43 protein-coding genes and 12 pseudogenes (1 of these 55 cut by a window edge) are annotated in these 43,693 nt (G+C 42.0%); 20 read left to right on the top strand and 35 right to left on the bottom strand.

Features of this window, described 5'->3' with window-relative positions; genetic code table 11:
* The 6 genes from V3224_RS12430 to V3224_RS12455 all read left to right on the top strand — a co-directional run.
* On the top strand, nt 1-66 hold the final stretch of the coding sequence (locus tag V3224_RS12430; RefSeq protein ID WP_334470811.1) for a zinc ribbon domain-containing protein. 456 nt of this gene lie to the left of the window's left edge; only the last 66 of its 522 coding nucleotides appear in the window; its start codon lies beyond the left edge, outside the window; its stop codon occupies nt 64-66.
* 208 nt (nt 67-274) lie between these two features.
* Entirely contained in the window at nt 275-1,243 is a 969-nt protein-coding gene (locus V3224_RS12435; RefSeq protein WP_032115191.1) for an IS110 family transposase, read from the top strand.
* A 103-nt stretch (nt 1,244-1,346) separates the two neighbouring features.
* Entirely contained in the window at nt 1,347-1,658 is a 312-nt protein-coding gene (locus V3224_RS12440) for a type II toxin-antitoxin system RelE/ParE family toxin (protein WP_334470813.1), read from the top strand.
* Between the two features lie 2 nt (nt 1,659-1,660).
* Nucleotides 1,661-1,951 (top strand): helix-turn-helix domain-containing protein, encoded by a 291-nt coding sequence (locus tag V3224_RS12445; protein WP_334470815.1) that lies wholly within the window; start codon nt 1,661-1,663, stop codon nt 1,949-1,951.
* A 370-nt stretch (nt 1,952-2,321) separates the two neighbouring features.
* Nucleotides 2,322-2,804 (top strand): Panacea domain-containing protein, encoded by a 483-nt coding sequence (locus tag V3224_RS12450; protein ID WP_334470817.1) that lies wholly within the window; start codon nt 2,322-2,324, stop codon nt 2,802-2,804.
* A gap of 6 nt (nt 2,805-2,810) precedes the next feature.
* Entirely contained in the window at nt 2,811-3,284 is a 474-nt protein-coding gene (locus V3224_RS12455) for a hypothetical protein (RefSeq protein WP_334470819.1), read from the top strand.
* A 70-nt stretch (nt 3,285-3,354) separates the two neighbouring features.
* On the opposite strand, the gene V3224_RS12460 is transcribed toward V3224_RS12455, so the two are convergent.
* Nucleotides 3,355-3,669, bottom strand: coding sequence for a hypothetical protein (locus tag V3224_RS12460; RefSeq protein ID WP_334470821.1), 315 nt, complete (start codon nt 3,667-3,669; stop codon nt 3,355-3,357).
* A gap of 216 nt (nt 3,670-3,885) precedes the next feature.
* Here V3224_RS12460 and V3224_RS12465 point away from each other — a divergent pair.
* The 3 genes and pseudogenes from V3224_RS12465 to V3224_RS12475 all read left to right on the top strand — a co-directional run bounded on the left by V3224_RS12465 (nt 3,886) and on the right by V3224_RS12475 (nt 4,814).
* A pseudogene (locus V3224_RS12465) lies at nt 3,886-4,298 on the top strand (hypothetical protein).
* Nucleotides 4,299-4,368: 70 nt separating this feature from the next.
* Entirely contained in the window at nt 4,369-4,578 is a 210-nt protein-coding gene (locus tag V3224_RS12470; protein WP_334470822.1) for a hypothetical protein, read from the top strand.
* A gap of 77 nt (nt 4,579-4,655) precedes the next feature.
* On the top strand, nt 4,656-4,814 hold the full coding sequence (locus tag V3224_RS12475) for a phage tail protein (RefSeq protein ID WP_334470824.1): 159 nt from the start codon (nt 4,656-4,658) through the stop codon (nt 4,812-4,814).
* A 502-nt stretch (nt 4,815-5,316) separates the two neighbouring features.
* Here V3224_RS12475 and V3224_RS12480 read toward each other — a convergent pair.
* Both V3224_RS12480 and V3224_RS12485 read right to left on the bottom strand, forming a co-directional pair.
* Nucleotides 5,317-5,574 carry a hypothetical protein gene (locus V3224_RS12480; RefSeq protein WP_032114859.1) on the bottom strand — a complete coding sequence of 86 codons (258 nt, stop codon included), beginning with the start codon at nt 5,572-5,574 and terminating at the stop codon, nt 5,317-5,319.
* 684 nt (nt 5,575-6,258) lie between these two features.
* Nucleotides 6,259-6,396, bottom strand: a complete 138-nt coding sequence (locus V3224_RS12485; RefSeq protein WP_334470826.1) for a hypothetical protein — start codon at nt 6,394-6,396, stop codon at nt 6,259-6,261.
* 429 nt (nt 6,397-6,825) lie between these two features.
* Between V3224_RS12485 and V3224_RS12490 the strand changes: the two genes are divergently transcribed.
* The gene (locus V3224_RS12490) at nt 6,826-7,656 is read left to right on the top strand and encodes a hypothetical protein (protein WP_334470828.1); all 831 of its coding nucleotides are present in this window, start codon (nt 6,826-6,828) and stop codon (nt 7,654-7,656) included.
* A 229-nt stretch (nt 7,657-7,885) separates the two neighbouring features.
* Here the strand turns inward: V3224_RS12490 and V3224_RS12495 are convergent, their stop codons facing one another.
* Nucleotides 7,886-8,083: a hypothetical protein gene (locus V3224_RS12495; protein WP_334470830.1), complete on the bottom strand. Its 198-nt coding sequence runs from the start codon at nt 8,081-8,083 to the stop codon at nt 7,886-7,888.
* Between the two features lie 319 nt (nt 8,084-8,402).
* Between V3224_RS12495 and V3224_RS12500 the strand changes: the two are divergent.
* Nucleotides 8,403-8,843 (top strand): annotated as a pseudogene (locus tag V3224_RS12500) (IS701 family transposase); the annotation flags it as partial.
* A 358-nt stretch (nt 8,844-9,201) separates the two neighbouring features.
* On the opposite strand, the gene V3224_RS12505 reads toward V3224_RS12500, so the two are convergent.
* Together V3224_RS12505 and V3224_RS12510 are read right to left on the bottom strand one after the other, a co-directional pair.
* Nucleotides 9,202-9,888: an Rpn family recombination-promoting nuclease/putative transposase gene (locus V3224_RS12505; RefSeq protein WP_334470834.1), complete on the bottom strand. Its 687-nt coding sequence runs from the start codon at nt 9,886-9,888 to the stop codon at nt 9,202-9,204.
* A 1,421-nt stretch (nt 9,889-11,309) separates the two neighbouring features.
* Nucleotides 11,310-12,338 (bottom strand): protein rep, encoded by a 1,029-nt coding sequence (locus V3224_RS12510; RefSeq protein WP_334470836.1) that lies wholly within the window; start codon nt 12,336-12,338, stop codon nt 11,310-11,312.
* Between the two features lie 551 nt (nt 12,339-12,889).
* Between V3224_RS12510 and V3224_RS12515 the strand changes: the two genes are divergently transcribed.
* On the top strand, nt 12,890-13,612 hold the full coding sequence (locus V3224_RS12515; RefSeq protein ID WP_334470837.1) for a helix-turn-helix transcriptional regulator: 723 nt from the start codon (nt 12,890-12,892) through the stop codon (nt 13,610-13,612).
* A gap of 1,118 nt (nt 13,613-14,730) precedes the next feature.
* On the opposite strand, the gene V3224_RS12520 is transcribed toward V3224_RS12515, so the two are convergent.
* The 6 genes from V3224_RS12520 to V3224_RS12545 form a co-directional block, all read right to left on the bottom strand.
* Nucleotides 14,731-15,009, bottom strand: coding sequence for a helix-turn-helix transcriptional regulator (locus V3224_RS12520; protein WP_334468999.1), 279 nt, complete (start codon nt 15,007-15,009; stop codon nt 14,731-14,733).
* The gene (locus tag V3224_RS12525; RefSeq protein ID WP_334469001.1) at nt 15,006-15,188 is read right to left on the bottom strand and encodes a hypothetical protein; all 183 of its coding nucleotides are present in this window, start codon (nt 15,186-15,188) and stop codon (nt 15,006-15,008) included. The genes V3224_RS12520 and V3224_RS12525 overlap by 4 nt, the downstream gene beginning before the upstream one ends.
* 294 nt (nt 15,189-15,482) lie before the next feature.
* Complete coding sequence (locus V3224_RS12530) at nt 15,483-15,764, bottom strand: hypothetical protein (protein WP_334470838.1); 282 nt, start codon at nt 15,762-15,764, stop codon at nt 15,483-15,485.
* Nucleotides 15,765-15,920: 156 nt separating this feature from the next.
* A complete protein-coding gene (locus V3224_RS12535) occupies nt 15,921-16,139 on the bottom strand; it encodes a hypothetical protein (RefSeq protein ID WP_334470839.1) in 219 nt (72 codons plus the stop codon).
* A 116-nt stretch (nt 16,140-16,255) separates the two neighbouring features.
* Nucleotides 16,256-16,474, bottom strand: coding sequence for a hypothetical protein (locus tag V3224_RS12540; protein ID WP_334470841.1), 219 nt, complete (start codon nt 16,472-16,474; stop codon nt 16,256-16,258).
* A gap of 324 nt (nt 16,475-16,798) precedes the next feature.
* On the bottom strand, nt 16,799-17,428 hold the full coding sequence (locus tag V3224_RS12545) for a hypothetical protein (RefSeq protein ID WP_334470842.1): 630 nt from the start codon (nt 17,426-17,428) through the stop codon (nt 16,799-16,801).
* A gap of 223 nt (nt 17,429-17,651) precedes the next feature.
* On the opposite strand from V3224_RS12545, the gene V3224_RS12550 reads away from it, so the two are divergent.
* Both V3224_RS12550 and V3224_RS12555 read left to right on the top strand, forming a co-directional pair.
* A complete protein-coding gene (locus V3224_RS12550; protein ID WP_334470843.1) occupies nt 17,652-18,011 on the top strand; it encodes a hypothetical protein in 360 nt (119 codons plus the stop codon).
* 847 nt (nt 18,012-18,858) lie between these two features.
* Nucleotides 18,859-19,347, top strand: coding sequence for a hypothetical protein (locus V3224_RS12555; protein WP_334470845.1), 489 nt, complete (start codon nt 18,859-18,861; stop codon nt 19,345-19,347).
* A 154-nt stretch (nt 19,348-19,501) separates the two neighbouring features.
* Here the strand turns inward: V3224_RS12555 and V3224_RS12560 are convergent.
* Both V3224_RS12560 and V3224_RS12565 read right to left on the bottom strand, forming a co-directional pair.
* Nucleotides 19,502-19,897: pseudogene (locus V3224_RS12560) on the bottom strand (transposase); the annotation flags it as partial.
* A 197-nt stretch (nt 19,898-20,094) separates the two neighbouring features.
* A pseudogene (locus V3224_RS12565) lies at nt 20,095-20,673 on the bottom strand (transposase); the annotation flags it as partial.
* Nucleotides 20,674-21,105: 432 nt separating this feature from the next.
* Here V3224_RS12565 and V3224_RS12570 point away from each other — a divergent pair.
* Nucleotides 21,106-21,684 (top strand): hypothetical protein, encoded by a 579-nt coding sequence (locus tag V3224_RS12570; RefSeq protein WP_334470851.1) that lies wholly within the window; start codon nt 21,106-21,108, stop codon nt 21,682-21,684.
* 361 nt (nt 21,685-22,045) lie between these two features.
* On the opposite strand, the pseudogene V3224_RS12575 reads toward V3224_RS12570, so the two are convergent.
* Nucleotides 22,046-23,108, bottom strand: a pseudogene (locus tag V3224_RS12575) (IS256 family transposase); the annotation flags it as partial.
* 72 nt (nt 23,109-23,180) lie between these two features.
* Between V3224_RS12575 and V3224_RS12580 the strand changes: the two are divergent.
* The 3 genes and pseudogenes from V3224_RS12580 to V3224_RS12590 form a co-directional block, all read left to right on the top strand.
* Nucleotides 23,181-23,555: pseudogene (locus tag V3224_RS12580) on the top strand (PhoH family protein); the annotation flags it as partial.
* 691 nt (nt 23,556-24,246) lie between these two features.
* Nucleotides 24,247-24,954, top strand: a complete 708-nt coding sequence (locus tag V3224_RS12585; protein ID WP_334470853.1) for a hypothetical protein — start codon at nt 24,247-24,249, stop codon at nt 24,952-24,954.
* A pseudogene (locus V3224_RS12590) lies at nt 24,951-25,544 on the top strand (DUF637 domain-containing protein). The gene V3224_RS12585 and the pseudogene V3224_RS12590 overlap by 4 nt, the downstream one beginning before the upstream one ends.
* A gap of 127 nt (nt 25,545-25,671) precedes the next feature.
* Here V3224_RS12590 and V3224_RS12595 read toward each other — a convergent pair.
* Nucleotides 25,672-26,646 (bottom strand): annotated as a pseudogene (locus V3224_RS12595) (IS701 family transposase).
* 691 nt (nt 26,647-27,337) lie between these two features.
* On the opposite strand from V3224_RS12595, the gene V3224_RS12600 reads away from it, so the two are divergent.
* Nucleotides 27,338-28,231 carry an SGNH/GDSL hydrolase family protein gene (locus V3224_RS12600; protein ID WP_334470857.1) on the top strand — a complete coding sequence of 298 codons (894 nt, stop codon included), beginning with the start codon at nt 27,338-27,340 and terminating at the stop codon, nt 28,229-28,231.
* A 773-nt stretch (nt 28,232-29,004) separates the two neighbouring features.
* Here V3224_RS12600 and V3224_RS12605 read toward each other — a convergent pair.
* The 3 genes and pseudogenes from V3224_RS12605 to V3224_RS12615 form a co-directional block, all read right to left on the bottom strand.
* Nucleotides 29,005-29,574, bottom strand: a complete 570-nt coding sequence (locus V3224_RS12605) for a plasmid pRiA4b ORF-3 family protein (protein WP_334467940.1) — start codon at nt 29,572-29,574, stop codon at nt 29,005-29,007.
* Between the two features lie 69 nt (nt 29,575-29,643).
* A pseudogene (locus tag V3224_RS12610) lies at nt 29,644-29,832 on the bottom strand (ATP-binding protein); the annotation flags it as partial.
* Between the two features lie 2 nt (nt 29,833-29,834).
* Nucleotides 29,835-30,242, bottom strand: a pseudogene (locus tag V3224_RS12615) (recombinase family protein); the annotation flags it as partial.
* Between the two features lie 92 nt (nt 30,243-30,334).
* Here V3224_RS12615 and V3224_RS12620 point away from each other — a divergent pair.
* A complete protein-coding gene (locus tag V3224_RS12620; RefSeq protein ID WP_334470859.1) occupies nt 30,335-30,847 on the top strand; it encodes a gp53-like domain-containing protein in 513 nt (170 codons plus the stop codon).
* A 15-nt stretch (nt 30,848-30,862) separates the two neighbouring features.
* Here V3224_RS12620 and V3224_RS12625 read toward each other — a convergent pair whose 3' ends face one another.
* The 16 genes and pseudogenes from V3224_RS12625 to V3224_RS12705 form a co-directional block, all read right to left on the bottom strand.
* Nucleotides 30,863-31,378 carry a tail fiber assembly protein gene (locus tag V3224_RS12625; protein WP_334470861.1) on the bottom strand — a complete coding sequence of 172 codons (516 nt, stop codon included), beginning with the start codon at nt 31,376-31,378 and terminating at the stop codon, nt 30,863-30,865.
* A 7-nt stretch (nt 31,379-31,385) separates the two neighbouring features.
* Entirely contained in the window at nt 31,386-32,510 is a 1,125-nt protein-coding gene (locus V3224_RS12630; protein ID WP_334470863.1) for a tail fiber protein, read from the bottom strand.
* Between the two features lie 80 nt (nt 32,511-32,590).
* Nucleotides 32,591-33,157, bottom strand: a complete 567-nt coding sequence (locus tag V3224_RS12635) for a phage tail protein I (RefSeq protein WP_334469172.1) — start codon at nt 33,155-33,157, stop codon at nt 32,591-32,593.
* Nucleotides 33,147-34,271, bottom strand: coding sequence for a baseplate assembly protein (locus V3224_RS12640; protein WP_334469174.1), 1,125 nt, complete (start codon nt 34,269-34,271; stop codon nt 33,147-33,149). The genes V3224_RS12635 and V3224_RS12640 overlap by 11 nt, the downstream gene beginning before the upstream one ends.
* Nucleotides 34,262-34,624: a GPW/gp25 family protein gene (locus tag V3224_RS12645; protein ID WP_334469176.1), complete on the bottom strand. Its 363-nt coding sequence runs from the start codon at nt 34,622-34,624 to the stop codon at nt 34,262-34,264. The genes V3224_RS12640 and V3224_RS12645 overlap by 10 nt, the downstream gene beginning before the upstream one ends.
* A gap of 20 nt (nt 34,625-34,644) precedes the next feature.
* The gene (locus tag V3224_RS12650; RefSeq protein ID WP_334469539.1) at nt 34,645-35,286 is read right to left on the bottom strand and encodes a phage baseplate assembly protein V; all 642 of its coding nucleotides are present in this window, start codon (nt 35,284-35,286) and stop codon (nt 34,645-34,647) included.
* Nucleotides 35,283-36,467 (bottom strand): phage late control D family protein, encoded by a 1,185-nt coding sequence (locus V3224_RS12655; protein WP_334469178.1) that lies wholly within the window; start codon nt 36,465-36,467, stop codon nt 35,283-35,285. Before V3224_RS12655 ends, V3224_RS12650 begins: the two co-directional genes overlap by 4 nt.
* Nucleotides 36,455-36,697 (bottom strand): tail protein X, encoded by a 243-nt coding sequence (locus V3224_RS12660; RefSeq protein ID WP_334469180.1) that lies wholly within the window; start codon nt 36,695-36,697, stop codon nt 36,455-36,457. The genes V3224_RS12655 and V3224_RS12660 overlap by 13 nt, the downstream gene beginning before the upstream one ends.
* A 14-nt stretch (nt 36,698-36,711) precedes the next feature.
* Entirely contained in the window at nt 36,712-37,593 is an 882-nt protein-coding gene (locus tag V3224_RS12665; protein ID WP_334469182.1) for a phage tail protein, read from the bottom strand.
* A pseudogene (locus tag V3224_RS12670) lies at nt 37,593-40,033 on the bottom strand (phage tail tape measure protein). The gene V3224_RS12665 and the pseudogene V3224_RS12670 overlap by 1 nt, the downstream one beginning before the upstream one ends.
* A 132-nt stretch (nt 40,034-40,165) precedes the next feature.
* Nucleotides 40,166-40,489 (bottom strand): phage tail assembly protein, encoded by a 324-nt coding sequence (locus V3224_RS12680; RefSeq protein WP_334469186.1) that lies wholly within the window; start codon nt 40,487-40,489, stop codon nt 40,166-40,168.
* A 25-nt stretch (nt 40,490-40,514) separates the two neighbouring features.
* Nucleotides 40,515-41,039: a phage major tail tube protein gene (locus V3224_RS12685; protein WP_334469187.1), complete on the bottom strand. Its 525-nt coding sequence runs from the start codon at nt 41,037-41,039 to the stop codon at nt 40,515-40,517.
* 43 nt (nt 41,040-41,082) lie between these two features.
* Nucleotides 41,083-42,517 (bottom strand): annotated as a pseudogene (locus tag V3224_RS12690) (phage tail sheath subtilisin-like domain-containing protein).
* On the bottom strand, nt 42,514-42,930 hold the full coding sequence (locus tag V3224_RS12695) for a hypothetical protein (RefSeq protein ID WP_334470867.1): 417 nt from the start codon (nt 42,928-42,930) through the stop codon (nt 42,514-42,516). Before V3224_RS12695 ends, V3224_RS12690 begins: the two are co-directional and overlap by 4 nt.
* The gene (locus V3224_RS12700) at nt 42,927-43,136 is read right to left on the bottom strand and encodes a hypothetical protein (protein ID WP_334470869.1); all 210 of its coding nucleotides are present in this window, start codon (nt 43,134-43,136) and stop codon (nt 42,927-42,929) included. Before V3224_RS12700 ends, V3224_RS12695 begins: the two co-directional genes overlap by 4 nt.
* Complete coding sequence (locus tag V3224_RS12705; RefSeq protein ID WP_334469194.1) at nt 43,111-43,608, bottom strand: Gp37 family protein; 498 nt, start codon at nt 43,606-43,608, stop codon at nt 43,111-43,113. Before V3224_RS12705 ends, V3224_RS12700 begins: the two co-directional genes overlap by 26 nt.
* Between the last annotated feature and the right edge of the window lie 85 nt (nt 43,609-43,693).

Genomic DNA, 43,693 nt, shown 5'->3' on the forward strand with positions numbered 1-43,693 from the left:
CCTAGTGAGGTACATGAATCATTTGATAGAAGAATAAAGTACTGGCAGTCAGCATTGATAAACTAAAGTATTAGCTCCGGTTGGGGCTTTTCTTTTCCCTTGTATCTTGAAATTTGGTTATAATAATAGCGATTAGATTTGGCAAGGTGTATGTAATCCGATTGTCCCTGGGGTTTATAGCCCGTAGCAAAGCGAATGATGCATACACTTAGCCACTCATCTGAAACCCGAACAGTTGTCCGTAATTCATAACGTATTTGCAAGGATGGGTAATATGAGTCAGCTAAATCCAATTTGTGTAGGAATTGATGTTTCTAAAGCTTCATTGGATATTGCAGGCACCAATAACATTGAGCAGTTCAGAGTCAGCAATAACCCTGACGGGTTCGATACCATCATTTATCAACTGAAAAAGAACAACATAGCCTTGATTCTGATGGAAGCTACAGGTGGTCTCGAGGCAGCGATTGCATGCGCTCTTCAGGCTGAAGGTTTTGATGTTGCCGTTATCAATCCCAGGCAAGCCAGAGACTTTGCTCGATCCATGGGCTATCTGGCAAAGACTGATAGAATAGATGCCAGAGTTTTAGCTCAGATGGCTGATGTCATTAACCGCCATCCTGAGCGGTCACGTTTTATCCAGGCTATTCCTGATGCAGAGCGTCAGATTCTTGCTGCTATGGTGGTGCGCAGACGCCAGCTGATTGCAATGCTTGTAGCTGAAAGAAACCGGATGCATCCATCTCACCCGCAAAACAGAAAAAGCATCAGTAACATCATCAATGCACTAGAAAATGAACTTAAACGGATTGACGAGGATATGCATAAGCATATTACGGATCATTTCAACGAGCTTGCAGAGCGGCTAAGTACTATCAAAGGCATTGGTATGATGACTGCTGCTACATTGCTGGCAGAAGTCCCTGAGTTAGGGAAACTCTCGCGCAGGGAGATCAGTGCACTGGTTGGGGTAGCTCCTGTTAATAGAGACTCGGGAACCATGCGTGGCCGACGAACCATTTTTGGCGGTCGGGCCGGAGTTCGAACCTCTTTGTACATGGCTGCACTGGTTGCAACTCGTTTCAATCCGGTGATAAAAGCATTTTACACACGGCTGGTTGCAGCAGGAAAAGCCAAAAAAGTGGCGCTGGTTGCCTGTATGCGCAAACTGCTGACTATCCTGAATGCGATTCTCAGAAAGAACCAAGAATGGGATGAGTCGTATCATAACGTTGCTCCATAAATATACTGTTCAAGACAGTTGCTTGTTTACCTATATACGCCATTGACTTATAATTTAAAGGCGCATATCATGTTTTCTACTATACACCAATGGCGCAGATAATATGATATTCATTGAGACGGTTATTTTTACTAAAGATTGTAAAGAGCTATTAACAGATGATGAATATCGTGAGTTTCAACAATATCTTGCAGACAACCCTGATGCTGGTGATGTTATTCAACGTACCGGTGGATTACGTAAAGTCAGATGGGCGTCAAGTGGTAAAGGAAAACGCGGTGGTGTCCGGGTGATTTATTATCACAAGGTTGATGTATCTCATATCAGGCTATTACTGATTTATAAAAAGGGCACTAAAGATGACCTGAGTGAGTCAGAAAAAAAAGTACTGAGAACACTAAATGAGGGGTGGTAACAATGGATAAAAAACTATTTTCCAGGCTAACAGAAAGCATGCAACAGATGAATGAAATCATCAGCGGTGAACGTGCGCCTTCTCGTGAAACGATGGTTGAAGCAGTAAAAGTAAAACGAATTCGTCAGGCAACAGGTTTGAGCCAGGCTGGTTTTGCTAAATTGATATCGGTAAATGTTGGCACACTTCGTAACTGGGAACAGGGCAGGCGCGATCCAACTGGCCCGGCAAAAGCGTTATTGAGAGCGATAGAGAAAGATCCAGTCCATGTTTTAAAAGCTTTATCTATGTAGGGGATGGTTATAAAAGGTTGCACTAATAGTCATATTAATTAGTTTAGTCATAATATTTTAAGTCTAAGATGCCACTCATTTTTCATGGTTATTAATTTACCTATATTAATAGTTAAAAGCTTTCATCTGTTTACGATTAATGAAAGAAAGTATTTAATTCTACTGATAAACTTAAAAAGTAGACAAAGCGCTATCGTAGTTATGATTTGGAAGCCTTGCTGTCATTTATTGTGAGCAAATTAAATATTTTCATACTAAAAATCAGCATTTTATAAAGAATAAAACTACACTTAATGTTGTACTATAGGTTTAATTTATCTATTATTAGTATGGCTAATTATAATGATAGAGATATCTACAAGGAGGCAAAATGGCATATTCGACAGTTGCTGTTGCAAATGCCTTCATTCAAAGGGCATTAGATGGAAAAATATCAGAATTAACACCCATGAAATTGCAGAAATTGATGTTTTATGCTCAATCATGGATGTTAAAAATTTATAATGAAGAGCTTATTGATGAGCATTTTTGCAAGTGGCAATATGGCCCAGTCATTCCGTCTTTGTATCATGAAATAAAAAATTATGGTTCTGGAGTTATAAAAGATTTGATTCCGATAGGATTACCATCGTTTAATGGTACCGATATTACTTTTAGTGCAGTGACACCTAAAATACCAGAAGTTGATAACAATTCTTGGGCTTTTATAGATAAGATAATCAGTGTTTACGGAGAATATTCTGGGACAGATTTATCATATTTAACTCATCTGAAAGGAACGGCATGGGATAAAACACAAAGATTGGGTGATGTTATGCCAAGTCAATTATTGAAGGATTCAATTGGAAATTAGAATTATATGAGAGATGAAATTGATACTCCTTCACTTGATAGTATTTCTGTGTTTAAAGATATAAATAAAATTAAGGAAGCAAATAATAAAATTTCACATATTGATGTGCCACCTGACGATATAATATTTAATAAATCTTTGCGGAAACAATATCAATATTTAATAAAAGATGATCCGGTAACTAGTAATTTACTAGCAAGGGAAGCTATTGAGGATAAACGCGCAGAAAGAGAGCTCAGAAAGAACTTTGGCGAAAAAGCTTATAATATAGTCAGAAAAACGTTATACGGATGGGCTTTTTTATTAGGGACATATGCATTTTTCAGATTCTTTTTTAATAAGTGTATATTTTCCGATAATGTACTTATAGCAATTACCTCTGCTGTTACACTTAATACCTTTGCTGCATTTTTAGGCGTGATTAGAGGTCTATTTCCATCCAATAAACCATCAGAAAGAAAAATTAAAAATAGTGATTAATAAATAATTTCATTAAGATAACAAATCGATAATTTTATCTATTATTTCTATCAAATCATTTGCATTGTATTTACATGTTTTGGCTAATTTTAATAGACTCTTCCTTTGTCATTTCACAAACGGCATCAGGAAATAGTGTGTGGTACTTATATAATTTGTAGTGTTCAAATAAATTATACGATAAATTGTGAATATCATTTGCTTCAATATAATTCCTATCTTTTAAAAGTGCTCGCATTAATTCTTTTCTAGGTGAGTAATTAGTAAGAAAACGCCAAATGATTGATATTAGCGGGAATGGAATAACAATTAATAATAACACTCCAATGATAGTTATAAATGGCTCAATTTGTGGATATGTAAAAAATTTTAACAATGTATCCATTAAATACTCATCTTATAGCTAAATTATGGCTATCTTTATTTATTCATGAGTTATATGGCAATGAATTAATATACATCATGTTTTTCTTAAATTTATTTAATGAAAGTGTCATTTTGTTATCTGAATCATATTAAAGTGCAATAAGTGATTTTTCATATTTAACAGAAAAATTAATCTGGTAGTATGCTCGCGATTTTAATTTGAGGAAATATAACAATGAAAAAGGCATTAGTTTTTGTGCTCGGCAGCTTGCTTTTATCCGGTTGTACTGTGCGTGTTGCTGATTTAACAGTTGCTAGTACTAAAAATTACAATTTGAATAGTAGTAAATTTCTCAAAGGGAAGCGTGTTATGGCAGAAGATAGCTATCCTGTTATCCTGTTATCCTGTTATCCTGTTATCCTGTTATCCTGTTATCCTGTTATCCTGTTATCCTTTTTCCGATGGGTATACCTAATGTTAAGACTGCAGCAGATCGTGCTATTGAGCAAGATAAATGCGCCGTTGGTTTGACTGATGTTGTGGTTAATCAACTGAATCAGTTTTTTATTGTTGGTAAAATTGGCTTAAGAGTGGAAGGAAATCTGATTCTTGATAGAAGCCAACCTGGTTGTGAAAGCGCCAGTTGAAACAGGAAATTAATTTAGATGATGAATAACTATCACTTATTGGTTTTAAATTTAATTAACTGAGGTAGTAATGAAAATCTTATGGATAGTGGTTGCTATCTGTTCTGCCTTTGGCATTTTAACGGGGTTAATTCCGGCACTAACTTTGGCAAAAAGTACACCGCAAGAAGCTGCGCTCGCTGCAATAGGTATTGCTTGGGCAGTGATCCCATACTGTTTTGTTAAAGCGATCAGTATGATGAAACCAAGATCTGTTGTTGTAGAGACAAATAAAGATTAACAATTATTAATTGCTGTTAAATAATTTTATATAAGCCCCAATATACAGGGGCTTTTTTCATTTCTGGAGCCGAACAAATGGAAGAATTCAAATGGCAAACACAAATTCAACACCAACCGGCGGGGGAATTTATACATCGGATCAAGAAAGTTGAATTTGGCGATGGTTACAGCCAGGTTGCTGCTGACGGCATTAATTCCGAGACACAATCATGGCCATTCTTATATCATCATTAAAGCAACATTGATCTCCTAATTGCTTTGGATGCATATCTAACCACAAGGTTCTGTCGGTATTGATTTTTGTGCGAAAGCATAAGGAGAAATAATTTCCAAAAAAGACACAATAGTCATTATTTTTAATAATGACTTTATAATTGATCCTCCGGCAGTAAATAATAATTATTATTAGTATTCATACTTATCATTAACAATTCAACAGCATTAATGCAAATGCAACAAAATGCCACAAATAGAATTTTTTTAATTTTTTATATAATTTTTCACATAGTTGCTGTTAAAAAACATTTAATAGATATCAAACATTAGTTTTCTTAAAAATAGATATAGAGAAAAGGAATATGCACTGATAGATGATTATAAAAATAATTGCAACTATTATCAAAAAGATATTTAAGTTAATAAGTGGTAATTGGGAAGATGTTCAATAAAACGGTAGTAGATTGGTAATTAACCTCTTTTTAAGTTTGAAGAGGTTATTGATTTATTTTTTAGTGCATTAATTATTATAGGAGTCCAGTGGCATTTGTAGAATTTTTTCAGATCTTTGATGAGGCGTTGTTGGCATACATAGTATTTTATCTGTATCTACTTGAAGACATTTTTTGCCGCTTTCTTCCCACCAATTGGGATTCCCTGCAGCTAATTGCTCTTTATAAAACTGTTCATAGCGTTCTGCGGTGGTTTCATTAGCAATAGATATTGAACAAAACCCTATAAAGAAAGTTGCAATAAGAATTGTAAATAATGATTTCATAATTCATCCTTTCAATAAATAAAAACAGTAACAATATCAATTATTATTATTAACAATTAAATAATATTTTTGTAAATTAAATAAAACGTTATAAATGGACTTTTTTAAATTTTTTATATAAGCCTTAACACCAATTGAATTTAATTGTCATCAGTAGATATCAATATGGATGACGGAACACTCGCTCAATTGGAGCCTGACGCTCGGCGAAATTATCTCCGTCTCAGACGTCAGCTCGAAACCTTAGAGGCGCAGTATTTGGGATTGAGGGAGAGGGTGAGGGAGGTTTATAAGCAACAGAGTAAGTAATTGTCTAAATGAAGTAAAGGCTGGTGTTACTTTGAGATCCACCTCTTCATATTAAGAAGAGGTGGAGTCAGTTGTAATTTAGTTAGTGTGTATCCTTGTCAGGAACAGTGATTAATCCTTCACTTGTTTCATTTATACAATAAGAGTTTTCATTAGGATGGTTCCAACACACTCTTTTTTTTCCATTGATTTTATCTGTAAAAAAATCTATTTTTGAAGCGGGTATATATTTATCATTCACGAGTTTCGCACAGGCCTATAAAATTCTAGAAATGGCTTAAAAGTAATGATTAATCTGCAAGTTACTGAAATGCATAAATTCACTTAATTTACAATAAGTTATATTTAATTTATAAGGTTTTATCTATTTACATATTATGCTGAATTAAACTTAAAAATAGAGCGTTTTTTTATTGGTGCGAAACTCGTGTCATTGTCATTATCAATAGCCAAGGAAGAAGAACTGAACCCAGGCAATGCCAATATAATAAATACTTTTAATAATGATTTCATAATTTATCCTTCATAAGTAAATAATAATCATTATCAGTATTCATGCTTATCATTAACAACTCAACAGCATTAATGTAAATGCAACAAAGTATCAAAAATAGATTTTTTTAATTTTTTATATAAGTTTTCACACAGTTGATGTTAAAAGTCATTTCGTAAATATCAAACAAAAATTTTCTTAAAGATAAATAATTACAAACGCAGTTTTTGGTTTGAGGAAGTAGGTACGTGAGACATCTAAGTAGACAATAAATAATCATTACATATTGTTGTTATTTTTGATTGCGGCAGTGTTAATTAATTTTGAATCTAAAAATTTTCATGTGATAGCGATCACCAAAATCGTTTTACAGTAACCTAATTATAATAAGCTAATTATATAGTTTGAACCATTAGGTGTTAGATGAGTAAATTAAAAAGTGAAGTTTTATGCTTACTATGGTTGGTTCAATAATAAAACAAATTGTTATGCCTATAATTACGCCTTTTTTATCGGCAATTATAGGATATTTTGTGGCAATAAAGATATTTGAAAAACAAGAAAAAACAAAAGGGACAATTAATAAAGTTAATAGTGCCAATGAATTGTTTATTAAAGTAATGTTTATTCATATTAAGTTAGTTGCAATAAGACAGAATTATTATGAAAATGTTAATAAAAGCAGCGATCCTAGATACAGATGGATGAAAATGCCGAGTATAATGATGGACATTGAAAAAATAGAATTTAATCTATCCAGAATGTCTTTTATTGCTACTGAAAAAACAGCTAATTTATCCTTGGAATATTCTGCAACATGGCAAAATGTAATTAGAATAGGAGTTATGATTGCTAATTATAATCATATTGGAGAGTTAATAAATATTAGGAACGGTGCACTTCATGAATTCGAATCAGTACTTTTAGCTAAAAAAATTGATAAATGTGACTATAAAACAGCTTGCTATTTAGTAGGAGAAGCCTCTATTTTAAGAGTAATACAGTTGACTGAACATTTGATTTTAGTGATAGATGATATCTTGATTGAAGTTAATAGTTTTTTAAAAAGTTTTCCCCAGTGTGTCCTTGATAGTGTAGATAGTAAATTAATAAAAAATCATGAGAGTATACTTTCGTTTACTTTTTTTAGTGATAATCCCAATAAAAAAATTAAAAGAGTAGTTGAAGTTGATTATCAGATTATGGCTAAAATATTTAACGAAGATGAAGCAATAATAACAGAAAATACTGAGACATTTTATAATAAGCGGGCAACATAATATTATAGTAGGTTCGATATTTGATATCAGTGAAATTATCTCCGTCTCAGACGTCAACTTGAAACCATAGAGGCGCAGTATTTAGCGCTAAGGGAAAGGGTGAGGGAGGTTTATAAACAAAAGGATAAATAATTTACTTAAACGTTAGTAAAAAATGGCTTGTAGTTAATAAATTATAAGTATGTTTATATGTACCTCATCCCTATGGTTGAGAAGAGGTATGCTTAGTTTATTTTGGATCAGGGCCGGTAGCAGGATCGCAATATTCACCGCCATTTGGAAGTTTACAGCAGTAATAGCCGGTATTTTCATTAACTTTACAGTCATAAGGTTTTCCTATATCAGCAGGATTGCCTATAGATGCTAAAGAATGAAAACTAAACCCTAAAAAATAAGTAATAAAATATATTTTAAATAATGATCTCATAATTTATTCTCCAGAAGTAAATGAAAATCATTATTAATGATAAGCATTGTAATTAACGTTTCAATAACATTTATGTAAATGAAGAAAAATTCTATAAAAGTGTAATTATTAGAATTTTATGTAAGTTTTAACAGAGGGTGATCTCAAAAATGCCCCGTGTTATATCAATAAAATCAGCGTAATATTCTGATTAAAGATAATAGTAATTAATAAGTGAATCGATATGAAACAAAAATCTGGCTGATATTATCACGAGTTTCGCAATCTCCAAAAAAGAAGTATAAATTTAAAAACAAGAAAAAATCAGGGTGTTCATATTTTGTCGGGTTGTCCATGTATTAAAGATATCTATAAAACATTCTTACAAGTAAGCAGTTTAAGATACTCTGGTTTAGCGTTATCAGAAGTAAGCCCATCGCCTTTATCTCATGACACTGTTAGCCGATGGCTAAAAAGTAGATGTTTTAGACCTAAAGACCTATGGCGATTAGTTGAACCTTCTATAGACAAAAAAAGCCCTTGCGTACTAATTGCCGATGATACATTGATTGCCAAAACACGTAGTAAAAAAATAGAGATGGTCCATTATCAATATTCAGGTAATGAACATGATGTTATTGCTGGCATAGGTTTAGTTAATTTGCTTTGGCATGATCTGACGAAGGTTGAATCAATTCCTATCAATTATCTTATTTATGATAAAGATTCTGATGGAAAAACAAAAAACACGCACTCTTCCGAAATGCTCACTCTTGCACGAGTTTCGCACCAATAAAAAAACGCTCTATTTTTAAGTTTAATTCAGCATAATATATAAATAGATAAAACCTTATAAATTAAATATAACTTATTGTAAATTAAGTAAATTTATGCATTTCAGTAACTTGCAGATTAATCATTACTTTTAAGCCATTTCTAGAATTTTATAGGCCTGTGCGAAACTCGTGTTAACTAAACCTATGCCAGCAATAACATCATCACGAGTTTCGCACCAATAAAAAAACGCTCTATTTTTAAGTTTAATTCAGCATAATATATAAATAGAAAAAATCTCATAAATTAAAAATAACTTATTGTAATTTAAGTAAATTTATACGTCTTAGCAAGTTACAGATTAATTATTGTTCTGAAGCCATTTCTAGAATTTTATATGCCCGTGCGAAACTCGTGATAGTGATAACTTGATTATCGGTATAATAATTATACGACAACAGTTTAACAATGCTATCCAGTAGCTCGGTCATATCTCGTCTTCGAATGTGTTTTTGGAGTAACTCAAGCAACGCTATTTGCTTGTGTTGCATGATTTCACCATCATCAAGCGTGGTGACATCCGCTAACTTAAAGGGATTGGTGTAGATATGCTCTGCCAGTTTTCTGTCATGAAAACAGTCCAGCCAATTCGTGCTATAGGGGTGAGGGCTTTGCTCACCACAATAAAACAGGATAGGGAAAACTAACGGTAATTGCTTATTTCCCTGTTCTAAATGTTTCTGCATGGCAGCAAGACTATAGCGCATGAGTCGCCATGCAATGAGCTTATCAGGGGTGGATTGGTGTTTAATCAAAACATAGATATATCCGCTTCCTTTCGTGGTGCTGACTGAATACAGGATATCGTTTTGGTAGTTTTTCATCTCACTATCGATGAATGAGCCAGATTCCACTTTTAGGCTGTCTAAATCACACAATGCCTTAATCTCATCTGGTAACCAGATATCGAAGAAATCTTTAGCCGTCTCTTTCTCACTTAAAAACTGCTTGAATACGGCATCATGGGGCGTAGGGGTAAATTTTTTAGTCATTAAGGTTAATGCCTTGTGTTACCTAAAAACTTGATTGACTAGATTATCACAACATCATAATATATTTTTGTTGAGAGTAATTCTCATCTTCTTCCAGTTTCTTTTTAGTAAATTATAGAAAATAGTGTTATTCAATGCGCTGTCGTCATTTACGGCGCATTTTTACTGTTCTCCTTCACGCTGGCATCAGAAATCAATTTTAAGCGCCCTAGAACGCCCTATACGGCATTTTTGTTCTTTTAGAATTGCGTACTAACCATGCGTACTGCGTTGCGTACCAAACATTTAAAACCTAGCAAAACTTCACAATAATTGTAAAAATGGTATTCATAACGTACCCGAAAAGCATGTTAAGAGATGACAGGCATAAAATTTCTTACAATGTCAGAAAAGTGTTTTAAATGTGGAGTTTTGATGGGTTCTCATTACAACTTTTTAATTTTGAATGTCTAGTTTTGTAACATTCTCACAACCTGTTTATGTGCTGTTTTTCACTGTATTTACTAACTTCTAACGACATCCTATTTAAATATTTTTCATCACGTAATTATGATGGCTAAACCTTCAATGTGTTTAAATTCTTTTTTCAACCTTAACATTTACTAACAACGCATTCACTATTCCAGTATAGTTACAACTTTCATCAGTTTTCTTCTTCAAAGATACACAGTTCCTCGCTAAAGCTGCGGTACGATGTAGCTTCTCATCATCAAACTTCTTGCAGTCATAAATAAATAGGAATAATCAATAGGCAGAATTTATAAAAACACTAGGAGTCTCTTTTAACATCTACTGCAAAATGGTATATTCTTATATAACGTATACTCCATCAGCTGAAAATTTTTAATAAAAATGGTGAACAGGTTTCAAATTTATTTGATATCCTGTGAAACGTTCAACAAACAAAGTGCGTTGGAATTTTAAAACAAAATTAGGCATATTATCGCCCCAAAAGCGTAAAAATCTTTTCACTCACATTCATATAATTACTTTCAAATTCACCGCCCCCAATCCGCTTTTTCTAACACTTAACAACACAACACACAAAATAAATTTTGCATAATTATCCCTTTTAATATGGGATTATATGCAAAAAAAGTATATTTTTTAACCTCTGGGATTAGATGCTCATAAGCTGTTTTCTAGATAGTTATAAACATCTCATTGATATAAAACAAATAAGTCACAAAAGACGCTTATAAAAATCTTTAAATAGTCTTTAAAACATCTTATAAGATGATTATAAATTTCAAAAAAAGATTAAATTTTGAACTAATAAATTCATAACTTGCTCATAATATTCTAATTAGCATTTCATAACTTTATTTTAACTATATTGAAATTTGTAAATTTTTATCAATAAAAAAAATGAAAAATAGCATTTTCAAAATACAAAATTTTAAGTTTTCAAAAATCCTTTTTTAACTCGAAAATCCGCTATCACCTTTTTTGAAACGTCGATATTGCTTATCACGAGTGCGCCAGTTAAAAACAACTCTCACTTTAGCATCATTGTCAGAAGACTCAGATTCACCATCAACATGAATCAATGACTCATCGGTTTCTGGTTCAGTCGATTTAAATATATTCTTGAGTACACCACCTGATGCAATAAATTTCAGATAGTGAACCTGATTAAAATACTCGAGCATCCACTCACGATTATTAACTAATGTCTCTGGCTTAACCGAATAATTAAATGCCTTTAAGACTTCCACTGCTGCTGTATCTGGAGTTCCTTTCACAGCTCTAACATCAACAATCGGCGTAGTATCCAATTTCATGCATTCACCCCAGATTTCTGACCAGCGAGATTGTCTTGTGTAATTATCTCCACGAAACCAAGAAGAAGATACCATCAAGAAACAATGGAAATGGGGATGAGCATAATCTTTACGCTTAGCTTCACAAGTCACTTCTGTTTTGCGTATCCACCCTTTAACGGGCTTAAACTCTTTACGTTTAGCAAATTTATTCCAAGCCTTACTCATCAACCGTAATTCATCACGTAAAGAGTCAACAGGAACATTCGGCACTGTCAAAGACATAAACACCCAACGGGCTTTAGGATAATCATTCAGAATTTTAGGGAGTGATTTTCTAAACATAGCCATATGCCTCAATGATCTTCTTCCATCACATACCGGACAGTGGCGACAGTGACAGAAATAAACCTCGACTAATTTTATAAGAAATTCACCTGTCTCTTTATCAATATGAGGATAATACTTCAAAATATCAGCACAAGAACTTATTCTTTCTGACCACTTATCGAAATCAGTACCCAATAAAACCTCAGAAAGTAATTCACTTGCTCCCTTCATTTTATCAAATTTAGCATCTTTTGGACTCATTTCTGAAAGTGATATATCATTAGATCTGTCTTTAGTATTTACAGAATTAAGCGGTTCGCATATGCTATACGAACTTCTGACAATGAAGTTAGACATTTAAAAAGCCTTGTTTGGTTTGTTTTTAGCACATACAAATCTACAAGGCTTCTTTATACTTGTCAAATAGTCAATTAAGCCAGTAACTACAAGGGATAATCGACAAAATTACAGCGTGGAATACGTTTCTATATTATAAATTTAAGGCAAAAATATAGCCAACTGGATAAGCTGGCTAAACGTCGAGGTAAAACTTTTTTAATTATATATTATTTTAGACTCAGTAGTATGAGCACATCCATAGTACGCCTACTCATCAAATTATCAACAAACCTTGTTTCAATACCTCATCTTCGACAATTAACATCATCATCGCTATTATATCGTGCCAATAGGCTTTGCAGGGATGCTACGCATGGGTTATTTGCAATATATCAATCTCTCACCGCTTCGCGGGCTTCGGCGATTTAACTATTGTTATTCTCTGTCACTATTGAGTATCGCCTTCCATGCCTGACGGCATTAAAAATAATAAGACTTAACGACCATTCTTATGCTTAAATTAGATAAAATTAAATGTTTATTTATTGTTAAAAAAGGCGGTATGTATTATGGAGAGCAAATGTATGAAATTCTCAATCAATAAAGATCTAGATATTCATTCTAATAGCTTCGATGCTTTCATTGCATACATGGAGCAAAGTAAAGATTTTTGGATTATAAAAAATCATGAATCAAGATTTGTCTACGCTAATGAAACTATGATCCATTATAGCGGACTCCCTAAAGGATTTAACATAGAAGGTTTACTAGACAGTGAATGCCCCGCCCCTTGGTCTGAATTCGAAGACGTTATACAAGCAAACGATAAAAATGTAATGGAAAATAAAAAAACAATTCCAGTACTTAACACATTTGTTTATGGTGGTCGGGATAAAATAGTACAACCATTCATGCTTGAAGTGACACCACTAATCAAAGAAGGAAAATCAATCGGAATAGTGGGAAGAGGTAAAAAATTAGAAATCTTCTCTATGTATCATCTAGAAAATAATAAACTTCCTGACTCGCTATCTTTTGGTAAGCCTACTGATTTATTCACTGACAGAGAATTTGATGTTGTATTCTTCGCTCTACAATCGTTAAGCGCTAAAGAAATTGCTAAGCGATTAAATATATCCCCTGGAACAGTAGAAAATTACCTACATAGCATTTATGAAAAAACAGGCGTTAGCGCATTAAATCAGCTGATAGAATATTGTAGAAATAACGGTTATGATAAATATGCCCCTAACAAATTTATTAATCCTAATCCGTATATACCTTTAGCATAATAAAAAACCAGCCCATGAAGAGTAAGCTGGTTTGAGTTTCCCTGATGTTGGTTAAGTATTTACAAGCATGAAGAATATAATTAAAAATTTTTATATAACGCATTAATACTATTAGCAGCTCACTAAAAAATAAGCACTAGGCAAAATATCTACTTGTAACCTCTAAAAAATTCAAAACTGACCAACATTATAAAAACAATACACAAGAATGAATTCCTAACGTATTCAAAAAGTATTTTTAAAGTTAGGCTTACCAACAGTACCAAAAATCAATTTTAAGCACCCTAGAACGCTCTGTGCAGCGTTTTTGTTCTTTCAATCATAAAATCGTATTAACTCAATCTCAAAATTGCTTATAGAGGCTAATATTGAGTTTACATATGACACAAGTATCAGGTACGCATTTCTAGCTACGTACTAACTATGCGTACCAAACATTTAGAACCTAGCAAAACTCAACATGAACATTAGGTTTTATAAGGTTCTACTCTTAGTCTTACCTATAATTTTTTCCTCGCGTAGTGACCTCAATAAAATCTTCACAGCTATTGTAAAAACGGCATTCCTAACGTGTTCAAAAAGTCTTTTTAATGTTGGGTTTTGGTGGGTTCTCATGACAACTTTTGACAACCTATTAGTTTTAGATGTCAAGTTTTGTAACGTTCTCTTTGCTTCATTTTTCAAGGAATGTGAGTAAATAATATTTACGTACAAAGTTCTTTTTAACCTTAACATTTGCTAACAACCCTCTAACCCTTTGATCTACTACAAGTGGTTAAATTGACCCCTGCTAAGATATTCAATTTATCAAGAAAGTTGTAATAACATAGTGGGTAATCCATTGATTTGATTACTGCCGGTCAAATTGACCGTTTGGGATATTCATCCAATAAAAATTTGCATAAAAAAACCAGCAAGGAAGAAGCTGGCTTGAAGTTTTCCCTGGTGCTAGCATGAAGCGGCGGAAATTTTATAATTTTAAATTTGTACTATGATGTCTTGAGCGATTGATACTAATCGGTAGTTACATTTTTCGTACTCTGAATTATTCAGATAGATATCATTTTTGAAACGTGTTAAGGCTCAAAGAATATTGAGCCTTTGAAGTGATTTACTCGTTAATTTTTTCGATACTCAACCTTGCATTTTTCTAGAGCAAAAATAAACAAATGTACTTGAAACATCGCAAGCAAGTTATTGAGTGAGTAAAAATCCAACTTAATTTTTATATCTTCCAAGGTCTGTTTTATTGCTGGATAGCTAACAGAACGTAGATGAGCAATTTCCCCTTGAGATAATCCAAGACAAAACAGTATTGCCGTTTCAAATTGTGCTGGCGTTAGCTCTGGAAACACGTCATGTAATTCAGTAATGTTAGTTAAATCGAACATTCTCATGCTATTCCTTCCATCACGGGCTTACGTCCAGCCCATATAAGCCGATCTTCTTTGAATAGCACGTTGAATATACGACGGTCATTACGGGTGAATGAGACTTTGCTAGAAGGCGTGTTGGAGTTTCTAGGAATGATCCAGTAGGTATTAATGAATTTAGAGCAAGGTTTGGTAATAGCCATAGTTTTGGCCTCTTGTACAAGTTATAAAACCTCACCAATCCGAGATCAAACGGGGTGGTGAGACGTAACAAGGTTGATCTACCGGCGTACAAGAAACCAGCGAACCTTACGGCTCCCTCATTACGTCTCACCATTATCAGGATGTAATTTAGGTTTTCAGACATAAAAAAACCGCATTAAGCGGTAGTCCGCTTGTACATTCAGGAGATCAAACCCGATGCTAGATTTTTCTAGCTAATTGCTACTATAGCTAATGTTCTAATTCATAATCAATATGTTTTTAGTGGTTAAATTTTATTTTTGAAGTTTATCAAGTTCATCATCAGATAAACCCGTAGAAAGTTTTACTATATTAAGATCTACGCCATTAGCTAAAAATTGTTTAGCTAACTCAATCTTTGTTTTTTGTATACCTTTTTGTAATCCCTTTTGAATCCCTTCCTGTCTGCCTTCTTGTCTTAATGCTTGAGCAATCGTCATAAGTGCTCCTTCGTGTTTCTCTGATTGTTTGGCTATCTCAGTGATAAATTCCATTGGTTTTTGAGCATTCCCTTCTTGGATGAGATAATTAAACATAGTCACGAGTTTCGCACAGGCATATAAAATTCTAGAAATGGCTTAAAAGCAATGATCAATCTGCAAGTTACTAAAACACATGAATTTTCTTAAATTACAATAAGTTGTATTTGATTTATAAGGTTTTATCTATTTATATATTATGCTGAATTAAACTTAAAAATAGCGCGTTTTTTTATTGGTGCGAAACTCGTGTCCTATTGATAAGAGAATAATCCAAGCAATGATTCTTTCACTTCCAGCTTCTTTAATATTTAAATTCAATTGTTCTTTTATAAACATTACAGGATGAAACGATGGATATATCCATTTAATTAAATAAGCAAAGAATATTGTCCAAATAAAGCACCATAAGCCTAGTGTAGCTGCTTTCATGTAAAGTAACTGACCATCATGACGATGAAGCCTATAGTAATGGGTAGGGTGTTGAGTTAAAACAATATACCCACTTACTAATAAAGGAATAATTAGTAAGGCAAGCACCTATATTCCTATTTTATTTTTTTGTTTTCATTAGAGATAATTTCATGGGTGTCTGCACGCATCGATTTTACTTTGTCAGAGGAGGCTAAATCTTGTTTTGAAACAATAATAGCCCCACGACCAATGACCTCAACACTTTTGGTTTGAGAGTTTCTTAGTCTTTCAGATAACTTCCTTTCTTTTTCGATAGCATCTTTGCCTAACAATTTTACAAATATATTAGTCATAGTCTTCCCGCCTTCATTGCAAATAATCTTGCATACTCCTTTAATATCAGCATATTTGATGATTGAGTATCTTTCAAGCACTAATAATGCGTTTACGTTACCAGCTAATCCAGTAATTTTTCTTAAAAATAAATTATAAATTATGAAAAGTAATATATGGTATCAAATTTTTATTTAATTTAGAGGATACCGTGAATATTTGCTATAATGGCATTAATTAAGTTTATCATTTTACTTTAATATTTTGATAAAATTGATTTTTTTGCTAATTATGTTGTGTTTTTGTTATGCATTATCTTGTTATAATTGACTATCTTATCATTACTAATGGTATTTTTTTATAAGGCTATATTTTATATTTACCCCAGCTCCTCCATCTAACCCCCCATTTCTACAATTATTGCCAGAACTTTGAGGCGCGCCGATGGCGCTTTTTAAAAGCTCCTGGTCCTCGCTATCAGGGACTTTCTTTACCAGTCGGTATTTTCGGCAACGGGTTTTGATTATATCGGCGGAGGGGGTAAGTTGGGCATAAATGCCGACCACTTTTTGCACTTCTTCATCGTAAGTGTTGAGTTGGTCGTGGGTTTGGTAGGCAACGCGAAGAGTTTGTTGATTGCGTGAGGTACAGGGGCCGCCCTGGGCCTTAATATAAGCAGTAAAATCGCCTTCATCGGCCGCTTTTCTGACCTGTTCCGCGATTTCGCCTAATTTGTCGGCAACGGGTACGCTTCTTAAACGACGACATTCGCGGTAAACGCCTTTTGACGGCAGTTTGTAAAAGTGAAATTGTGAAATACGCCAGGTAGTTGCCCAAGTGGTTACGGTGGCGGCCATCTCAGTCAGCGGTTTGCCAGTTTCAAAGTCAACATCACCGTCCAACGCGCAACCATCGATATTTTTAGCGATATATTTGGCAATATAACCGACTGCACCGCCTTCCATCGTCAGCACAATTATTTGCCAGAAGATTTTTAACACTGGCGAGTTAAAGAGATTTACGAGTTTCGCACGGGCATATAAAATTCTAGAAATGGCTTCAGAACAATAATTAATCTGTAACTTGCTAAGACGTATAAATTTACTTAAATTACAATAAGTTATTTTTAATTTATGAGATTTTTTCTATTTATATATTATGCTGAATTAAACTTAAAAATAGAGCGTTTTTTTATTGGTGCGAAACTCGTGTAAGATATTCATAGAGCCAGAATCTACTCCATATTATGATGATAGGTTAGTTCAACCAGCAAAAGATAACAACCTGCACGGTGTTTTATTTACGGCTCTGGATCCAAGTAAACCACAAAAATTCAATTTTTCTATTAGCACAGAATATAACTCAAATGGTAAGGATTTAATTAAGGGTAGTTTTTCATCTATTAAAAATAAAGATACAGGTGAAGTCGAAATTATTGATTTAAAATATGATACAGAAAGTGGACTTAAATTTGACATCTCACTTTATTGGCCAGGTGACGAAAATGATACTGTCTGGATTTTTCTACTAAAAATAACTGCGTGTGAAAATAAATAATATAACTCTTATAAAGAAAAATTTTTTAAATATCTTTTATAAATAGAATAACTTGATAGTAATTATTTTATTTAAAATTAAATAGTAATTAAATGTTATTATTTACAGTAAGTTATTTATATTGTTTACTCTCAAATAAAAAATTATTTTTATATAGCCCGGGCTTAGCTGGGGTATCAATTTAGTTGAATTAGCTTTCCAATAATTTCATCCGGATGAATATATAGCCTGTTTTATTTTGCTGAATTTTATTAAGTCTATGATTATTACTAATTCATTATCATTTAATTCTTTAACGCTTGCAACATTGTTATTTTCAAAGAAAACTATTGCTTTAAGGTTAAGTTAAGGTTGGTTTGTTGTTGAGTTATGTTTCCATTTTATTGAACGCATTGATGTAATTCTTCCGTTACAGAGCTTTTTTCCAGTAGACCCCATATCAATTAACACAAAGCCATCTCGAGTAAGTACAAACATAGGCATTTTTCTAGCAGCTCCAACCCAGGTAACTCTCTGACCCGCTCGTTAGTGATAATTATTAAATGGCGGACAGTGGTTTCATTTTTTATGGTAGCAAGCAGCAGAGAGAATTAGTTCGGTTGGATGTTAGGACTAGCGGTGCCACCGGCTTCGATGTGGTATCAAAAACAATATTCATTGAAATAAGATTAAATTTTTATTGGTAAATTTAATTAAAATAATAAAATTACTTTTGTGAAAATCAGTTTAAATAAAACACGATTAAGTGAAAAATAATATTTATTAGATTGTAATGAATATTAAAAACTTTCTCATAATAAATTTGATATATTTTAATACGAATTATACTAATAAAAGGAAATATATTATGAGCGTATGGGACAACTTTTATCGTTTAGATTATCTTGATTTAGCTTTTGTAAATAATACATCAGCCCAAAGGGCGACGATTTATGGCAATAGTCAGAATCGGATTGCAATTTCAATAAAAGTGAAAATTGTTGATAAAAATAATAATTCCTTAGTCATTCCGGCAGATGAATTACTAAGAAGTGCCCACTTAGTTCAATTTCGCAATGGTAAACGATTGAATTGGGAAGGCTCTGGTCCTGACTCTAAGCCTTGGGTTTATACCAGATCTAGTAATGACTATACTGAGGTACCTGCATTTGACGCAGTTTTGACTGATAGTTATGTTGAGCCGTTAACAGGAGCACAAGAAGTCATTTTTTATCTTTATGCGACTGATGCTAGTCGTGGTATCGATATTGCAGCTGGATTTAATGTTCCTGGTGTGGGTGATTTTAATACCAGCGAAAATGGTACCGAAAATAGAAATGGTCCCAAAGGTGAATAGGGATCAATGTTTAAAAATCCGAAAAGTAAACACATTATTGCGGTTGAGAAAATAAATTATAGCGATAAAGATAATATTGAAATGGATAAAAGCGTTTTAGAACATACTAATAATTTCTCTTGGGTATCTCGTTTTGCACGAGTTTCGCACAAAACTAATTTGGGTACGCTAATAAAACACGGATTTGCTCAGTAATAGCACTTTTGATTACGTCCCAATTTTGTTGATAAAGGGTTATTTTTTCAGATATACGACGTTTATGTTGTTCAAACCACGCAGAAATAGCGAGAAAAATATGATTTCTTTGCGCTCGGCTCGTGCGAGCCTGACAGCGTTCAATACCACAGTTTTGTTTAACTTCTCGATGATAAACTTCAACAGACCAACGGGCATCCATGATAGATTTGATGTATTGACGGGTGGGATTCTCTTTGTTTGTTACTATGTAATCAATACGGCCGTTTTTGGCTGTAAATTTGAAAACGGTTACCCAACCATATCCTCGCAAGTGTATTGACGTTCCTTCTTCTGAGATGTCTAACTTGTTCAGTTCACGAGTTTCGCACCAATAAATAAACGCTCTATCTTTAAGTTTAATCCAGCATAATATATAAATAGACAGAATCTTATAAATCAAAAGCAACTTATTGTAATTTAATAAAATTTATGTGTTTTAGTAACTTGAAGATTAATCATCGATTTTAAGCCATTTCTAGTATTTTATACGCCTGTGCGAAACTCGTGCAGTTGTTTGTTATGGTTAACAATCCTATTTTTCCTCAGCCTGGTTACCCAGATCCAACCATGAGAGCGAATTGATTTCAGGTTATCCAGGCTAGAATACCAAGCATCCATCACTACGGCTTCTGGCATGATCCCTCTTTTTTTAGCAAGAGTGAGCATTTCGGAAAAGTGCGTGTTTTTTGTTTTTCCATCAGAATCTTTATCATAAATACGATAATTGATAGGAATTGATTCAACCTTCGTCAGATCATGCCAAAGCAAATTAACTAAACCTATGCCAGCAATAACCTCATGTTCATTACCTGAATATTGATAATGGACCATCTCTATTTTTTTACTACGTGTTTTGGCAATCAATGTATCATCGGAAATTAGTACGCAAGGGCTTTTTTTGTCTATAGAAGGTTCAACTAATCGCCATAGGTCTTTAGGTCTAAAACATCTACTTTTTAGCCATCGGCTAACAGTGTCATGAGATAAAGGCGATGGGCTTACTTCTGATAACGCTAAACCAGAGTATCTTAAACTGCTTACTTGTAAGAATGTTTTATAGATATCTTTAATACATGGATAACCCGACAAAATATGAACACCCTGATTTTTTCTTGTTTTTAAATTTATACTTCTTTTTTGGAGATTGCGAAACTCGTGTATTGGTGCGAAACTCGTGTATTGTTTTAAAGTTAAGGTTGCTTGGTGGTTTGGTTTGTTACAATGGTTTCATTTGTTATGGTACTAGCAGAAGAGGGAATTTAGTTTGGTTGGATGTTATGATAGAGATGCAACCGGTTTCGATGTGGCATCAAAACAACGTTCATTGAACAAGATTAAATTATTTATCGGTAAGTTTAATAATTAATGCAATCATAGCATCACTTTTGTGAAAATTAGTTTAAATAAGACACGATTAAATGAAAAATAATATTCATTAGATTTTAATAAATATTAAAAACTTTCCCATAATAAATTTGATATATTTTAATACGAATTATACTAATAAGAAGGAAATATATTATGAGCGTATGGGACAGCCTTTATCGTTTAGATTATCTTGATTTAGCTTTTGTAAGTAATACATCAGCCCAAAGGGCGACCATTTATGGGAATAGTCAAAATCGGATTGCAATTTCAATAAAAGTGAAAATTGTTGATAAAAATAATAATCCCTTAGTTATTCCGGCTGATGAATTACTAAGAAGCGCCCACTTAGTTCAATTTCGCAATGGTAAACGTTTGAATTGGGAAGGCTCAGGTCCTGACTCTAAGCCCTGGGTTTATACGAGGTATAGTAATGGCTATACTGAAGTTCCCTCATTTGACACAGTTTTGACTGATATCTATTTTGAGCCGTTAACAGGGGAGCAGGAAGTCATTTTTTATCTTTATGCGACTGACATTAGTAGTGGTATCGATATTGCCGCAGGATTCCATGTTCCTGGTGTGGGTGATTTTAATAACAGCGAAAGTGGTACTAATACTAGAAATGGCCCTAAAGGAGCATCGGGATCAACATTTAAAAATCCAAAAAGTATCCATCTCACGAGTTTGGCACCAATAAAAAAACGCTCTATTTTTAAGTTTAATTCAGCATAATATATAAATAGATAAAACCTTATAAATCAAATACAACTTATTGTAATTTAAGAAAATTCATGTGTTTTAGTAACTTGCAGATTGATCATTGCTTTTAAGCCATTTCTAGAATTTTATATGCCTGTGCGAAACTCGTGCATCTTAGGGCTATGCCAGCTATTAGCTACAATCATGGAGAAAATGTGGTAATAGTGAAACGTGAAGTGATTCAGGTTAACACATTTAACTGGCAATCTAGATATAGCGTGGGTGGTCCATACGCAGCCCATAGTAATGGCCAAGTATGGCGGGGTGAAGTCATATTTAGACCAAGTAAAGAAATTGGTGTAAATCCAACTTTTAAAGAATGGGAGGTTCATTATACCTTACGCTTTTTGATGGCATGCCGGATCACGCTGTTCAGCGACTCTATGGCATTCGTTGTGTAGATCACCTTGCGGATGTCTGCCGGGTAAGCGAAGAACGTCGCCAGGTTGGCCCAGTTTGTCTGCCAGCTCCGGCTTATCTGCGGGTAGCGGCTGTCCCATGCGCTGGCGAACGCTTCCAGCGCCTGCTGGCCTGCTTCTTCCATGGAAGCCTGATAGATGGCTTTCAGGTCGCGAGTGACGGCTTTGTAGTCCTTCCAGGAGACGAACCGCAGGCTGTTACGCACCATATGCACGATGCACAGCTGAATGCGGGCTTCCGGATACACGGTGTTGATGGCGTCCGGAAAGCCTTTCAGACCGTCGACACAGGCGATGAGGATATCCGTTCAGACCACAGTTTTTTAGTTCTGTCAGCACACTGAGCCAGAACTTCGCGCCCTCGTTTTCGGCCAGCCACATACCCAACAGTTCTTTCTGACCTTCGATGTTGATACCCAGGGCCAGAAACACGGATTTATTGATGACGCGACTGTCCTGCCGGACTTTCAGGACGATACAGTCAAGATAAACAATAGGATAGACTGCATCCAGTGGGCGATTTTGCCATTCGGTAACCTGGTCCATCACGGAATCGGTGACCTTCGAGACCAGCGCCGGTGAGGCATCCGCGTCATACAGTTCTTTGAACGCAGCCGCTATCTCGCGGGTGGTCATCCCTTTGGCGTACAACGATAAAATCTGGTTATCCATCCCGGTGATCCGGGTCTGGTTTTTCTTCACCAGTTGCGGTTCGAAAGAACCGTCACGATCGCGCGGAGTGCGTAGTTCCAGAGGACCATCGCCGGTGGTAACGGTCTTTGTGGAATAACCGTTGCGGGAGTTGGCACCCGGTTTGGGCTGATTTTTATCGTAGCCCAGATGGTGGGACATTTCGGCGTTGAGAGTCGCCTCAACGCTGATTTTCTTCAGCAGACGATCGAACTGGCTGAGATCGTCAGGGGTTTTGAGATTTTTGGCCAATTCATTAGCCAGAGCCTGCAATTGTTTTTCGTCCATAAATTAACCTTCATTTGATGTTGGATTGAACATATCAAAATCAGGCAATTACACAAATTTATGTACAGGCTCGATATTTTAGCCAAAAGATTGGGACACTCTTTTCTACAATACTGTCTACGGCCAGAAATAGGCAAAGTAGAAATTGCACCTTTTGCTTACATGCGTGGCCGAACCTTTGAAAACGCGTTTGTGATACTGGATGAAGCCCAAAATGTGACGGCAAATCAAATGAAAATGTTTTTAACTCGCTTAGGAGAAAATGTGACTGTCGTCGTCAATGGCGATGTTTCCCAATGTGACTTGCCGTTAGGGATTATGTCTGGTCTGGAAGATGCGTTACGACGCTTTGATTGTGACGATTTGGTTACCATCGTGAAATTTACCATTGGTGATTGTGTCCGCTCTGAACTCTGCCACAAGGCCTTATTAGCCTACGAGCTTTGATAAACAATCTATAGTTAATTTGAATAGCGCTCAGATCATCTGAGCGCTATTTATTTGGCTAGCAAACAGCAACGATTTAATTTATTAAACATAAAATTATGTTTAATTTTAGGAATAAAAATTAAACAGCATTAATTAAATTTAACATATTGAATTACAACTAAAAAATAATCATTAATATTTTGATAGCTAATTAAATTATTGATTATTATATATTGCCTATTAAATTTTTCCTTTCTATTTTGAGGTGGTAACTTTCATCCACATATTTATGTAAAAATAAAATATAGGTAATGCTATGAAAAATAAAAATATTTGCTATAGCAGAAACATAATTTCACGAGTTTCGCACCAATAAAAAAACGCTCTATTTTTAAGTTTAATTCAGCATAATATGTAAATAGATAAAACCTTATAAATTAAATATAACTTATTGTAAATTAAGTAAATTTATGCATTTCAGTAACTTGAAGATTAATCATTACTTTTAAGCCATTTCTAGAATTTTATAGGCCTGTGCGAAACTCGTGAATTTATTTCATCGCCAGTTATCCGTTGTTATCGGTTTTCAGTTCCACCATCCAACCAGCGAACGATAAAACTCAACTAACTGTTAAAAATCAAATTCCTGTCATCAATATAACAGCACCTAATCAGGCCGGTATTTCTCATAACCGCTATCAGCAATTCATTGTGTTTAACTAAAAATACTGAGCATCGTACCTATCATGAAGTAAAAAATAAGGTGACCGAATTTCATGCTGGTAATGATATCAATTTATTGAGTTATAATGATAGCATCTATGAAGCGACAAAAATTAATACCCAACGCAACGCGACCTTAACCAGTACCCATGGCCGTATTCTCTTTCACGCGGTGCAAAACCAAACTTTGAATCAAACCATAACAAACACACGCCGTATCTTTATCACACAGCGTGATAAAGGAGCATATTCAGCGGTGTGGCAGTTACCCACTATCCAATATGGTGGTGAGCTAAAAGTAAATGCCGCACAAGGGATCGAAACTGATGTTAGCGGTCAAAATGAACAAACGCTAAAACAGGTTATAGCCAGCTTAGGTAATTCGCCTGAGTCTGAATGGTTGAAAGTTCTGAGGGATAATCCGGACGTTAACTGGCGCAAAGTGGAAAATGTTTATAAAAGTTGGGATATTCGCCAACAACAACTGCATTCGGTTAGTGCAGCGGTGATAGCGATAGCGACAGGAGCCGCCGCCTCTGCGTTGGCTATCCCGGCAGGGATAAGCGCGGCATCGGCGTCGGGTTTGAGCGGCGCGAGTGCAATAGCCATGCAGGCAGCAGTTTCGGCTGGGGTCGGGCTATTGCCGCTAAAGCCGCTGTTTCTCTGGCGAATAATCAGGGGGATATTTCTGTGACCCTCAAAGAGCTTGGTAGTAGCCAATCGGTTAAATCGATTATTTCCTCGATGGCTATCGAAGGTTCACTGGCCGGTTTAGATGCCACTGTATTAAATAGCAGTGGTGTAGTGCAAACAGCTCCCCCCTATAACCCCACCTTCCCGTGCTTAAGTGATGGCGAATGGCAACATACCGTTCAACGGGTGGCGGAGTAATCACTGATTACTTCAGCTGTTGACACAGTGCTCAATGGTGGCAGTTTTAAAGATAGACTGGCAGAAGCGTTAGTCAGTCAGGCAAGTCGTCAGTTACATGCTGAAGGAGTACATTTAATCGCTAAAAATGGCCAGGTACTAGGCAAACCGGGCAAACTGCTCAGTCATGGTGTGATGGCCGCCTTGAGTGCAGAGATAGGCGGTGGGGACCGTATTGGAGCAGCTGCTGGCGCGTTTGCCGCTGAGCTGGCGGCAATTGAATTGGGTGATAATTACTATATTGATAGTTCAAACCGAGAGCAAAAAATCCTCGACACTAGCCGAGTGATAGGCGGCCTGGCGGGAGCCCTTGCTTCAGGAACCGCAGAAGGAGCCTATAGTGGTGCAGAATAACTTTTTTAGCGCTAAAGATGTCATGGACATGAAAAAAGAGCTTGAGGAGGCAGATAAGAGCAGAACCGATAAATAAGTAATTTATCAAAACCCAATATATTCAACCAATCACGAGTTTCGCACAAAACTAATTTGGGTACGCTAATAAAACACGGATTTGCTCAGTAATAGCACTTTTGATTACGTCCCAATTTTGTTGACAAAGGGTTATTTTTTCAGATATACGACGTTTATGTTGTTCAAACCACGCAGAAATAGCGAGAAAAATATGATTTCTTTGCGCTCAGCTCGTGCGAGCCTGACAGCGTTCAATACCACAGTTTTGTTTAACTTCTCGATGATAAACTTCAACAGACCAACGGGCATCCATGATAGATTTGAGGTATTGACGGGTGGGATTCTCTTTGTTTGTTACTATGTAATCAATACGGCCGTTTTTGGCTGTAAATTTGAAAACGGTTACCCAACCATATCCTCGCAAGTGTATTGACGTTCCTTCTTCTGAGATGTCTAACTTGTTCAGTTGTTTGTTATGGTTAACAATCCTATTTTTCCTCAGCGTGGTTACCCAGATCCAACCATGAGAGCGAATTGATTTCAGGTTATCCAGGCTAGAATACCAAGCATCCATCACTACGGCTTCTGGCATGATCCCTCTTTTTTTAGCAAGAGTGAGCATTTCGGAAAAGTGCGTGTTTTTTGTTTTTCCATCAGAATCTTTATCATAAATCCGATAATTGATAGGAATTGATTCAACCTTCGTCAGATCATGCCAAAGCAAATTAACTAAACCTATGCCAGCAATAACCTCATGTTCATTACCTGAATATTGATAATGGACCATCACTATTTTTTTACTACGTGTTTTGGCAATCAATGTATCATCGGCAATTAGTACGCAAGGGCTTTTTTTGTCTATAGAAGGTTCAACTAATCGCCATAGGTCTTTAGGTCTAAAACATCTACTTTTTAGCCATCGGCTAACAGTGTCATGAGATAAAGGCGATGGGCTTACTTCTGATAACGCTAAACCAGAGTATCTTAAACTGCTTACTTGTAAGAATGTTTTATAGATATCTTTAATACATGGATAACCCGACAAAATATGAACACCCTGATTTTTTCTTATTTTTAAATTTATACTTCTTTTTTGGAGATTGCGAAACTCGTGCCAATTACTACTAATCCCTATCTGCGGGTTAAGGTTGAGTTTTTATCGGCAAAATGAATAACCGGTTGCATATCATCTTGATTTTACAGTTGGTTCTTTCGTCGTTTGGGGTTTTACTTTATAATCGCTTCCGACTATTGTGACTGATCTTATTAGTTGCGTGGTTAGCAGTGGTGGCAGGTAGCCGACTGTCATCACTGCATTGATCCGTTACTTATCTTTTTTATCTATATAACCGGTATTTTGATTAATTTCCGCTATACTCTGCCTGATTTAGCCCTCCATTATCATTACTTTAATTACCGTTTTAACCACTTATTTGTTCTGCTGTTGATCCTGTGGCCAGCGTTGCAAAGTTCAGTTTTATATCTTCTGCCTGTTGGCGCTTGCCTGGCTGAAACAATTGTTAGTAAACCCAAGTGCAAAAGGCCGGCAATAGTTGACGAGTTTTTTCGTAATAGTTCTATTTATTCAATAAAGTTACTCAATTTCTGCGAGTTGGATGTATAAAACTTACGGTAAGAAATGACAAACAAACTAGCAGAACAGCGATTGTCGGTCGTTCTTATCATTGACAAGAATGTTTTATTTAATCTATGACATCATTTTATGACGCTAAAATGTGAGCGAGGGAAAAGGAATGCACCCCACACGATTTCGTAATGTTATTGTTTTTGGTGACAGCTTGTCTGACACAGGTATTATGGCCAGTTCCTTTATTGGCAAGCTAGCGAGCGCATTCGGTGCCATAACGGTGAATCCGACAGGTCGTTACAGTGATTGCCGTAACTGGACAGATCATATGTATGAAGCTGCGACAGGTGGAGGATCACTTGTAATGGCTAATGCTAGCACTTCGAAAAAGTTAACTAGCAAGCATCAATCATTTTCTCAAGAATCCGGGTGGGGACACGGTTCTGACCTGTGGTTTAGATATGCCAATTACGCCGTTGGTGGTGCTACCGGGGGAATACCCTACGTTACTGTACACAAATGTTCACTTACGACTATGAAAAATGAGGTGAAGGCTTTCGAGAAAGATTTCTCATTACAAGGTATAAATAATGAAAACTTTCTTTTTATTGTTTGGTTTGGCGCTCACGACCTTTACACGGCAGGTTTGCCTGCCACCGAGATGCACAAAGTGGCAATTAAAATTGCTCATAAGCGTAGAGAAGAATTAGTTAAAATTGTTGGTTCAAGTAATGCACACTTTATTTATATAAATATGGGACTTCCATTATCGGCTGCGCGTTATCAGGAGATGGTTAGTTCTGCCAAAGCGAAATATCAAACGTCTACCAACGAGAAGAAAGCTAAACGTATTTATGATGAAGTTAGGAGACAAATTAATAACTTTGAAAGTGGGGCAATGTTATTTAACCACACACTAAGAGAGATTGCTGAAAGTAATGGTGATATGTACGTGGATATGGCGTCATTACTGAAACCAGAATCGATCACGAGTTTCGCACCAATAAAAAAACGCTCTATTTTTAAGTTTAATTCAGCATAATATGTAAATAGATAAAACCTTATAAATTAAATATAACTTATTGTAAATTAAGTGAATTTATGCATTTCAGTAACTTGCAGATTAATCATTACTTTTAAGCCATTTCTAGAATTTTATAGGCCTGTGCGAAACTCGTGTCGATGTCAAACCTGTATGAAAAGTTACATTTATCAGAAGGGGTGCAAGAAGTTGGAACCAGCATGATGCGGCGTGCGATATTTGAAGCCAAAACGTGCGATAAATGGTGAGCTACTCTTGTTTCCATCAGTGCAACGGAATTACACTGTTATTTTTCATCGGAGGCACTTTGGTCTGTTCTAGTGGTACGATCAACGGGACAATATTTGTAGATGATGGCCGATGAAACTAGATAAAGTAATACAAGCTTTTTTCTACTATGGCAGGACTCAAGTAATTCTTGAGCCTACTGTTCCTATACATAAGATAAATGAGCAAGACCTACCGCCGATACGCTCTCTCTGCTTCTCGCCGCTGTAAGCTCCATTAGCCCCAAAGCGTTCATCACATAAAAGAACGCCCTACTTACGAATAGATGTTGATAGAATCTGTCAAACTATGAAAATGAATCCCTTTATCTTTCAATTCAGAGATTAAACCGATTAAATTCTTGATGCTGTGTCCCAGCGAGGGCAAGATAGCGAATATTTATTAACCAAACTGCTCGTCAATAGAGCACTCATGTTCTCACCTTAGTCTCAGAGGTAGCACTTAAAATGCTACCTTTTGAACTATGGACACTCCATGTGTATATTTCAAGAGTAAAAATTAATCAACCGCTGATTGATAGTTTTAAGGTCATATGCTCGTTCAGCTATGTCGCACATTAGCCACTCGTGTAATTCTTCACGCTCTGGATTATCAACATCTTGAATATCTTTGAGCTTTTGGTAATATCCCCAAAGCCCCCCAGAGTCTTCAGATGGGCAGGCTTCCGCTCCCTTTATACAGATGGGGAGCTGGAGTAATTCCTGATCAGGCAATGATGATTCTTCAAGCAAAATGCAATGATCCCAGTTGTCTCCGAAATCGTATAAGTAAACCATTTTTTCTCCTTTCTTACGAAGGAGTTTGCTCAAAGGCACACCTGTACTATCTTGCAGATATGTTTCTTTAAAATCGTCCATAATCATTCCATATCGCAAATCTCCTTTTTCAAAACTGTACAAATGATCATTTGTCCAACCCATAGCTAATTGTATAACCATGTGTAGTTCATCAAGAGGTATTGTCTTCAGAACGATCAAACGTCGCCAAATTAGTGGTTTACTATCAATTAGTGTGATTTTTATTTGATATAAATCCTTTCCCGAAAATTCACTCATTATTATCCCCCTTAAATAAATACAGTCTCTTTAGTCTCACACTCCACTAAATTTTTCAAGTCTTTGCTAACGTTTGGCAATCACATTGAAAAATAGGTTTGCTTCCTCTCGCCCAAACGGTAGATATGCAATCTAATCTATGATCAATAACTTCGGGGCCATCACCGAACGTGATAGATATTGTTTGAGCTTATTTTGTCGTTTTGCAGTTGAGAGTTGCAACATAAGTTCAGCCGTCGTGGTAAAGCGGTTTTTTTTCTTCGTCCTCTGCTTCTCGCTGCAGCCAAACCTGCCTGAGTACGTTCAACAATAAGCTCCCGCTCCATTTGCGCCAAGGCACTCATCACATGAAAGAAAAAACGACCTGCTGACGAAGAGGTGTCGATAGAATCCGTTAAACTATGAAAATGAATGCCTTCATCTTCAAGTTTGGATATTAAAGTAATCAAATGTTTAATGCTGCGACCCAGTCTATCCAGCTTCCAGACCACCAATGTGTCACCCGATTTCAGTGCGTTTAGAGCACGTTTTAATCCGGGTCTCTGGTCTGTTTTTCCGCTGATTTTATCCTCAAAAATCTGTTCACAATTTGCGCAAATCAAGGATTTTTGCTGTAAATCGGTGTTTTGGTCATTTTTTGACACCCTCATATAGCCTATTTTTGCCATTTTAGCCCCTTAACCTTCCTCTAAAAGACTTATTATGCCTGGTTTTGGTCAAAATATTAGCTAAATTCTGAATTCAATAAAACCTTGGTTTGTTGGAAAAAGAAAATCGGTGGATTAATAAACAGATTTTTAACACGTTAATTAGCGGTAATCTTGACGGTAACGCTGCGTCAGCAACACGTCTACAAACAGCCAGAAAAATCGCGGGAGTAGCCTTTAATGGAAGTGCAGATATCAGTATACCAGCAGGCAATGTCGGCGCTTATACCAAAGTCGAAGTGGATAGTCGTATCAATGCGAAAGGCGCAAAAAATACCGCTCATCTTGTCACCAACGGATGGTGGAAATGCGGGGATACCGGGCTTATCAGGCAATGGGGTATCACGCCACCACTGTATGCCGGACAGATTTATACCCTGACGTTGCCTTGTCCGGTTCCTCATGCCATCTTATCGGCGACAGCGACAGTGAAATTCAAAGGTATTGCCGCAGAGGGTAATTTAGGCACCTATGTTGAAATAGAAGGAAAATCGTTAATTATCAGTGCTGATTATACAAGGACAGCGATTCAAGCGCCTAGAACATGGGAGTTGGTTTGTTACTAACTCTAGATTATCACACTACTTTTTTGGTGCTTCCGGCCATGCAATATCCGGCCTTTTGCTGATATCGACACGGTTTAGCAGCACGCGGTACGTTTTCCACGCGACAAGCTTGGCCCTTTCTGCCTCTGTGGCCATATCGAGGTCTACCGCATCCTGTAGCGGAGCAATAGCGATGCTCGCCATCTGCATCAACTCTGCTTTCTCAAACTTTGCTTTCGCAACACGTTCACCCTGAGTCGGGATGCAGCGAACCACTTTTTTACCATCAAAAAGCCAGTCACCGGAGATATCCACCCCACTAGGCAGTTCATCGACATCGACAACGGTAAACCCTGCGGGGTACAGGCTGGACACATCTTTGGCAATAGAGCGAATGATGCCGGTATCGGGTTCTATGCAGAGTTTGTATTTTTTGGTGAACAGGTTGAGTGATTCATAGAAATCCTGACCGTCTTCACTCTTAAAATACTGGACACCATGACCATAGGGCATGTTATCCGGGGAATAGCGGGAGACATTTTTTAATTCCATAGTGACCTCATTTTGAATCAGAAATGTCAGAAATCGTGCGCCATGCGCCATTGATTTTAATCTGCAACGGGCAATAACGAACCTGATAAACATGTGTACCCGAAGAGCCGTCACCACTCAGTGTCACCCCTACCATGACACACCCCTTCGATGCATCAGTGGATACACCTTCTGGTGTGTAGATTGCGCTCACGGCACCACGCTGTACATCCCGAACATACCGGGCGTCTGATTCCTCCTTGGTGTAAGCCTGACCCACCTCCTTGGGCTGGAAGGTTTTTTTCAGGTAAGCGTCCAGCCACTGATTTCCCCATTGACTGCCGTAGATATTGCCGTCATGGGCTATCCTTGCAGCTCCGGCATACACGGAAGAAGGGGCATGAAAACCGCCATCTTTATGGAAAACGTACTCACCACCACCGTCAATGCCGTTATTGATGTGTATTCCATCACCGCCCTTATCTTTCCAGATATAGGCGCGCACTTTGCCATCAGCATTCGCGAGAATAAAATGCTTGCGGTTATCCCCCTTCAGTCCGATTTGGGTACCCTGTGAAATAATGTCGCCATTGACAGTTCCGCCGGTTCGTTTATCCAGTGCGTTTTTTGCACAATCTACCGTTTCCAATAAACCAAGGTTTTCTAGAAAAAGATTCTTGTCTGGGATGTCGGCCCCATTCTCATTTTTTGCCAACTTTTGGCTCAGAAGTTGGGTCACGCTTTCGGCAAATTTCGGGTTATTACTGATGGCCTGGGCCAGCTTGTTCAACGTATCTAAATCGGAAGGCGCATGGTCGACCACCGCATTCAGCCTGTCATTGACAATTTTTACCGCTTTGGGGGTTGCGGCTTCCGTTTCACTGCTGCTCTGATTGGCATTGCTGAGCTTGACAAAACCTTTTTCACTTACGCTCGCATCCGGGTGGTTTCGGGAGCGTGTATGCGCCCTTAACGCCGCTTCCGCCGCTTTTAATTGCTGCTTTAACCAGGCGGTGCGATTCGCCAGTTCACGCGCGGGCCGGTTGGTAATACCGTCTGGCCCACCCAATACCGGGTCGGAGGTCTCTATCTGGTAGATACCGTCCGCCCATTCGGCCTGTTCTTTTAAATAGCTCATGTCTTTTTTCTCCATCGTGCTTATTCCATCATGGGTGGATTGTTGGTCACAGTGTAGTCTTTTTTCGTGTATGGATTAACTGTTTTTGCATACTTTTAACTGCTGCCATGATTATAGCGCCCATGGTAGGTCGTCTGAGCGTTATAGCGCAGCGGCACTGCCGTATAATCCAGCGCCACCAGTTCGCTCCGCGCCGGCGCAAAGGCCGCCAGCGTCTCGCGCAATTTTGCTGCCTGGTCATTGGTGATCAGCTGGTTAAGAATGACCCGGTACAGTGCCCAGTGAGTCTCGCCATCGGGATACGCGGTGGCCTGTTCAGGTTTAAGGGCTGCTCCCCCTTCGGTTATCGTCACCTCCCCAAATCCCAGCGCCCGTATCATGGCACGAATCGACCAGGGGGTGCCCTTATAGCGATGCAGCGTGATGGCCGATTTCAGCATCGCCCGGCGCGCATCATCCGATTCTGCCAGAGACCAGCCATTGACCCCGGTTAACGCCAGCTGCTCTGCCAGCCAGGGCAAGGCCGACGCCTCGGTCATATCCAGCAGATAAACCAGCAGCGGCGTCAGGTCAATCTGCTGCAACCGCGCGGCCTGTGCCGCCAGCGCCTGAAAATGGCTCTCTGCCGCCAGCAGCGGCGGTAACAGGCTGTTATCGGTCATCGCCGCTCTCCGTGCCCAGGGTCAACTGAATGTCGCTACAATGCGCCCATTGCTGCGCGGCCAGTACCGTCGGCTCAAGGGTAGTGAAACTCGTGAGCTGCACCCGGTAAACGCCGGGGACCGAGAGTGCCGCGATAATCTGGCTGGGCACAATATCCCGACCCAGCTGTTTAGCCTGGCTTGCCGCATACTGCTCAGCGGCCTGCCGCGCCTGTTTCAGTACCGGCTCGCCCGGCTGGCTGGCATAACAGGTCAGTTGCGCACTAATCGTATAGTCAACCTTTTCAGGGGTCAGCACCTGCACTGTATCATTCAGCGGGCGCACCCGCTCTTCCGAGCACAGGGCCGTCACCAGGCTGAGCACCGTCTTGTCCGGCAGCCCGCTGGTCAGCAGCGGATATAGATTGACCGTGCCGGGTTTCGGGCGGGTCACCGCCACATCACAAATCCCCGGATGGGCACTCATGGCATGAAAACGGTACGCTTCACGGGAACCGGCGGTACTGAAGGACGCCGGAGCCAGACGGATACGGTTGCGTAGATGCTCATCATCCTCCGCGTCTGAGCCGCCTTCGCTTGGCGTGGTATTGGTGACCTGAATATCCCCGTCATCGATGGCCTCCATCAGGGTGCTGATTTGCGCCGGTTGCCAACCGTTACCCTTTGTTCCCGCCTCGCTGCAGGTCGCACTCACCGTCACCGTGGATGCCGTCGGCGTCAGCCTGACTTCGCTGTCGGTGGTAAATAGCAGGCTGTCCGTGGCGCTGAGCCGTGTGCCGGCTGGTATCGGTATCGTCACCGAGGGCGGGGCCGCCAGTGAAAATTCCACCGTGGTGCGTGCCCGTTGAGCCGGTAGACGGTAAACGCCGACCAGCTCGGCCAGATAATCCAGCATTGGCGCACGGGCAAAGGCCACCAGGTTTTGTTCGGCGGCGGATTGAATGGCACTGCGCACCAGGGTTTCCCGGTAGGCGAACAGGTCAATCAATAGCCGCTCAGCCTGCGCCGGCCACAGGGTCTTGCCGCTGGCCGCTTCATAGTCCGTGATCATCTCGCGGGTAATGGTCTGCGCATCCGCTGCAATAAAAACCGGCTTCTCGAGGGTTAACGCCATGCCACCTCCGTTTGTGCGTTGACCTGACTGCCCGGCAGTCGCCAGCGCAGCAGGAGATTCACCCGCTCACCCTGCGCATTAAGCCGCACCTGATGTAATTCGCATCGGGGCTCCCAGCGCCTGATGGCCTCCACCGTTTCCCGTACCACATGCGGCAAGGCCCGCTCAACCGGCATATCCAGATAGCGATGCAGGTCACTGCCAAAATCCGGTCGATGCGGGTCGCTGCCTTTTGGGGTGCCTAAAATCAGTCGCAGGCACTGCTGAATATCTTCGACGCCACTGACCCGCTCACCCGATGCATGCAGCGCGGGTTGCCAGTCTGCGGCGCTGAGGACGGTCATTGTGTTCATCAAACGCGTTCCTCCCTCACTTATAACGGCTTGCCGGTGGGTTTACCGTCATGCCCGTTGCTATGTTGATGCTCTTGCAGCGACACCCGACCTGCCTGGATATCGCCGCTGGCCTGGAGCGTGCCGTCAATGATGGCTGTCGCGCCACTGCCGCCCGAACCGCTCATGCCGCCCTGGTACGTCAGTTGCTTTTGCACCGTCAGGTTGCCCGTCGCGACCGTATCGGGTGCATCCAAAAACAGGGTTTTACTTGCCTTCACCGTCGCATTTTGCGTTTGAATCAGCACCGTGGTCTGGGTGGTCAGCGTCAGGGCCTGTATCTCGCCCCCGATAGCCATCGCGTGGTTTTTGCGGTCATACTCGACAAAAGTCCCGTCGGCAAAATCCACCCGACGTTTATCGCGGTTTGCCACCGTGGGGGGGTCTACCTCGGAATACACCGCCCCTAACACCACGCCGTCATCACCGTCAGCATCCAGCAGCAGACTCACCTGTTCACCTAAATCCGGTAGCCCGTAATCCTTGTTATCCTGGGTGTTGCGTTGCAATACCGGCAACCAGGCGGTGCGCAGGTTATCACAGGTCGGCAGCCGTACCCGTACCCGGACGTTTTGCTCATCAATCTGGCTGATGGTACCGAACATCAATTGCAGTGCTTTCATGGTGGCTTTTCTCCGATTGTCATCTCTTTTTCACTCAGCGGCCCCACGCTGCCATCGGCTTTCACCCCCATCACCGGTGGGGTCGCCGACTGATCCGCGCGAATCGTTTTCCTGTTCATGCGCGCCATCGGCCCCTGGCCCAAGGTGAGTTCACAGGTGTACCCGCTTTGGCGCGACAGGGCATGGCGGACTTCGGTGATAAGCCACACCCCGGACAGGCGACCAAAATCGGCCAGGCGCACGGTTAACCCGGCTTGATACGCCGTATTGCCCGCCAGCGCTACCGTCGCCACCCGTTGATATTCATTATGCCGGTTCAGCCCCGCACACACCTTGGCAGTCGCTTCTTCCCGGCTCCGTGCCCGGCTGTGCAGTCTTAAGGTATCGGCGCTGGTTGAACGTCCCTGTTTTTGAGGCGCCGTTTCTCGCGCCACGTCGCCTATCGTGCCATCGGCCTTGATACCGACCGTGACCAGTTGTTTGCGCTGGCTGTCCTGGTATTTCACCTTGCCCTGCTGGTAGATACGGTTAAGCGTATCGCGCAGGCTGTAATGACTGACGGCTTGCGGGGTAATGACGTTAACTGGCGAGGCTTCTCGCAATCTGATGCGCTCAGAAAAAATCAGCCTGCTCGGCGTGACTTTAACGATATAGCCGTACTCCTCCGCCAGCCGGCGCAAAAAAGCCAGGTCGGTTTCATGTTGCTGCGTGACCCTGTCAAGGGGCAGCGGCGCAATCAGCCCTTCCAGTGTCAGGTGGTGTTTTTGGGCAATCCGCCGGGCGATGGCCGCCAGGCTGGTCTGCTCAAACGCCCGGTAGCTCCGGGTTCGCAGCGCGGTGGTCACCGAAGCGGATAACCCACGCAGCGACACCGTATCCGGCGGGCCACTAAGCTCTATTTCATCAATCGAAAAGGTGCCACAGGGACGTAATGGCGCGCCGACCCTGCCGAGCGCCAATGAGAGCGTGTCGCCTTTACCCGGATACCAGGCCCCACGCCAGCGCCCGGCGCTGTCTTCCAGTTCGACCGTCAGCTCATCAGACTGGCCACTGAGCTGATCGGTAAAGCGGATCCCGAGCACGTCCGGGGTGATATCGTGCGTGATGTCCTTTTGGCCATAATGCAGGGTCCAGGTCGGGGCCGGTACCGCCTGCTGTCGTTGTGTCATTAACGCAACCATGGCGGTGTCTCCTCAACGCTGTCCTGTGCGTTAATCAACGGGATAGCCAGGGTGATGCCGGCAGGCAACACCGGTGTAATGGGGATATCAGGATTGGCGGCAATGATCCGCACATAGCCCAATGCGTCACCGTAATAGTAGGCGGCCAGCGTATCCCAGCGCTCGCCCTCACGGGTAATATGCTGCCAGACACCTGGCTTATGTTCTTCTTCCTGTTGGCTTGCAAACATCGTCCTGTTCTCCTTTAGCGGCGCGTCACCAGATGGCTCGTCAGACGGCTCAGCAGCGGGGTGACGTCGTTCCAGGTACTGAGGGCACCGCCCACCTGACCGGCCACCGTATCCAGTGCACCGGGCAGTGCCTGGCCGGTACCGGGGGTCAGAGCACTGAGCGTGTTTTTCGCCTGGCTGGCCGTGGTCGCCACCTTGCCCGCCGCTCGGGTCAGCTGACTGGCCGCAGGAAAATGGGCTTCCAGGCCGGCCAACAACGGCTGCGCCTGTATCAACGGGGTGGCCACCTCACCTAAGCTAGTAATGACCCCAGGGAGGCGCGTTAACGCCGCGACCGGATCCGTTTTCATCTGGCGCACCACCCGGATCGCCTGTGAGGCCGTGGCCAGTGCCGACTGCGCCTGACGGGCCAGACCCACCGCCCGCGATAGCGGTGTACCGGTGGCTATTGCCCGGGTTAGCCCGGCGGCTTTTCTGTTCAGTGTCGTGGCCATCGCCGGCGGCTTAAGTGGTTGGCGCAGATCGCCGGTAAATTCACGCAGACTGATATCGACCTCCAGGCATTGGGCGATACCGTCGGCATGCGCCAACACCGTACGACCGGTAAGCGTGGTGATCACAAAATGCCCCAGGTACTCGCCATTGCCGAGCACAAACGCCAGTGCCTGGTGGGCACGACAGGCGGCCTGTAGCCGTTGCCATTGCGCGGTCGGTTGACAGTACTGCTGATGAAACCGCACGCTTAAACTGTATTCATCGCACTTGTCGCCGACCCACTGCAGACCCGGTTTACGGCCAATGCGCGCCTGCTCGGCAAACTCACCGCCAAGGATGGCTTCCAGCGCGGTAAAGCCGGTCTGTAACTGCACTTCAATCTCACCGAGTATCGCCAGCATCAGTGAAAGGCCCGCCGTTGTTGTTGGTGCATCAGCTGCGCCAGGCGTTTTTCCAGCTCACGCACACTGATAGCCAATGCATCACGCAACGCCGCCGGGGTCGTCTGCGACTGACCGTTCATCACAATCTGCGGCGCAAAGGTGATCTGCATGCCTGAAAAAGCCTTCCCCTGACCGGCAGGGGAGATCGGGGTATCAGGCCAGTGGGGCACACGCGGGGACGGCGGTTGCATCAGCGGCATCAGGCCGCCGACGGCGCGTTCTAACGCGGGCGTGGTGCGGGTAATGCCCAGCACCGCCCCCTGCACAATATTGTCCCCCAATCCGGCGAAAACACGAGAAGGGCTGTGGATCCCCAGCGTTTCCTTAAACCAGCCCGACACACTGTCACCAAAATGGACAATCGTCTCTTTGGCGGCGGTTAAACGACTCTTGATCCCGTTGACCAGACCCTCAATCAGCTGGCGACCCGCATCGGTAAAATGGGCGGGCAGTTCAACATGGAAATAGCTCATCACCCCGGCAAAGGCTTTATAGAACAGACCCACTGGCGACCAGTTAAGGATAAGTGCCCCAACGCCCGCAATACCGCCGGAAAACGCCTGTTTCACCTCGGCCCAACGGGCCTGAAAGAAAGCGCTTATCGGCGTCCAGTAGCGGACAATCAGGTAAGCGCCGGCGGCAATCGCGGTGATAGTCAGGCCGATAGGGGTAAACATCAGTGCCCGCCCCAGCCACAGCAGTGCGTGTCCGGCGAGGCGCAGGCCCGTCACCAGTCCGCCGGCCAACACCTTACCTAATCGTCCCGCACTGCCCGCGAAGCGGCTTAAGCGCCCACCCATGCCAAAGGCGGTGCTGAGTAATAACCAACCGGTACGCAGCCGGGTAAACCCGCCCCACAGCAGGCGTATCGGCGAACCCAGCAGATTGAACGCCAACCTTGTGGCCAACAATCCCCCCTTAAACAACAGGAGCGCGCCCACCGTTTTAGCCATACCACTGACCAGCTGGGGGTGGGTTTTGACCCAGGCATTGGCGGCGTTCACATAAGGGAGTACCGTGGCGGCTAAATTCTCTACCGCTGGTTTTAGTGCATCACCGAGACTCAGCGACAAATCCTGACTGGCAATGCCTAACTTTTTCATCTGTTCAATGGGGGATTCAAGCCGTTTTTTATAGTCACTGCCTAATACATCCTTGTCCGCGGCCGCCAGGGCCTGGGCGCGGATTTGCCGGTACTTGTCCATATTGGCCAGCATCGGACGCACAAAGGCCATCACCTGCATATCGGCAAACAGTTCACCTAAGCCAAAGTTCTGCTGCAGGGCCAGTAACGCTTTATCGCGGGCGGTATCGTCCTGCAGCGCCATCGCTGATTTAAATTGCGCCAGCGCCTCGGGACTCTTTTGCGCCAGATAGGTTTGCAGGGTATTCATCATCCCTTCAATCGGCGAAATCCCGTGCGCTTTTTGCTGCATGAGTGATTTTTCAATATCGATACCGACATCACCAAAACGTTTTTTAGTTTCAGGGGCGTACAGTTTTTCCAGAAAGTTATTGAAATTGTTCGCCGCTTTATCGGTGCTACCGGCACCCATTTTGGCTACCTGCAAGGCAGCGACCATCTCGGCCACCGCCGCTTTACCCTGGGCTATGTTGGCCATTTGTGGTGCCAGCTCCGGCAACCACTTCACCTGGTCAGCGATTTCAAATGACCCAGCCTTACCCCCTTGCGCCATGATGTTCTGTACCACAGCAAAATCCTTTCGCGGCAATGCCCAACCACTGCTGGGTGGTCACCGCCGCCTGTGCCCACAGTTCAGCGGAGGTGCGGGTGGCGGTTGCGCCGCGGGCGATGTGTGGCAGGTAGGCGCGAATAGCGTCCAGGCTGTCAATGTTATTGCCAATAAGCGCACGGGTGGCGGCCTGTAAATCATCCTGCGTCTGGTTGTATTGCTGGCTCCAGGCGCGGATATCTTTACCCAGCGCCGCCTGGGTGGCACCGTCGTAACCGGCGGTGATACCCATATCGACCAGATTGTCCTGAAAGGTCATCGACTGCTTGACAGACGGCGCGACCGCGCCCCACCGCTGCCGCCGTGGTGGCCCCTAACGCCAGTCCTTGCCCCATCAGGGCCTGTCGTTGTTGCCCGGCAATCTGACTGGCCATCATAGTGTGATGCAAACGGCGATGCTGTTGCTCGAGACGGGAAAGTGTCTGACCCACCCGACCCAGCTCGCTATTAAGGTTACGCGCAGCCTGACCGCCCAACTGACCGTAGCGGGTCATTGCCTGGGTCAGTTGTTGCTGACGAGTCTGCAGACGACGGGTGGTGTCCCCTAACAGATTGAGGCTACGTCGGGAGTCACCCATCGCCGAGCGAAAGGCACTGGCCACCGCCCCCTTAATCACCACCCCAATCGAAAATGTGTTGGCCACCGAGTCACCTGCCTGTGTTACGTCTGATTAACGGTTAAGTACTTGTCCCGCGTTGCCGCGTGCTCCTGCCGGATTTGGGCGGCGGCTTCCTGTAAATAGTCCTCAAATTCCACCACGGTCAGCGCATCCAGCTCACTCGGCTGCCAACGGAACCATCTCGCCAACAGGGCCTGCGCCTGACGCAGCGCCTTCGGCGAGTGCATCCAGCCCCGCAAACTGGCGAAAGTGGTCTTGCAACTGCTGATAATCCACCAAATCCATATTGTCGATATCTTCCGGTATCAGGCCGGTCATACGGGCAATCAACAGACTGTCCCAGTCATTGGCGTTTTCACTTAAGCGGCGTACCGCCTTGATGTCACTGACCTTGAGCCGGTTTAAGCTGACCTGGGTTAGCCTTTCACCACTGCCCAGGGCATAAGGGTATTGCAAGGTGTAATGTAAAGACGGTGTCATGAGGGTTATTCCTTACCTGTTACTGTCAAGCGCCCAGATTGGCGCGATAATCGGTGAGCATATCTTCACCGTTGATTTTAAAAATATTGGCGATCACATCCAGCTCCAGCAGCACCTGGCCATCCATCACCTGCTTGATATAGCTGCAGGTAAAACTGCTGCTCATCTCCGGCACCTCATGCTGCTTAAAGCTGCCCAGACTATTTTTGCTGAACATCACCGTCATAAACACCGCGACGGGTAATTCATCCTGGCGACCCTGTGCCGGGTTATAGCGCTGCAGGCTACCGCGACATTGCAGCGGATACGCCTTGAAGGGATTGGCGGTACGCAGCGCCACTTCTTCATACAGGCTGGTCCAGTGAATCTCCCCTTCCAGCTTGTCAAACCCCGCCGGTAACTGAATTTTGCCTATCATCCCCAGCGCCTGATGCTCCTGCTGCACCACGTTGATTTCCGGTAGCTTGATTTCTTTTTCCCGACCTATCAGGCTATTGCCGTCCAGGTAGACGTTGGCATTGGTCATAAAATGCAGTGCATTGCCCGCCATCATCTCCTCCTTATCGTTATCTTATTGACCCTGTGCGTCACGCTCATGTGGAAACCCCACTTTTCAGGAAGGTGAGATAGTCATTAGTGATTTCCGTCTCAAAGGTCAGGTGCTCCATCGGCGGCGGTGGGGTGTATTTGTAATTCAGTTTCAACTGCCCCAGACTGAGCGCATCCTTGGTGTTCTTCGCCGGGTCATACCAGCAGTGAAAACCCAGCAGCGCCCCATCGGCAATCAACCTCCGACCATAGCCATTCACGGATTCGGTCAGCGCATCAATCAGCCCCTGATTAATGGGGCGATCAATATATTGCAGACTGAAATGGCGGATAGATTCATTAATCATATCCCCGGTGCGCCGCACATTTTCAAAATTCTTCAGATGCGTCACGGTCGGCCAGGCCGCGGTGCGATTGCCCCACAGGCGTAATCCGCTACCAAAGCGGTTAAACACCGTGGTAATGCCGTTCTGGTTAAGCAGATTGACCTCGCTATTGGCATCATCAATGCGCGCACTTAACGGGCGCTCAATCCCGACAATGCCCATCAATTCCTGATTGGAAGACGACCACCAGAACCCTTTTTCCCGGTCAATTTTTGCCCGCAGGCCGCCGCGCGCGCTGAGAGCGGCTCCAGACGATTCTGATTCGTCGCCTTGTCATAGACCTTGACCTGCGGATAACACAGGCGTACCCGGTCAGAGGCGGTATTAAAATTAATGGTGCCTTGTGGCCCGCGTCCGGCTATCGCCTGGGCAAACGTCGTCCCCGCAGGCGCATCAATATAGGCGATGGCTTCACAGGGGTGCGCCAGGGCAATCATGGCGGCAGCCACCGCATTTGGTGCGAGAAGCCGGGCACAATCAGCAGCTTTGGGCGAAAGCCAAACAGGCTGTCGGCATTTTCCAGTGCTTTCATGCGGTACGCTGGTCGGCGGCATTGGTGGCACCCAAAACGTCAGCGGCGGTGATTTTTGAGACATCCGGGGTGTTATAGGTCACACTGACGGTGGCCCCCTGGGCAATACCGCCGGTGGTAACACGGGTGACGTTGCCCGTTGCGGCGGCCATGGTATAGTCGGTCGCCACCTGATAGGGGGTCTGCCCATCGACGCTTTTCACCACCATATCGCCCACGGGTAACTGGCTCAGTGTGGCACTGTGGTGCGTGCTATCGAAGGTGACACTTTCTGCGGTTATCGTTTTCTGATGGCTTTTGGGGTCAAACACATTGACCACCAAAACGGTCCCGACACCGTGGTCATAGATAGCGCGCAATGCCTGTGGCAGGGTAAATCCACTTCGCTCATCGCCAAACTGCGCCGCATCCTCTTCCGACAGGCACAGGGTCAGGGTATTGACCGGGGCCTTTGGGCGCGGTACCGACCAGGCCAATCACGGACGATTTTCCCGTTTTGACCGGACGGGTCCCGCGTTCAATTTCCAGCGTATCGACGCCGTGATGGTGTTCTCTACTCATGGGGTGACCTCGTTACTTTTGGTGTCTGCTGGTACTTTGCCGCGTTTTCTGGCGGGCATCGCTAACGATGAGCTGACCGGCACTTCGACGGGTTTGGCCTCATCAGGGCGGGGAGCAGCGGTGTCGCCCGATGAGGTGATTGCCGGTGCCAACGGTGCAGCCACGATGGGTTTGACGGGGGTTTCTGCTTCCTGACCCAGAAAGGTTAAATAGCCCTGGGCTTCCAGCCCCAGCACATAATCGTTATCCATCGGCAAGGTCACTTCCTGACCCGGCCAGAACATCACATCCAGGATGCGGCCATCCGGTAAACGTAATGAAGCACCCCCCATCTGTTCGCCGTCATAACGATAACGGGCCGGTTTGCCGGTCGGCTGTTGAGCCTGTTGTGATCGTTGTTCAAAATCAGTCAACGGTTTTGCCGGTTCAACGGGCGGATCGGGATAATCAAAGCCAGAAAAGTCAGATAGCCCTGCGCTTCCAGCGAGACAATAAACGGATGATCGACCGGCACATCGACCACCTGACCGGGATAAAACATCACATCCTGGGTACGGCCATCAGCCAGACGCAGGGGGGCCCCATTCGGGGATTCACCGTTGTAGCGAAACTTCGCCATAGACCACCTCATTACTTTCTGTCTTCATGAACTCTTCCCGAGTACGCGGTAAGGCGTCGTGCGGGGCGTCCTGCACAAACCAGGTTTCTGTCGCGACCGTCAGCGCGTATTGCCATAAACCCTCCGATTGCCCCAAAAAAACCTCATCAATCAGCCACAGTGGGCGGCGACAGTCCGGCGGCATAAAGCCGCCCACCGCCTGACGCAGGGTATCGAGCAGGGCAATCGCCCCCTCGTTACCGTTAAGCTGGCGCATCACCAAGGTCAGCGTGAAATGCAGCACCCGCGGCTGAAACACCCTACCCACATCCTGAATGTCGCCAAAACGCGAGCGGGCAAAACTGAGCAGCACCGCGCCGAGCGGATGATTGAGATGAAAGCGTTCCGGCTGCTCAGGAAAGAAGGTGACGTCCAGTTGCGGCAACCGCTGTTTCAGCAGGCCCAGGAGGGCGCGCATGATATCGAGCGTCATTCAAAGTCCTCCAGTAAGCCGCCGGGGCCGCTAAAGCGCGCCGGACGGGCGCGGACATGAAAAGCCCCCGGCTCGGGGAGCACCT

It is taken from the genome of Arsenophonus sp. PmNCSU2021_1, from assembly GCF_036919435.1.
GTDB lineage: Bacteria > Pseudomonadota > Gammaproteobacteria > Enterobacterales > Enterobacteriaceae > Arsenophonus > Arsenophonus nilaparvatae.

Bases quoted from the DNA above. Each gene is read 5' to 3' on its own strand.
- V3224_RS12435 (WP_032115191.1), top strand. From the start codon at position 275: ATGAGTCAGCTAAATCCAATTTGTGTAGGAATTGATGTTTCTAAAGCT.
- V3224_RS12440 (WP_334470813.1), top strand. From the start codon at position 1,347: ATGATATTCATTGAGACGGTTATTTTTACTAAAGATTGTAAAGAGCTA.
- V3224_RS12445 (WP_334470815.1), top strand. From the start codon at position 1,661: ATGGATAAAAAACTATTTTCCAGGCTAACAGAAAGCATGCAACAGATG.
- V3224_RS12450 (WP_334470817.1), top strand. From the start codon at position 2,322: ATGGCATATTCGACAGTTGCTGTTGCAAATGCCTTCATTCAAAGGGCA.
- V3224_RS12455 (WP_334470819.1), top strand. From the start codon at position 2,811: ATGAGAGATGAAATTGATACTCCTTCACTTGATAGTATTTCTGTGTTT.
- V3224_RS12460 (WP_334470821.1), bottom strand. From the start codon at position 3,669: ATGGATACATTGTTAAAATTTTTTACATATCCACAAATTGAGCCATTT.
- V3224_RS12470 (WP_334470822.1), top strand. From the start codon at position 4,369: ATGAAAATCTTATGGATAGTGGTTGCTATCTGTTCTGCCTTTGGCATT.
- V3224_RS12475 (WP_334470824.1), top strand. From the start codon at position 4,656: ATGGAAGAATTCAAATGGCAAACACAAATTCAACACCAACCGGCGGGG.
- V3224_RS12480 (WP_032114859.1), bottom strand. From the start codon at position 5,574: ATGAAATCATTATTTACAATTCTTATTGCAACTTTCTTTATAGGGTTT.
- V3224_RS12485 (WP_334470826.1), bottom strand. From the start codon at position 6,396: ATGAAATCATTATTAAAAGTATTTATTATATTGGCATTGCCTGGGTTC.
- V3224_RS12490 (WP_334470828.1), top strand. From the start codon at position 6,826: ATGCTTACTATGGTTGGTTCAATAATAAAACAAATTGTTATGCCTATA.
- V3224_RS12495 (WP_334470830.1), bottom strand. From the start codon at position 8,083: ATGAGATCATTATTTAAAATATATTTTATTACTTATTTTTTAGGGTTT.
- V3224_RS12505 (WP_334470834.1), bottom strand. From the start codon at position 9,888: ATGACTAAAAAATTTACCCCTACGCCCCATGATGCCGTATTCAAGCAG.
- V3224_RS12510 (WP_334470836.1), bottom strand. From the start codon at position 12,338: ATGTCTAACTTCATTGTCAGAAGTTCGTATAGCATATGCGAACCGCTT.
- V3224_RS12515 (WP_334470837.1), top strand. From the start codon at position 12,890: ATGGAGAGCAAATGTATGAAATTCTCAATCAATAAAGATCTAGATATT.
- V3224_RS12520 (WP_334468999.1), bottom strand. From the start codon at position 15,009: ATGAGAATGTTCGATTTAACTAACATTACTGAATTACATGACGTGTTT.
- V3224_RS12525 (WP_334469001.1), bottom strand. From the start codon at position 15,188: ATGGCTATTACCAAACCTTGCTCTAAATTCATTAATACCTACTGGATC.
- V3224_RS12530 (WP_334470838.1), bottom strand. From the start codon at position 15,764: ATGTTTAATTATCTCATCCAAGAAGGGAATGCTCAAAAACCAATGGAA.
- V3224_RS12535 (WP_334470839.1), bottom strand. From the start codon at position 16,139: ATGAAAGCAGCTACACTAGGCTTATGGTGCTTTATTTGGACAATATTC.
- V3224_RS12540 (WP_334470841.1), bottom strand. From the start codon at position 16,474: ATGACTAATATATTTGTAAAATTGTTAGGCAAAGATGCTATCGAAAAA.
- V3224_RS12555 (WP_334470845.1), top strand. From the start codon at position 18,859: ATGAGCGTATGGGACAACTTTTATCGTTTAGATTATCTTGATTTAGCT.
- V3224_RS12570 (WP_334470851.1), top strand. From the start codon at position 21,106: ATGAGCGTATGGGACAGCCTTTATCGTTTAGATTATCTTGATTTAGCT.
- V3224_RS12605 (WP_334467940.1), bottom strand. From the start codon at position 29,574: ATGAGTGAATTTTCGGGAAAGGATTTATATCAAATAAAAATCACACTA.
- V3224_RS12625 (WP_334470861.1), bottom strand. From the start codon at position 31,378: ATGGAATTAAAAAATGTCTCCCGCTATTCCCCGGATAACATGCCCTAT.
- V3224_RS12630 (WP_334470863.1), bottom strand. From the start codon at position 32,510: ATGGAGAAAAAAGACATGAGCTATTTAAAAGAACAGGCCGAATGGGCG.
- V3224_RS12635 (WP_334469172.1), bottom strand. From the start codon at position 33,157: ATGACCGATAACAGCCTGTTACCGCCGCTGCTGGCGGCAGAGAGCCAT.
- V3224_RS12640 (WP_334469174.1), bottom strand. From the start codon at position 34,271: ATGGCGTTAACCCTCGAGAAGCCGGTTTTTATTGCAGCGGATGCGCAG.
- V3224_RS12645 (WP_334469176.1), bottom strand. From the start codon at position 34,624: ATGAACACAATGACCGTCCTCAGCGCCGCAGACTGGCAACCCGCGCTG.
- V3224_RS12650 (WP_334469539.1), bottom strand. From the start codon at position 35,286: ATGAAAGCACTGCAATTGATGTTCGGTACCATCAGCCAGATTGATGAG.
- V3224_RS12655 (WP_334469178.1), bottom strand. From the start codon at position 36,467: ATGGTTGCGTTAATGACACAACGACAGCAGGCGGTACCGGCCCCGACC.
- V3224_RS12660 (WP_334469180.1), bottom strand. From the start codon at position 36,697: ATGTTTGCAAGCCAACAGGAAGAAGAACATAAGCCAGGTGTCTGGCAG.
- V3224_RS12665 (WP_334469182.1), bottom strand. From the start codon at position 37,593: ATGCTGGCGATACTCGGTGAGATTGAAGTGCAGTTACAGACCGGCTTT.
- V3224_RS12680 (WP_334469186.1), bottom strand. From the start codon at position 40,489: ATGACACCGTCTTTACATTACACCTTGCAATACCCTTATGCCCTGGGC.
- V3224_RS12685 (WP_334469187.1), bottom strand. From the start codon at position 41,039: ATGGCGGGCAATGCACTGCATTTTATGACCAATGCCAACGTCTACCTG.
- V3224_RS12700 (WP_334470869.1), bottom strand. From the start codon at position 43,136: ATGGCGAAGTTTCGCTACAACGGTGAATCCCCGAATGGGGCCCCCCTG.
- V3224_RS12705 (WP_334469194.1), bottom strand. From the start codon at position 43,608: ATGACGCTCGATATCATGCGCGCCCTCCTGGGCCTGCTGAAACAGCGG.